Annotated in this window: 58 protein-coding genes and 2 riboswitches; of the genes, 36 read left to right on the top strand and 22 right to left on the bottom strand. The window is 44.2% G+C overall.

The annotated features are described in order from the left end of the window. The first annotated feature begins 913 nt into the window (after positions 1 to 913). The 9 genes from rho (at position 914) to B3014_RS00250 (ending at position 9,413) form a co-directional block, all read left to right on the top strand. The gene (gene rho / locus B3014_RS00290; protein WP_286304264.1) at positions 914 to 2,173 is read left to right on the top strand and encodes a transcription termination factor Rho; all 1,260 of its coding nucleotides are present in this window, start codon (positions 914 to 916) and stop codon (positions 2,171 to 2,173) included. A 9-nt stretch (positions 2,174 to 2,182) separates the two neighbouring features. Next, positions 2,183 to 3,127: a tRNA (adenosine(37)-N6)-dimethylallyltransferase MiaA gene (miaA, locus tag B3014_RS00285; protein ID WP_289245176.1), complete on the top strand. Its 945-nt coding sequence runs from the start codon at positions 2,183 to 2,185 to the stop codon at positions 3,125 to 3,127. A gap of 69 nt (positions 3,128 to 3,196) precedes the next feature. Next, positions 3,197 to 3,421 (top strand): RNA chaperone Hfq, encoded by a 225-nt coding sequence (hfq, locus tag B3014_RS00280; RefSeq protein ID WP_286304266.1) that lies wholly within the window; start codon positions 3,197 to 3,199, stop codon positions 3,419 to 3,421. 10 nt (positions 3,422 to 3,431) lie between these two features. Continuing rightward, positions 3,432 to 4,577 (top strand): ribosome rescue GTPase HflX, encoded by a 1,146-nt coding sequence (gene hflX / locus B3014_RS00275; protein WP_289245175.1) that lies wholly within the window; start codon positions 3,432 to 3,434, stop codon positions 4,575 to 4,577. Positions 4,578 to 4,664: 87 nt separating this feature from the next. Continuing rightward, complete coding sequence (gene hflK / locus B3014_RS00270; protein WP_286304268.1) at positions 4,665 to 5,861, top strand: FtsH protease activity modulator HflK; 1,197 nt, start codon at positions 4,665 to 4,667, stop codon at positions 5,859 to 5,861. Further along, the gene (gene hflC, locus B3014_RS00265; protein ID WP_286304269.1) at positions 5,862 to 6,734 is read left to right on the top strand and encodes a protease modulator HflC; all 873 of its coding nucleotides are present in this window, start codon (positions 5,862 to 5,864) and stop codon (positions 6,732 to 6,734) included. It abuts the gene before it with no gap. After that, positions 6,731 to 6,928 carry a DUF2065 domain-containing protein gene (locus tag B3014_RS00260; protein ID WP_289245174.1) on the top strand — a complete coding sequence of 66 codons (198 nt, stop codon included), beginning with the start codon at positions 6,731 to 6,733 and terminating at the stop codon, positions 6,926 to 6,928. Before hflC ends, B3014_RS00260 begins: the two co-directional genes overlap by 4 nt. A gap of 6 nt (positions 6,929 to 6,934) precedes the next feature. Next, complete coding sequence (locus B3014_RS00255) at positions 6,935 to 8,125, top strand: ATP phosphoribosyltransferase regulatory subunit (protein ID WP_289245173.1); 1,191 nt, start codon at positions 6,935 to 6,937, stop codon at positions 8,123 to 8,125. Beyond that, positions 8,118 to 9,413: an adenylosuccinate synthase gene (locus B3014_RS00250; protein WP_286304272.1), complete on the top strand. Its 1,296-nt coding sequence runs from the start codon at positions 8,118 to 8,120 to the stop codon at positions 9,411 to 9,413. The genes B3014_RS00255 and B3014_RS00250 overlap by 8 nt, the downstream gene beginning before the upstream one ends. Before the next feature lie 32 nt (positions 9,414 to 9,445). On the opposite strand, the gene B3014_RS00245 is transcribed toward B3014_RS00250, so the two are convergent. Continuing rightward, complete coding sequence (locus tag B3014_RS00245; protein WP_289245172.1) at positions 9,446 to 10,309, bottom strand: NAD(P)-dependent oxidoreductase; 864 nt, start codon at positions 10,307 to 10,309, stop codon at positions 9,446 to 9,448. Between the two features lie 109 nt (positions 10,310 to 10,418). Here B3014_RS00245 and glyA point away from each other — a divergent pair, with 109 nt between their 5' ends. The 15 genes from glyA (at position 10,419) to B3014_RS00170 (ending at position 23,844) form a co-directional block, all read left to right on the top strand. Continuing rightward, entirely contained in the window at positions 10,419 to 11,672 is a 1,254-nt protein-coding gene (gene glyA, locus B3014_RS00240; RefSeq protein WP_289245171.1) for a serine hydroxymethyltransferase, read from the top strand. Positions 11,673 to 11,691: 19 nt separating this feature from the next. Continuing rightward, on the top strand, positions 11,692 to 12,165 hold the full coding sequence (gene nrdR, locus B3014_RS00235) for a transcriptional regulator NrdR (protein ID WP_286304274.1): 474 nt from the start codon (positions 11,692 to 11,694) through the stop codon (positions 12,163 to 12,165). Between the two features lie 105 nt (positions 12,166 to 12,270). Further along, positions 12,271 to 13,377: a bifunctional diaminohydroxyphosphoribosylaminopyrimidine deaminase/5-amino-6-(5-phosphoribosylamino)uracil reductase RibD gene (gene ribD, locus B3014_RS00230; RefSeq protein WP_289245170.1), complete on the top strand. Its 1,107-nt coding sequence runs from the start codon at positions 12,271 to 12,273 to the stop codon at positions 13,375 to 13,377. 3 nt (positions 13,378 to 13,380) lie between these two features. Next, the gene (locus B3014_RS00225) at positions 13,381 to 14,019 is read left to right on the top strand and encodes a riboflavin synthase (protein WP_289245169.1); all 639 of its coding nucleotides are present in this window, start codon (positions 13,381 to 13,383) and stop codon (positions 14,017 to 14,019) included. A gap of 1 nt (position 14,020) precedes the next feature. Next, positions 14,021 to 15,142, top strand: a complete 1,122-nt coding sequence (gene ribBA / locus B3014_RS00220; protein WP_289245168.1) for a bifunctional 3,4-dihydroxy-2-butanone-4-phosphate synthase/GTP cyclohydrolase II — start codon at positions 14,021 to 14,023, stop codon at positions 15,140 to 15,142. A gap of 2 nt (positions 15,143 to 15,144) precedes the next feature. After that, positions 15,145 to 16,287, top strand: a complete 1,143-nt coding sequence (gene lpxB / locus B3014_RS00215) for a lipid-A-disaccharide synthase (RefSeq protein WP_289245167.1) — start codon at positions 15,145 to 15,147, stop codon at positions 16,285 to 16,287. Then, complete coding sequence (rnhB, locus tag B3014_RS00210) at positions 16,284 to 16,859, top strand: ribonuclease HII (RefSeq protein WP_286304278.1); 576 nt, start codon at positions 16,284 to 16,286, stop codon at positions 16,857 to 16,859. The genes lpxB and rnhB overlap by 4 nt, the downstream gene beginning before the upstream one ends. A gap of 53 nt (positions 16,860 to 16,912) precedes the next feature. Beyond that, positions 16,913 to 18,277: a polynucleotide adenylyltransferase PcnB gene (pcnB, locus tag B3014_RS00205; protein WP_286304279.1), complete on the top strand. Its 1,365-nt coding sequence runs from the start codon at positions 16,913 to 16,915 to the stop codon at positions 18,275 to 18,277. Further along, complete coding sequence (gene folK, locus B3014_RS00200) at positions 18,277 to 18,762, top strand: 2-amino-4-hydroxy-6-hydroxymethyldihydropteridine diphosphokinase (protein WP_289245166.1); 486 nt, start codon at positions 18,277 to 18,279, stop codon at positions 18,760 to 18,762. The genes pcnB and folK overlap by 1 nt, the downstream gene beginning before the upstream one ends. After that, positions 18,762 to 19,421 carry a deoxynucleoside kinase gene (locus tag B3014_RS00195; RefSeq protein ID WP_286304281.1) on the top strand — a complete coding sequence of 220 codons (660 nt, stop codon included), beginning with the start codon at positions 18,762 to 18,764 and terminating at the stop codon, positions 19,419 to 19,421. Before folK ends, B3014_RS00195 begins: the two co-directional genes overlap by 1 nt. A 2-nt stretch (positions 19,422 to 19,423) precedes the next feature. After that, positions 19,424 to 20,218 (top strand): 3-methyl-2-oxobutanoate hydroxymethyltransferase, encoded by a 795-nt coding sequence (panB, locus tag B3014_RS00190; protein ID WP_289245165.1) that lies wholly within the window; start codon positions 19,424 to 19,426, stop codon positions 20,216 to 20,218. After that, positions 20,218 to 21,072: a pantoate--beta-alanine ligase gene (panC, locus tag B3014_RS00185; RefSeq protein WP_286304283.1), complete on the top strand. Its 855-nt coding sequence runs from the start codon at positions 20,218 to 20,220 to the stop codon at positions 21,070 to 21,072. The genes panB and panC overlap by 1 nt, the downstream gene beginning before the upstream one ends. Before the next feature lie 51 nt (positions 21,073 to 21,123). Beyond that, positions 21,124 to 21,504 carry an aspartate 1-decarboxylase gene (gene panD / locus B3014_RS00180; protein ID WP_091714420.1) on the top strand — a complete coding sequence of 127 codons (381 nt, stop codon included), beginning with the start codon at positions 21,124 to 21,126 and terminating at the stop codon, positions 21,502 to 21,504. A 21-nt stretch (positions 21,505 to 21,525) separates the two neighbouring features. Next, positions 21,526 to 22,038, top strand: a complete 513-nt coding sequence (locus B3014_RS00175; RefSeq protein WP_289245164.1) for a YqhA family protein — start codon at positions 21,526 to 21,528, stop codon at positions 22,036 to 22,038. An 87-nt stretch (positions 22,039 to 22,125) separates the two neighbouring features. Continuing rightward, positions 22,126 to 23,844, top strand: a complete 1,719-nt coding sequence (locus B3014_RS00170; protein WP_289245163.1) for a lysophospholipid acyltransferase family protein — start codon at positions 22,126 to 22,128, stop codon at positions 23,842 to 23,844. Here the strand turns inward: B3014_RS00170 and B3014_RS00165 are convergent. Next, positions 23,841 to 24,299 (bottom strand): YchJ family protein, encoded by a 459-nt coding sequence (locus B3014_RS00165; RefSeq protein WP_289245162.1) that lies wholly within the window; start codon positions 24,297 to 24,299, stop codon positions 23,841 to 23,843. The two genes, B3014_RS00170 and B3014_RS00165, sit on opposite strands and share 4 nt — an antisense overlap. After that, positions 24,292 to 25,062 (bottom strand): NAD(P)H-binding protein, encoded by a 771-nt coding sequence (locus B3014_RS00160; protein WP_289245177.1) that lies wholly within the window; start codon positions 25,060 to 25,062, stop codon positions 24,292 to 24,294. Before B3014_RS00160 ends, B3014_RS00165 begins: the two co-directional genes overlap by 8 nt. Before the next feature lie 121 nt (positions 25,063 to 25,183). Between B3014_RS00160 and B3014_RS00155 the strand changes: the two genes are divergently transcribed. Beyond that, complete coding sequence (locus B3014_RS00155) at positions 25,184 to 25,708, top strand: retropepsin-like aspartic protease family protein (RefSeq protein ID WP_289245161.1); 525 nt, start codon at positions 25,184 to 25,186, stop codon at positions 25,706 to 25,708. On the opposite strand, the gene B3014_RS00150 is transcribed toward B3014_RS00155, so the two are convergent. The 7 genes from B3014_RS00150 to B3014_RS00120 form a co-directional block, all read right to left on the bottom strand. Continuing rightward, the gene (locus tag B3014_RS00150; protein WP_289245160.1) at positions 25,700 to 25,978 is read right to left on the bottom strand and encodes a hypothetical protein; all 279 of its coding nucleotides are present in this window, start codon (positions 25,976 to 25,978) and stop codon (positions 25,700 to 25,702) included. The two genes, B3014_RS00155 and B3014_RS00150, sit on opposite strands and share 9 nt — an antisense overlap. Next, positions 25,968 to 26,642 (bottom strand): lytic transglycosylase domain-containing protein, encoded by a 675-nt coding sequence (locus B3014_RS00145; protein WP_289286875.1) that lies wholly within the window; start codon positions 26,640 to 26,642, stop codon positions 25,968 to 25,970. Before B3014_RS00145 ends, B3014_RS00150 begins: the two co-directional genes overlap by 11 nt. A gap of 2 nt (positions 26,643 to 26,644) precedes the next feature. Further along, positions 26,645 to 27,109: a CopD family protein gene (locus B3014_RS00140; RefSeq protein WP_289245158.1), complete on the bottom strand. Its 465-nt coding sequence runs from the start codon at positions 27,107 to 27,109 to the stop codon at positions 26,645 to 26,647. Between the two features lie 25 nt (positions 27,110 to 27,134). Continuing rightward, positions 27,135 to 28,658 carry a fumarate hydratase gene (locus tag B3014_RS00135; RefSeq protein WP_289245157.1) on the bottom strand — a complete coding sequence of 508 codons (1,524 nt, stop codon included), beginning with the start codon at positions 28,656 to 28,658 and terminating at the stop codon, positions 27,135 to 27,137. A gap of 10 nt (positions 28,659 to 28,668) precedes the next feature. Beyond that, positions 28,669 to 30,378: a proline--tRNA ligase gene (locus B3014_RS00130; protein WP_289245156.1), complete on the bottom strand. Its 1,710-nt coding sequence runs from the start codon at positions 30,376 to 30,378 to the stop codon at positions 28,669 to 28,671. Between the two features lie 62 nt (positions 30,379 to 30,440). Continuing rightward, on the bottom strand, positions 30,441 to 30,776 hold the full coding sequence (locus B3014_RS00125; RefSeq protein ID WP_289245155.1) for a phenylpyruvate tautomerase MIF-related protein: 336 nt from the start codon (positions 30,774 to 30,776) through the stop codon (positions 30,441 to 30,443). A gap of 11 nt (positions 30,777 to 30,787) precedes the next feature. Next, positions 30,788 to 31,240: a DUF4124 domain-containing protein gene (locus B3014_RS00120; RefSeq protein WP_289245154.1), complete on the bottom strand. Its 453-nt coding sequence runs from the start codon at positions 31,238 to 31,240 to the stop codon at positions 30,788 to 30,790. A gap of 57 nt (positions 31,241 to 31,297) precedes the next feature. Between B3014_RS00120 and B3014_RS00115 the strand changes: the two genes are divergently transcribed. Next, the gene (locus tag B3014_RS00115; protein ID WP_289245153.1) at positions 31,298 to 32,137 is read left to right on the top strand and encodes an RluA family pseudouridine synthase; all 840 of its coding nucleotides are present in this window, start codon (positions 31,298 to 31,300) and stop codon (positions 32,135 to 32,137) included. Here B3014_RS00115 and B3014_RS00110 read toward each other — a convergent pair. Further along, positions 32,134 to 33,492 (bottom strand): MATE family efflux transporter, encoded by a 1,359-nt coding sequence (locus B3014_RS00110; RefSeq protein ID WP_289245152.1) that lies wholly within the window; start codon positions 33,490 to 33,492, stop codon positions 32,134 to 32,136. The two genes, B3014_RS00115 and B3014_RS00110, sit on opposite strands and share 4 nt — an antisense overlap. 36 nt (positions 33,493 to 33,528) lie before the next feature. Then, on the bottom strand, positions 33,529 to 35,538 hold the full coding sequence (locus B3014_RS00105) for a sodium-translocating pyrophosphatase (protein ID WP_289245151.1): 2,010 nt from the start codon (positions 35,536 to 35,538) through the stop codon (positions 33,529 to 33,531). Positions 35,539 to 35,660: 122 nt separating this feature from the next. Between B3014_RS00105 and B3014_RS00100 the strand changes: the two genes are divergently transcribed. From B3014_RS00100 to clpA, 6 genes are all read left to right on the top strand, one after another. Next, on the top strand, positions 35,661 to 36,455 hold the full coding sequence (locus tag B3014_RS00100) for a sulfite exporter TauE/SafE family protein (RefSeq protein WP_289245150.1): 795 nt from the start codon (positions 35,661 to 35,663) through the stop codon (positions 36,453 to 36,455). 165 nt (positions 36,456 to 36,620) lie between these two features. After that, complete coding sequence (ppa, locus tag B3014_RS00095; RefSeq protein WP_286304299.1) at positions 36,621 to 37,160, top strand: inorganic diphosphatase; 540 nt, start codon at positions 36,621 to 36,623, stop codon at positions 37,158 to 37,160. A gap of 73 nt (positions 37,161 to 37,233) precedes the next feature. Beyond that, positions 37,234 to 38,079 (top strand): phosphoserine phosphatase SerB, encoded by an 846-nt coding sequence (gene serB, locus B3014_RS00090; RefSeq protein WP_289245149.1) that lies wholly within the window; start codon positions 37,234 to 37,236, stop codon positions 38,077 to 38,079. 75 nt (positions 38,080 to 38,154) lie between these two features. Next, positions 38,155 to 38,466, top strand: coding sequence for a Grx4 family monothiol glutaredoxin (gene grxD, locus B3014_RS00085; protein WP_286304301.1), 312 nt, complete (start codon positions 38,155 to 38,157; stop codon positions 38,464 to 38,466). 8 nt (positions 38,467 to 38,474) lie between these two features. Beyond that, entirely contained in the window at positions 38,475 to 38,801 is a 327-nt protein-coding gene (clpS, locus tag B3014_RS00080) for an ATP-dependent Clp protease adapter ClpS (protein WP_289245148.1), read from the top strand. A gap of 37 nt (positions 38,802 to 38,838) precedes the next feature. Next, complete coding sequence (clpA, locus tag B3014_RS00075; RefSeq protein ID WP_289245147.1) at positions 38,839 to 41,103, top strand: ATP-dependent Clp protease ATP-binding subunit ClpA; 2,265 nt, start codon at positions 38,839 to 38,841, stop codon at positions 41,101 to 41,103. A 344-nt stretch (positions 41,104 to 41,447) separates the two neighbouring features. Here the strand turns inward: clpA and cobO are convergent, their stop codons facing one another. From cobO to B3014_RS00025, 10 genes are all read right to left on the bottom strand, one after another. Further along, positions 41,448 to 42,056 carry a cob(I)yrinic acid a,c-diamide adenosyltransferase gene (gene cobO / locus B3014_RS00070; RefSeq protein WP_286304303.1) on the bottom strand — a complete coding sequence of 203 codons (609 nt, stop codon included), beginning with the start codon at positions 42,054 to 42,056 and terminating at the stop codon, positions 41,448 to 41,450. A 9-nt stretch (positions 42,057 to 42,065) separates the two neighbouring features. Further along, on the bottom strand, positions 42,066 to 42,788 hold the full coding sequence (locus B3014_RS00065; RefSeq protein WP_289245146.1) for an adenosylcobinamide-GDP ribazoletransferase: 723 nt from the start codon (positions 42,786 to 42,788) through the stop codon (positions 42,066 to 42,068). Further along, positions 42,788 to 43,849 (bottom strand): nicotinate-nucleotide--dimethylbenzimidazole phosphoribosyltransferase, encoded by a 1,062-nt coding sequence (gene cobT / locus B3014_RS00060; protein ID WP_289245145.1) that lies wholly within the window; start codon positions 43,847 to 43,849, stop codon positions 42,788 to 42,790. Before cobT ends, B3014_RS00065 begins: the two co-directional genes overlap by 1 nt. Beyond that, positions 43,833 to 44,363, bottom strand: coding sequence for a bifunctional adenosylcobinamide kinase/adenosylcobinamide-phosphate guanylyltransferase (gene cobU / locus B3014_RS00055; protein WP_289245144.1), 531 nt, complete (start codon positions 44,361 to 44,363; stop codon positions 43,833 to 43,835). Before cobU ends, cobT begins: the two co-directional genes overlap by 17 nt. Further along, a complete protein-coding gene (locus tag B3014_RS00050; RefSeq protein ID WP_289245143.1) occupies positions 44,360 to 45,823 on the bottom strand; it encodes a cobyric acid synthase in 1,464 nt (487 codons plus the stop codon). Before B3014_RS00050 ends, cobU begins: the two co-directional genes overlap by 4 nt. Continuing rightward, complete coding sequence (gene cobD / locus B3014_RS00045) at positions 45,820 to 46,809, bottom strand: threonine-phosphate decarboxylase CobD (RefSeq protein WP_289245142.1); 990 nt, start codon at positions 46,807 to 46,809, stop codon at positions 45,820 to 45,822. The genes B3014_RS00050 and cobD overlap by 4 nt, the downstream gene beginning before the upstream one ends. After that, positions 46,802 to 47,710, bottom strand: a complete 909-nt coding sequence (gene cbiB / locus B3014_RS00040) for an adenosylcobinamide-phosphate synthase CbiB (protein ID WP_289245141.1) — start codon at positions 47,708 to 47,710, stop codon at positions 46,802 to 46,804. The genes cobD and cbiB overlap by 8 nt, the downstream gene beginning before the upstream one ends. Then, a complete protein-coding gene (gene bluB, locus B3014_RS00035) occupies positions 47,707 to 48,369 on the bottom strand; it encodes a 5,6-dimethylbenzimidazole synthase (protein ID WP_289245140.1) in 663 nt (220 codons plus the stop codon). The genes cbiB and bluB overlap by 4 nt, the downstream gene beginning before the upstream one ends. Continuing rightward, the gene (locus B3014_RS00030; RefSeq protein ID WP_289245139.1) at positions 48,366 to 49,655 is read right to left on the bottom strand and encodes a cobyrinate a,c-diamide synthase; all 1,290 of its coding nucleotides are present in this window, start codon (positions 49,653 to 49,655) and stop codon (positions 48,366 to 48,368) included. Before B3014_RS00030 ends, bluB begins: the two co-directional genes overlap by 4 nt. 7 nt (positions 49,656 to 49,662) lie before the next feature. Continuing rightward, a complete protein-coding gene (locus B3014_RS00025; protein WP_289245138.1) occupies positions 49,663 to 50,331 on the bottom strand; it encodes a hypothetical protein in 669 nt (222 codons plus the stop codon). Then, positions 50,296 to 50,489: riboswitch (cobalamin riboswitch) on the bottom strand. Its footprint overlaps the gene before it by 36 nt. A gap of 100 nt (positions 50,490 to 50,589) precedes the next feature. Beyond that, positions 50,590 to 50,781: riboswitch (cobalamin riboswitch) on the top strand. A 62-nt stretch (positions 50,782 to 50,843) separates the two neighbouring features. Between B3014_RS00025 and B3014_RS00020 the strand changes: the two genes are divergently transcribed. The 4 genes from B3014_RS00020 to B3014_RS00005 all read left to right on the top strand — a co-directional run. After that, on the top strand, positions 50,844 to 52,670 hold the full coding sequence (locus B3014_RS00020) for a TonB-dependent receptor domain-containing protein (RefSeq protein WP_289245137.1): 1,827 nt from the start codon (positions 50,844 to 50,846) through the stop codon (positions 52,668 to 52,670). Between the two features lie 127 nt (positions 52,671 to 52,797). Next, positions 52,798 to 53,988 carry an O-succinylhomoserine sulfhydrylase gene (locus B3014_RS00015; RefSeq protein ID WP_289245136.1) on the top strand — a complete coding sequence of 397 codons (1,191 nt, stop codon included), beginning with the start codon at positions 52,798 to 52,800 and terminating at the stop codon, positions 53,986 to 53,988. A 108-nt stretch (positions 53,989 to 54,096) separates the two neighbouring features. Beyond that, on the top strand, positions 54,097 to 55,896 hold the full coding sequence (locus tag B3014_RS00010) for a vWA domain-containing protein (RefSeq protein WP_289245135.1): 1,800 nt from the start codon (positions 54,097 to 54,099) through the stop codon (positions 55,894 to 55,896). After that, on the top strand, positions 55,893 to 57,090 hold a 1,198-nt coding region (locus B3014_RS00005; protein ID WP_289286874.1), incomplete at its 3' end, for a hypothetical protein. The genes B3014_RS00010 and B3014_RS00005, both read left to right, overlap by 4 nt.

Below are 57,090 nucleotides of genomic sequence, written 5' to 3'. Positions count from 1 at the left end.
TCACTGCCAGGCTTTAATATAAAACAAGCCCATCCAATCGGATGGGCTTTTTTTATATCTGATAGTTTTGCATTGACCTCACCTGAACATGGCAACACCCCATGTGACATTTTTGTCAGGAACAAAAATGGACAGCGATAGCTGCCCGAAGGGTGAAGTGCAGGGAGGCACTTCATCAAAGTAGGTCACCGATAACGGCTCCTGCGTTATCGGCATACATCACATCCGTGTAAATAACGGCCAGGCTTTAATACAAAAAAGCCCAGTCGACATCTGTCGTCTGGTTTTTATTTATCTAATGTTTAGACCGTGACCAACTTGAACGAAGTGACCGCCAATCGCTCCTGCATTGGCGGCATACCGTCCATAACAAAAACGTCAGGAACGTTTTTGCACGACCGCAGGGAACCCGAAGAGTCAGCCACACGGAGGTGGCTGATAAAGTAGGTCACCGATAACTGCTCCTGCGTTATTGGCATACATGACATCCTTGTAAATAACCGCCAGGCTTTTTATTATCTGCCGTTCAGACGTGTATACGTGAACGAAGTAACAGCCAATGGATTATGCATTTAAACTGAATGGGGTAGGAGCAAATTGAGACTGCCCTAAATTTCATAGCCTCCCTAAAAAGTCGATATGAATGGTGTAATTCTCGACTTGTACTAACTCACAGTATTTCAGCCAAGCTATTTTGATTAGTCAGTTTACTGACAGCAATAGAAAAACTGTTGGTATAATTAGCTTTTATTTCTAACATCGCGATATTTTGTACATAAAACTAGACGCCAGTCTTTATTACTGTTATTCTTACTTGCAGTTTTTAAAACCCCCTCCAAAATTAAGTTAATTCAACTCATCAATCGATGTGTTCAAGGCATTTCTATATCAAAATCCCATTCTTAGGTAATACATGAATCTGACAGAACTGAAAAAGCAGTCAGCTGCTGAATTAATGGAACTGGCTCTCTCCATGAATCTTGAGGGCTTAGCAAGAAACCGAAAACAAGAACTTATCTTTGCCATAGTCAAAGCGCACTCTAAACAAGGCGAAGATGTTATCACGACAGGTGTATTAGAACTCTTACCAGATGGTTTTGGTTTTTTAAGATCACCCGAAGATTCCTACGTTGCCGGTCCTGATGATGTTTATGTCTCACCTAGCCAGATTCGTCGTTTCCACCTTAGAACTGGCGACACAATAAAAGGTAAAATTCGTCCACCCAAAGATAGTGAGCGTTATTTTGCCTTGGTTAAAGTAGAAGAAATTAACTACGAAAAACCTGATAAGTCTAGAAATAAAGTCCCTTTTGAAAATCTCACGCCGCTCTTCCCCAATGAACGTTTTACATTAGAGCGGGGTAATGGAAGTACCGAAGACCTGACAGCACGTGTTATCGATCTTGCTTCACCACTAGGCAAAGGACAACGTGGTTTGATTGTTGCTCCGCCTAAATCAGGTAAGACAATGATCATGCAGTCAATCGCACAGTCAATTGCCTCTAACTATCCCGATAGTGATCTGATTGTGTTGCTGATTGATGAGCGTCCTGAAGAAGTCACGGAAATGCAACGATCTGTCAGAGGTGAAGTCGTTTCCAGTACGTTCGATGAGCCTGCCTCACGACACGTACAGGTTGCTGAAATGGTGATCGAGAAAGCGAAGCGCCTTGTTGAGCATAAACATGATGTGGTTATCTTACTTGACTCTATTACTAGACTTGCCCGTGCTTATAATACTGTTTCACCATCATCGGGTAAGGTTTTGACTGGTGGTGTTGATGCCAATGCCTTACAACGTCCGAAGCGTTTCTTTGGTGCTGCTAGAAATATTGAAGAAGGTGGCAGCTTGACAATCATTGCCACAGCCCTGATTGAAACTGGCTCTCGAATGGATGAAGTCATCTTCGAAGAGTTCAAGGGTACTGGTAATATGGAAGTATTGCTCGAACGCAAACTTGCTGATCGTAGAATGTATCCTGCCATCAATGTGACACGTTCAGGCACGCGTCGTGAAGAACTGCTGACAACAGAAGAAGATCTCCAAAAACTTTGGATCTTGAGAAAAATTATTGCTCAGATGGAACCTGTTGAAGCCATGGAATTCTTAATGGATAGGTTAAAATCGACGAAAACAAATGTTGAGTTTTTTGATTCAATGAAACAGGGGTAATCAAACTCTGTGCTTCCACCCGCCATATTTATTATGGGGCCTACAGCAGCAGGAAAAACAGATATTGCTATCGCCCTTGCAAAGAAGTATCCAGTAGAGATCATCAGTGTCGATTCCGCGCTTGTCTATAAAGGCATGGATATCGGCACTGCAAAACCAAACCGTTCCGTTCTAAGCCACTATCCTCATCATTTAGTTGATATTGTCGAACCTCACGAGCCTTATTCTGCTGGTCAATTCAAAGAAGACGCCCTCAATCTGATGGCTGATATTACAGCCAGAGGTAAAGTTCCTTTATTGGTTGGCGGAACAATGCTCTATTTCAGAAGTCTTCAATATGGACTTGCTGACTTGCCTCCTGCAAATATGCTCATTAGAGAAAAGCTAAATCTGGAAATGCAGCAATTGGGCATTGAAGCCTTACACAACCGGTTAAAAGAAATCGACCCAGTCTCAGCAGCACGAATACATCTTAACGACCCACAGCGTTTACAACGTGCTCTGGAAGTATTTGAAGTATCGGGTAAAAGTCTGACTGAGTTGACTCAAGCAAACCATGAGAGTTTTGACTATAAAGTCACTAAGATCATTGTTTCACCATTTGATAGAGCCATTCTTCACAACAGAATAGCTGAGCGATACCAGACAATGATGAATGCAGGCTTTATTGAAGAAGTGAAAACATTATTTAATCGAAATGACTGTCATGCGAACTTACCATCAATACGTGCAGTCGGTTACCGGCAGGCATGGTCATATCTTGAAGGTAAGTACGATTATGATGAATTTGTTTATCGTGCAATTGTTGCCACACGTCAGATGGCGAAACGCCAGCTAACCTGGTTACGATCCCAGAATGATGGAATCTGGTTTGATAGTGGTTTAGCCTTGCCTATCAATGATGTAGAACGATACTTAACAGAGCAAGTACCCGAGTTGACGAATAATGCTTGACGATTCTGTTAAGGCTTTTAGAATGAGATATTAAACAGTCAAAAATAATAACAATATATGGAGTGAAAGATGGCAAAAGCACAGACTCTTCAGGACCCTTTCTTGAATGCTTTAAGAAAAGAAAATATTCCAGTTTCTATTTATTTAGTAAACGGTATCAAACTTCAAGGTCAGATTGATTCCTTCGATCAGTTTGTCATCTTACTTAAAAACTCTGTCAATCAAATGGTATACAAGCATGCTATATCAACTATCGTGCCTGCACGTAATGTTAATGTTAACCAAGAAGAATAGGAGTATTTGATTGTTCGACAGACCGGATATTCAAACAGCTTTCGATGATGCGTCAGAGAAAGAAGCTGTTGTCTTGGTTCATCTGAATTTTAATGATCCAGATTACGATGATTCTCAACAAGAGTTTATTGAATTAGTTGGCTCAACAGGTGCAGCGATTGCAGCGATTATTCAAGGAAAACGTCATCGCCCCGATCCTAAATTTTTTGCTGGTAGTGGTAAAGTTGATGAAATTGCAGAGCATGTACATGCCTCGCATGCAGCCTTAGTCATTTTTAACCATGAGTTGTCACCTAGTCAGGAAAGAAATCTTGAGCAGAAACTCAAATGCAGGGTGCTGGGCAGAACAGGTCTGATATTGGATATTTTTGCCAGAAGAGCACGTTCTCATGAAGGTAAACTCCAAGTTGAACTAGCCCAACTTCAGCATTTATCAACGCGACTAGTTCGAGGCTGGACTCACCTTGAGCGGCAAAAAGGTGGTATCGGACTACGTGGACCTGGTGAAACTCAGCTGGAGACAGACCGACGCTTACTAGGCCAACGTATCAAGTCACTTAAGAAGCGTTTGGGTAAAGTTCAGTCACAACGGGAGCAAGGCCGACGTTCACGACAGCGAGGCGGTGTACCTGTTGTGTCTCTGGTTGGTTACACAAACGTAGGCAAGTCCACATTATTTAACAAAATGACGTCAGCTAAAGTTTATGCTGATGACCGATTATTTGCGACATTAGACCCTACTTTAAGAAGAGTTAAGCTACAAGCAACTGAACTTCTCATCATGGCAGACACGGTCGGTTTTATACGTGACTTACCTCATGATCTCGTCGAGTCATTTAGTTCGACACTTGAAGAGACACGTGATGCTGAACTGTTGCTACACGTCGTTGATTGTGGCGCGAATGATCGTGATGATCTTATTCATCATGTGAATGAGGTTTTAAAACAAATCGAAGCTGATGAAGTCCGCCAGGTAATTATTTATAACAAAATAGATAAGGTCGATGATATTTCACCGCGTATCGACAGAGATGATGAGGGTAATATTAACCGTATTTGGTTGTCGGCAAGAACAGGTGCAGGGCTGGAATTGTTACGAGAAGCCCTACATGAATATTTTCCAGAAGAATCACTTTCTGAATATGTTGATGCCTAGATACGGTTTTGGTTGCTTATAGTGACCATGTCCGTAAAATAGGCGTGTTTGAAATAAATTCTCTGTTTTTTCAATTTGGAGAGCTACATGGCTTGGAATGAACCCGGAAACGGTGGTAAAGACCCGTGGGGTAATCGTGGCAATGATGGGCCACCTGATTTAGACGAAGTTATCCAGAATATGCAACGTAAGCTTGGTGGCATTTTTGGTGGTAAAGGTAATAATAACAATAACAACTCATCAGGTCGGGGCGGTTTCTTTGGTTTTGGTTTGATTGCCATAATTGCTTTTCTGGTGTGGATCGCCTCAGGGATATACATAGTCGACCCAGCTGAGCGTGGCGTTGTTCTTCGTTTTGGTCAATATGCCACTACAACTATGCCTGGACCACATTGGCATCTGCCGAGCCCAATTGAAAAAGTAGAAGTGGTCAACGTTGAAGAAATTCGTACAGCTGAGATTGGTTACAGAAGCGGTGGTAGTCGAGGTGGTGGCACCATTCACTCTGAGTCACTGATGTTAACTAAAGACGAAAATATTATTGATCTCAAGATTGCCGTACAGTACAGAGTACAAGATGCACCGGCGTATCTTTTCAACGTCAGAAATCCTGATGTTATTTTGCGTCAAATGATGGAAAGTGCAGTACGTGAAACAGTAGGACGTTCAAATATGGACTTCGTCTTAACTGAAGGTAGAAGCGCGATCGCTAACAGTACTGAGCAACTCTTACAGACAATGCTTGATTCGCATGAAATGGGCTTGTTAGTCACAAGTGTGAATATGCAAGATGTTCAGCCACCCGAGCAAGTTCAAGCAGCATTTGCTGACGTAGTAAAAGCGCGCGAAGATGAAGTTCGTCAAAAGAATCAGGCAGAAGCCTATTCAAATGATATATTGCCGAAAGCCAGAGGTAGAGCGTTTAGAATTGTTCAAGAAGCTGAAGCATATAAGAGTCAAGTTATTGCAAAAGCAGAGGGTGATGCGAGCCGTTTCACGCAAGTCATGACGGAGTTTAATAAAGCACCCGACATTACAGCTGAGAGACTATACCTTGATACAATGGAATCCGTGTTTTCCAAGAGCCAAAAAGTGATGGTTGATATGGAAAATGGCGGTAGTAATGTACTTTATCTACCATTAGACCGCATGAATCGTCGTAACAGCAGTCCAACACAACTGGATTTAGATAGCTTTAATTATCCGTCATCTACGTCGGCTAATACTTCATCTTCAAACAAAAGCTCATCAAGCGATGATGCTCGTAGCAGAGGAGGTCGCTAAATGAGTTCCCGTTTGACACTGATTTTAATTTTACTGGCACTAGCTGTCATCACTTTATCATCATCTATTTTTGTTGTTGATGAGCGTCAAAAAGTACTTCTGCTCAGATTAGGTCAGATTGAAAAGGCTGACTTTAAGCCTGGTATTCATTTCAAAACACCTTTTGTCACAGATGTTCGTAAGTTTGATGCTCGTGAAATGGCACTCGATGCACAACCTGCTAGATACCTGACAGGTGAGAAAAAGAATGTCATAGTCGACTCTTTCATCATTTGGCGTATCAGCGATGTGGCGACCTATTTCAGATCCATGAGTGGTGACGAAGACCGTGCGGCATCGCGATTATCGCAAATCATCAAGGATGGTTTACGTGCAGAGTTTGGACGTAAGACAATTCAAGAAGTCGTGTCTGGTGACCGTGTGGCAATGGTTCAGGATATTCTGACAGAAGCTAACCGTGTAGCGGAAGGCTTTGGTATTTCTATCTCAAATGTGCGTATAAAACGTATTGATTTGCCTTCTGAAGTCAGTACATCTGTTTATACACGTATGGAAGCTGAGCGTGAACGTGTTGCAAAAGAGCTGCGTTCACAAGGTGCTGAAGAAGCGGAAAAAATTCGTTCAGATGCTGATCGTCAGCGTGCCGTTATTATTGCCGAAGCAAGACGTCAAGCAGAAGAGTTACGTGGTGAAGGTGACGCCAAAGCCACGGATATCTATGCTAGAGCGTTCGGTGAAAATGAAGAGTTCTATTCCTTATATCGTCGACTATCAGCATATAAAAATGTGTTTAATGGTGACGACATGCTGGTCATTGAACCCAAAGGTGACTTCTTCAAACGTTTTAACGATGCTGAACTTCCTGTGAAGTGAGCGGAGAATTAGGCCATAGTCTTCTCGTAGCAACGGCATTAGTACTGATTATCGAAGGTATAATGCCGTTTCTCAATCCGACTATGTTTAAACGCGCTTTACTACAAACGGCAAGCATGAGCGATACTCAAACTAGACTAACTGGTTTGATATGCATGCTTGTCGGCTTGATTTTTTTGTACTGGATAAATTAACTCATAATGACTATAAAAGAGAGCTGGCTGCTACCTGAAGGTATTGATGAGCTTATGCCTCAAGAAGCAACTCAACTTGAGAATATGCATCGAATACTGGTCGACTTCATGCAAGGTTGGGGGTATCAGCTTGTTGTTCCACCCTTAGTTGAGTATCTGGACTCACTGCTGACTGGTACGGCCAAAAGTTTAGATATACAAACATTTAAGCTGACGGACCAAATGTCCGGCAGAATGCTGGGTATACGGGCAGACATGACACCACAAGTGGCCAGAATTGCTGCCCACAAGCTACGTCATCAATCAGATATTCTTCGATTGTGCTACATAGGTAGTGTTCTTCATACTTTACCTACCGGATTGGATGGGGTCAGAAATCCCATTCAGCTAGGTGCTGAAATCTATGGTCATGCGGGACCTGAGAGTGATATTGAAAGCATTGAGCTGATGGTTGAGCTTCTAAAAAAATCTGGCGCAGTATCAAAGATAGCGTTGGATATCGGTCATGTTGGTGTTTATAGAGGATTAGCCGAGTTTGCTGGTCTGACAGAAAGCCAAGAGCAAGAATTATTTTCTGCTTTACAACGAAAGGCTGCTACCGATATATCCGCCCTGTTAGACAGTTATCAGATTAGTAATGATGCTAGGCAAATGTTGCAAGAATTGTCTGAATTAAATGGTGATAAATCTGTCTTGCCACGAGCTGAATCTGTATTAAAGAATGCACCAAAATCAGTGCAGCTTGCATTAAGTACGCTTGAACAAATTGCTGACGCGCTTACGCAGCGAATCCCAGATATTGCAATTAACTTCGATCTTGCTGAACTGCGCGGATATCATTACCACACGGGCGTGGTGTTTGCAGCTTACAAACCGGAATCATCTTATGCTATTGCAGCAGGTGGTCGCTATGATGATATAGGTGAAGCCTTTGGTCTGGCTCAGCCAGCAACGGGATTTAGTCTTGACTTGAAGAAGCTGGCGACACAGCTCCCTGCTGGATCATTCAATCAGGAAACAATAGGTGTTGAGTGGGCTGAAGACAGCCATCTTCACGCCACTGTCAAATCATTACGTGAATCAGGAAAGGTGGTCATTTATCAATTTCCTGGCTCTCAGACATCCACCACACATACATTGGTAAAACAAAATGGTCACTGGCAAGTGACTGAAATAGGAACACAAACTCGTGGCTAAAAATATAGTTGTAATTGGCTCCCAGTGGGGCGATGAAGGTAAAGGTAAATTAGTCGATTTACTAACGGATAATGTCTCTGCTGTAGTACGTTTCCAAGGTGGTCATAATGCTGGTCACACACTGGTTATTGATGGCAAAAAAACGGTGTTGCATTTGATTCCATCTGGCATTCTCCGTGAAAACGTTCAATGCTTGATTGGTAATGGTGTTGTGGTTTGCCCTGAAGCACTATTGAAAGAGATGGCAGAGCTTGAGTCCAACGGGATTCCTGTACGTGAACGCTTAAAAATCAGTGCGGCCTGCCCATTGATTTTGCCTTATCATATCGCTTTGGATAAGGCGCGTGAGTCACGCTTAGGTAAAGCCGCTATCGGCACAACAGGTAGAGGTATTGGTCCCGCATATGAAGACAAAGTTGGCCGTCGAGGTCTACGTGTCGGTGACTTAATGAATGAAAAAGCCTTTGCTGAAAAACTAAAAGAAGTCATTGAGTTTCATAACTTTTCATTAGTTAATTATTATCAAGTAGCACCTGTTGATTATGAAACGGTATTAAAAGATACACTCGCAATGCGTGATGTCTTAATCCCACTTATTGCTGATATCCCAGCGATGCTTCAGGGGTATCATAAAGCGGGTGACAATGTCATGTTTGAAGGTGCACAAGGTGCTTTGTTAGATATTGACCACGGCACATACCCTTATGTTACTTCGTCCAATACAACAGCGGGAGGCAGTGCAACTGGCTCTGGTGTAGGTCCTTGTCATATTGATTATGTTCTTGGTATTACAAAAGCTTATGCCACGCGTGTCGGTGGTGGACCATTTCCATCTGAGTTGTTTGATGAAACTGGAAAATATCTGGCTGATAAAGGCATGGAAAAAGGTGCCACAACCGGACGTGACCGCCGCTGTGGTTGGTTAGATATGGTGGCACTGAATCGTGCTAGTTGGATAAATAGTATCACGGGACTATGTCTGACCAAGCTAGACGTGCTTGATGGTATCGAAACTATTCGTCTATGTGTTGCCTATGAAAAAGACGGTCAACCTGTCGATATCTTACCGTTAAGTGCAGATGAGTTCGAAGGTTGTGAGCCTGTATACATTGATATGCCGGGTTGGAAAGAGTCTACTTTGGGCATCACTGAATATAGTGAACTGCCTGAAAATGCCCGTGCCTATATAGAAAAAGTTGAAAGCCTCGCCGGTGTGCCAATTGATATTATCTCAACCGGCCCCGACCGACGCGAAACGATTGTTAGACGAGATTTATTCGAAGTCTAGACTTATAAAAAGCCCTCAAATGAGGGCTTTTTTTATGACTCTTTGGGGGAAACAGCCGCCATCAATGCTGAATAATCAGTGTTATCAAGTCCCATATCCAGCGTTTTCTGTAGCAGTAGCTCAATGCCTTTGAGTGCACTTGTGTCCAGGCCTAGTTCGTTGGCAACGGTTAAGAAGAGGCGAGTGTCTTTTGCGAGATGTTTGGTTGGGAAGTTGGGTGCCGAGAAATCCCTATCCACCATTCGAGTCAGTTTTTTATCAAAAGTGGGTGCATATAGGGCACTATCACGCACAATTTTCATAAACTGTTCAGTGGCAATGCCTTCTTTTTCAACTAAGGCCAAACTCAATGCAAAGCTGGCTGTCAGGCCTGCGATTAACTGATTCATAGCGAGTTTGACAGTCGCTCCTTGTCCAATCTCACCTATGTATTGTGGTTCATGGCCAATCAACTCAAGTAATGGCAATGCCGTATTAAAGTCAGATTTTTCACCTGCAGCCATTAAAATTAATTTGCCACTGCCTGCCTCAGGTAAACTGCCAAGTACAGGACACTCAAGATATCGACCGCCTGCCGTTTTTACACGACTGGCAAGTGCACGTGACTCTTCAGGTGCGATTGTGCCCATCTGTATAATCAGACAGTTTTTAAACGTCTCAGTGTTGATATCGTCCAGTACAGAGCTGATGGCTTTTGCATCACTTAAAAAAAGTAAACAAATATCACACTGCTCAACTAGAGCTTGCGCAGATGTCGCTACAGCAGCGCCTCGAGCCTTTAACTCATCACACTTTTCAAGGCTGCGATTAAACACGACCAGAGGTTGATTCTCAGCTAATAAATGATGTGATAAGGCTTGCCCCATCAGGCCTGTTCCAATTAATCCTATTTTCATAAGCTATGATTTAATCCTTATGCGAATAAAACTGTCACTATGCCATAGATGCCAGCGACGTTGTGAGATAGAATAATGTCCCATTTTACAGTAGATACAGGGGAATACTGTGTACAAGAAAAACATGACCATCGCTGGCTTTGACGATGACGTGTTCAATGCAATCGCTGCGGAAGATAAACGTCAAGAAGATCACATCGAACTGATCGCTTCAGAAAACTACACGAGCCCTCGTGTAATGGAAGCTCAGGGCTCATCTTTAACCAATAAATATGCTGAAGGGTATCCCGGCAAACGTTATTATGGTGGTTGTGAACATGTTGACACAGTAGAAGCTATTGCCATTGAACGTGCGAAAGCCTTGTTTGGTGCTGATTATGCTAACGTTCAGCCACACTCTGGTTCACAAGCTAATGCTGCAGTTTATCTCGCTTTATTACAAGCTGGTGATACCATTTTAGGCATGAGTCTGGCACATGGTGGCCATCTGACACATGGTGCTAAAGTCAGTGCTTCAGGAAAAATCTACAATTCAGTTTCATATGGCTTGAATGCTGAAACCGGCGAAATTGATTATGATGAAGTCGAGCGTTTAGCAAAAGAACATCAACCAAAAATGATCGTAGCTGGTTTTTCTGCCTACTCTCGTGTAGTGGATTGGCAACGTTTTCGTGATATCGCTGATGCAGTCGGCGCTTATTTACTAGTTGATATGGCCCACGTAGCAGGGCTGGTTGCCGCAGGTTTATATCCTAACCCGGTGCAAATTGCTGATGTCACAACGACAACAACGCATAAAACATTACGTGGTCCACGTGGTGGTTTGATTCTGGCAAAAGCCAACCCTGAGATCGAGAAAAAACTTAACTCGGCTGTTTTCCCTGGTTTCCAAGGTGGTCCTTTAATGCATGTGATTGCAGCTAAAGCAATTGCCTTCAAAGAAGCCATGCTGCCTGAGTTCAAAACCTATCAGGATCAGGTCATCAAAAATGCACGTGTGATGGCTGATGTGTTTATGACACGTGGTTATGACGTTGTCTCAAATGGTACTGATGACCATTTATTCCTAGTCAGTTTTATAGAAGCTGGCCTGACAGGTAAAGATGTCGATGCCTGGTTAGGCGCTGCTCATATCACGGTCAATAAAAATGCGGTTCCAAATGACCCACAATCACCTTTTGTGACATCAGGTATCCGTGTTGGTACACCGGCTGTGACGACTCGCGGTTTTAAAGAAGAAGAGTGTCGCGATCTGGCAAACTGGATGTGTGATGTCATTGACGCAGCGGGAAGTGAACAGGTGATTAACGATGTGAAGAGTAAAGTAAAAGCGGTTTGTGATCGTTTGCCTGTTTACTCATAAATAACCTCACGGAAACACTATGCGCTGTCCATTTTGTGGTGCAGATGACTCAAAAGTTGTGGACTCACGACTGTCGGCGGAAGGTGATGCCATCCGCCGACGTCGTATGTGCGTCGAGTGTAATGAACGCTTTACCACGTACGAAACGGCTGAATTAAGTCTGCCAAGATTGATTAAACGTGATCGCTCACGTGAGTTATTTGATGAAAATAAATTACGTGCCGGATTTATGCGAGCACTGGAAAAAAGGCCCGTCAGTATTGATGCCGTCGATACAGCCGTCAAAACTATTACTCGGCGACTGTGGGCAACGGGTGAGCGTGAAGTCGATAGTCGCTTGGTTGGCGACTGGGTGATGGATGCACTTCGTGAATTAGATGAAGTCGCGTACGTGCGCTTCGCCTCTGTCTACCGAAGTTTTCAGGATGTGAATGCCTTTCGTGAAGAAATTGAACGAATGGAAAATAAATCAGAACCGGACGATAAAAAATAAAGATGTTTATCTGCACTGATATCATGCTCTTACTGATAGTCAGTGTTTTATATCTTGTTGTATTCGATGTGAATACATTGTTATTTCATTTTAAGAGAAATGATCATGGCTTCTGCTGAATTTTATATGGCAAGAGCCATTGAGCTTGCCAAAAATGGACTATACACGACTGACCCTAACCCTCGGGTTGGCTGTGTCATTGTGAGAGATAATCAGATTGTTGGTGAAGGCTGGCATCAGCGGGCAGGAGAGAGTCACGCTGAAGTAAACGCTCTACACCAAGCGGGTGAGCAGGCTAGAGGGGCGGACTGTTACGTCACGCTTGAACCCTGTAGCCATTATGGACGTACACCACCTTGCGCTGATGCTCTGGTTAATGCTGGTGTGAAACGCGTCTTTATAGCGATGACTGATCCAAATCCCGTTGTTTCAGGTTCAGGCATACATCGCCTGAGAGAGGCGGGGATAGAGGTCCACACCAAACTGTTGAGCTCTGAATCAGAGAAGTTGAATCCTGGTTTTGCCTATCGTATGCGTCATGGTCGACCTTATATCAGAAGTAAAGTCGCCATGAGCCTTGATGGTCGAACAGCTATGGCATCGGGTGAGAGTAAGTGGATAACCGGTCCTGAAGCCAGACAGGATGTACAAAAGCTGCGCGCGCGCAGCTCAGCCATTATGACTGGAATTGGTACGATACTCGCGGACGATCCGCAGTTAAATGTCCGTTTTTCTGCAGATCATGATAATTGGTACCCTTCTGGTCAGAAGATCAGACAACCGCTCAAAATCATTGTGGATAGTGATGGACGATTGCCTGCGAGTGCTCAAATTCTCAAAGAGGGTAAAGTACTGGTGATTACGGCCAATGATATTACTATCGCGGAACCAGCCGAATGTTTAGTTTTGCCCTCTGTAGACCAGAATATCGATCTGAATGCGTTGATGGCGGTACTGGCACAACGTGAAATCAATGAGTTGATGATTGAAGCAGGTGGCGTCTTGAATGGGGCGTTGTTAAAAGCAGGTTTAATCGATGAATTAGTCATATACATGGCACCCAAAATTATGGGCGATATGGCACGTGGTGTGTTTCATTTACCTGAGATGATGACAATGTCTCAGAATATTTCCCTAACAATTGATGATATCCGAGCAGTAGGTAAGGATTGGCGTATCACTGCAAGACCAATATATAACGAGGAATCTTAATTCATGTTTACAGGCATTATTGCAGCCATGGGACAGGTAACGTCTATCACCCCAAGTGGTGGCGATATGAGATTGAAAGTGGCGACCCAAAAATTAGACTTATCTGATGTCAGTCTTGGCGATAGCATTGCTATTAATGGTGTCTGTCTGACTGTGGTTGAACTTGATCAGTCTCATGTGAGTTTTGATGTATCAAAAGAGAGTCTCGAGCGAACTGCACTTTCACAGATTACTGAAGGCTCACCCGTTAATCTTGAAAAAGCGCTTGCTGTAGGTGATCGTCTCGGTGGACATATGGTGAGTGGCCATGTTGATGGTCTTGGTAAAGTGTTAGAGATGACACCGTCTGCGCGCTCAGTACAGTTTCGAATGGAAGTACCCGCCAATTTGGAACGCTATATCGCTAAAAAAGGTTCTGTGACGATTGATGGTGTGAGTCTTACGGTGAATGAGGTTGGAGCAGGCTGGTTTGAAATCAATATCATTCCCCACACTATGCAGGAAACTATCATTAAAGAATATAAAGTGGGTACGGTTGTGAATTTGGAAGTCGACTTGATTGCTCGATATCTTGAGCGTTTGTTACCTGGACTCGACCCTGCAGACGCCAGAGAAACATTGTCAGGAAACAGTGATACTTAATATGCAACTCAACAGCACAGAAGAGATTATTGACGATCTCAGACAGGGAAAAATGGTCATCATTATGGATGATGAAGATCGTGAAAATGAGGGTGACCTCATTATGGCTGCAGAAAAAGTCACACCAGATGCCATTAATTTTATGGCACGGTTTGGGCGTGGTTTGATTTGTCTGACGCTAACGGAAAATCGTTGTCGTGAATTACGATTACCACTGATGGTCAGTGACAATCAGACGCCTTATTCCACTAACTTCACTGTCTCCATTGAAGCGGCAGAAGGAGTGACGACTGGTATTTCAGCGGCCGACCGTGCTTTAACCGTGCAAGTCGCAGTTGATCCTGATTCACGACCTGAGGATTTGGTTCAACCAGGCCATATTTTCCCCTTAAAAGCACAGCCGGGTGGGGTGTTAACACGAGCTGGTCACACGGAAGCTGGCTGTGATCTCGCTCAGCTTGCCGGCTTATCTCCAGCAGCTGTCATTGTTGAAATTTTAAATGATGATGGCAGTATGGCCAGGCGCCCAGACTTGGAAACCTTTGCACAAAAACATGATCTGAAAATTGGTACGATTGCTGACCTGATAAGTTATCGACTTGAAAATGAAATGACAGTCGAAAAATTATCTCAATGTCAGTTTCCTACTGAGTATGGTGATTTTCAGCTATACAGCTTTCAGGATTCAGTCAATTCTCAGGTCCATCTAGCCCTCACCTATGGTGATATTACTCCTGATGAAGAAACGTTAGTTCGCGTGCATATGGCGGACCCACTCAGTGATATTTTAGGCTCGGTCAGGGAGCCGACACATTGGCCAGTTCCTCAAGTGCTGAAACAAATTCAACAAGCGGGTAAAGGTATTCTGGTTGTTTTGAGGTTACCGGCTCAGAATAAACAGTTAGCGGCCAAAATTGCACGTTATGAACGAGAAGACCGTGATGAGAGCCCTTTACCTGTTAAGGGGGGCTGGGATCTTCGTACATTTGGTGTTGGTGCACAAATTTTGTCAGCATTAGGCGTGAAAAAAATGCGCGTGATGGGGACACCCACGAAGTTGACTGGTGTTTCAGGGTTTGGACTGGAGTTAGTGGGTTATCTGGAAGCTGACGAGACTGAGTAAGCATGCCTAAATTATTTGTCGTGGCGGGTGAGGCTTCTGGTGATGCCCATGCCGGCAGAATGCTAAAAGCCTTAAAACAACACCGGCCGGATATTTCTGTTTCCGGTATCGGTGGTGAGACCATGCGTGAAGCGGGTGTGGATATTATCACCGATTTTGCTGAGCTTGCTGTCATGGGCCTGGTTGAGGTCATTAAACGCTACTCTCATATCAAAGCTGTTTTTGATAAAACCGTTGAACATTTAGCTTCAAGTAAACCTGACGCATTAATATTAGTCGATTACCCTGGGTTTAATCTAAAGCTAGCTAAAAAAGCGCATGAATTGGGTATTCCGGTTATTTACTATATCAGCCCTAAAATATGGGCCTGGCGGGCTGGGCGAATCAAAGCCATAAAGCGTTATGTTGATCTGATGCTGGTGTTGTTTCCATTTGAACAGTCGCTTTATGAAAAAGCCGATGTGGCTGTGAAATGTGTGGGTCATCCCTTAGTTGATGCAGTACATTCAGACTGGACTTCTGAACAGGCCAAGTCGCATTTTTCCCTTGATACGAAAGCGCCTGTCTTAGGCTTGTTTCCTGGCAGTCGTCGGAGTGAGGTGGAAGCATTATTGCCAGTGATGTTAGCGACCGCCGAGCATATTCAACAACGTGATAATTCTGTGCAGGTTATTTTACCCTTAGCACCTGGGCTAGATCGGACGTTAATTGAGCCATATTTATCAGAAACGGCGGTGAAAGTGGAGGTCATTTCTGGTGAGTTTTATGATGTCGTTCGTAGCTGTGATGCCATTGTGGCGGCATCGGGCACTGTCACTCTGGAAATTGCTTTGTTAGGTGTACCGCATTTAATTACTTACCGGGTTGCGCCACTGACTTACCAGATTCTCAAACGACTGGTAAAAATTCCTTACGTGGGTTTATGTAATATTGTGACCGGAAAAAATGTCGTCACTGAGTTATTACAGAGCCAGGTGTCGGTAGCTGAGTTAGCGCCACGGTTATTATATTTTCTGACCGCGGCAGAAGCCCAACAACAGGCCCATACTGTTCAAGAACAAGTGCTTAAAGCGCTCGGGCCCAGCGGTGGCGCTGACAACGCAGCCAGAGCCGTTATTTCTTTTATTGATACTCATCATTCATGACAAATACGCTTATTATCGCCGGCGTTGATGAAGTTGGACGTGGCCCATTAGCCGGGCCCGTAGTGACTGCTGCTGTCATACTGAATCCTGATAACCCAATTGCAGGCTTGGCTGATTCAAAAAAACTCACTGAAAAACGAAGAGAGAGTCTGGTACCTCTAATCAAAGAGCATGCTTTAGCCTGGGCAATGGGGCGAGCTGAGCCAGATGAAATAGACGAGCTAAATATTCTTCAGGCCAGTTTACTTGCGATGAAAAGAGCCGTTGAAGCCTTATCTATAGTCCCAGAACACGTGCTCGTTGATGGTATACATGCCCCTAAGCTTAATTGTCCCGTCACCACCATTATTAAAGGTGATCAATCTGAGCCCGCTATTGCGGCCGCTTCAATCTTAGCTAAAGTCGCACGTGACCAAGAAATGATTGCACTGGAGGAACAGTATCCAGGCTATGGTTTTGCCAAGCATAAAGGCTATCCAACCAAGCAACATCAGCAAGCACTTCTAACGCTAGGGGTAACGGATATTCATAGACGTTCATTCGGCCCTGTTCATAAGGCATTATCACTGTAATGCCATTATATAAATCATAGAAAAACTGATGAGCGTGGTATTATTCAAGACTTATGCTGTCGTTAAATAAAATTTTCAACAAATTGGTTAGAGGCAAAAACGGTCAACATCCGCAACAAGGACGTGAACCGTTAATTATCCCTCGCAGTGAACACACCATATCGCGTAAACAGATTAGTCAACATGCACTCAAAGTGCTGTATACCTTGAAAGAGGGCGGCTATGATGCTTATCTCGTCGGTGGGTGTGTACGCGATCTTTTGCTAGGTTATGAACCAAAAGACTTTGATGTAGCCACCAATGCCTCGCCAGAACAAGTGCATGCGCTATTCAAGCGCAGCCAGTTGATCGGACGACGATTTAAGCTGGTTCATGTTCGGTTTGGACGTGACGTTATAGAAGTCGCTACTTTCCGTGCGCCACCTGAGGCTAAACAACATGTTGATACTCAGGGCCGCATTATGCAGGACAATGTGTTTGGCACTTTAGAACAAGATGCCTGGCGACGTGATTTTACGATCAATGCGCTCTATTACAATATCAAAGATTTTTCTATCATCGATTACACCGGTGGAATGGCCGATCTCAATGCGGGCCTTATCCGTTTAATTGGTGATGTTGAAACACGTTATCGTGAAGATCCTGTTCGCATGTTAAGAGCCTGTCGCTTTTTAGCTAAGCTTGGCTTAAAGCTGGATAAAGAGACAGAGCAAGGCATTTTTGATTGGGCACATTTGATTCGAGATATCCCGCCGGCAAGGCTGTTTGATGAAACACTAAAACTGTATCTGAGTGGCCAGGCTGCCATGACACATGAATTACTCTGTCATTACGGTCTGTTTGAGCATCTCTACCCACAAACCGCTGCGTTGTTGCATGAAGAACAAGACGGTTATCCAAGAACGATGTTGATGAAGGCATTAGAAAATACGGATATTCGTATCGCAGCCGGTAAGCCAGTGACACCAGCGTTTTTGTTTGCAGCAATATTATGGGAGCCAGTGCGGCAGCGTACGGTTTTATTGATGACTAATGGCATGCCAGAAATTCCAGCGATGCAGCGTGCATCATCTGAAATTATTGGAGAACAGATCCAACGTGTTGCTGTTCCCAAGCGTTATAGTCTGGTCACCCGAGATATTTGGACTTTGCAGCCCCGCCTATTGAAGCGTCAGGGAAAAAGAGCATTCAAAACATTATTGCATCCCAAGTTTCGTGCTGGATATGACTTTTTAGCATTAAGAGCTCAAGCTGGTGAACCGTTGAGTGAAACGGTAGATTGGTGGACAAAATTTCAGACAGAAACAGTGAAACAACAACAGTCCATGGTCGATGCTCTGGGCAAAGAGGGCAGCGTCAAAAAGCCTCGCCGTAGACGCCGTAGACGACCCGCAGCGAAAAAGTCGGAACAAAATTGATGCAGGTTTTTATTGGATTGGGAAGTAATTTAGACGACCCGCAGACACAAATTTTGACAGCAATAGAAGATATAAAAAATCTCGAAGATACACGTCTTTTACATCAATCATCGCTTTATCATAGCCCGCCAATGGGGCCTCAGGATCAGCCGGATTATGTGAATGCGGTTGTCGAGGTGGATACAGCATTGCCGCCACATGTATTGCTTGATAACCTGCAACAACTTGAACAGAAACATGGCCGGGTGAAGAAACGCCATTGGGGCGAACGCACGTTGGATCTCGATATCTTGGTGTATTCCGATTATGTTATTGATGATGACAGACTCAAGGTGCCTCATCCAGGCTTAAGCGAACGGGCTTTTGTTGTCTATCCATTAGCCGAAATTGTTGCTGACTTAACTATTCCTGGACAAGGTAAGCTATCAGTAATCAAGCAAAACTGTCCTTTAGATGGCTTGAGAAAAGTGGAAACGCATACATAATGAATCACTCACTATCACATCGTTATATTGTGGTTGAAGGACCTATCGGCGTAGGTAAAACGCATCTGGTAAAACGTCTGGCTGAGAGTTTTTCCGGCTCTGTTCTACTCGAACAGCCAGAACAAAATCCTTTTCTGGAAAAATTTTACCTTTATCCCAAACAATCCGCTCTTCCAACACAGCTCAGTTTTTTAATGCAGCGCGTTAAGTTGGGTAAAACACTCAATCAAGATGACTTATTCAACGACTTGCATATCGCTGATTTCATGGTAGAAAAAGATAAGTTATTTGCTCAAATTTCCTTAGATGACGATGAGTTAGCGCTCTATAATATGGTTTATGATAATTTAACGTTACACCATAGAACCCCTGATTTAGTCATCTATCTGCAAGCATCATTGCCAGTGTTGAAATCGCGTATTGCTCAACGTGGTATTAGCTATGAGCAACACGTGGAAGAGGGCTACCTGAAACGGTTAGCTGATACGTACGCGGACTTTTTCCACTATTACGATGCCTCGCCGTTGTTGATTGTGAATGCTGAACAAATTGATCTAGTGAATGGTGATCAAGATTATCTGCAATTACTTGAACAAATCTGCAGTATTCAAAGTGGTCGTCATTATTACAATCCATTGCCCGTCTCAGAGAAGAAATAATCATGAGCCGTATTAGTCTTAAACATCTGCGTCAAATGAAAACGGCGCAAGAAAAAATTGCTGTACTCACTGCGTATGATGCGAGCTTTAGTTACGCACTTGAGCAAGCCGGTGTGGATGTTCTACTAGTAGGTGATTCTTTGGGAATGGTTATCCAGGGACAAGAGAGTACAGTTCCTGTAAGTGTTGACGATATGATTTATCACACGGCTAATGTGATCCGCGGTAGTGATAAGTTATTTGTCATCGCTGATATGCCGTTTATGAGTTATGCCAACACTGAACAAGCTATCAAAAACGCTGCTCGCCTGATGGCTGAAGGCGGCGCTCAAATGGTCAAACTGGAAGGTGGCGCCGTCATCACCGATACAGTTAAACAGCTAACTGCACGTGGCATACCCGTATGTGGACATTTAGGGTTATTACCTCAGTCAGTTCATCGGTTAGGTGGTTACATCGTGCAGGGTCGTGAAACACAGGCCGCAGAAGAATTGATTGCCGATGCCATCAGTCTGCAAGAAGCTGGTGCAGATATGCTGGTATTGGAATGCGTACCGGCAACCTTAGGAGCCGTCGTATCCAAACAGTTGGATATTCCTGTGATAGGTATTGGTGCTGGTAGCGACTGTGATGGGCAGGTGTTGGTGGTGTATGACATGTTGGGCTTAACGCCTGGCCGAAGACCACGCTTCAGTCACGACTTTTTAGCGGATACCGGCTCAATACAAGCCGCTCTGACAAACTATGTACAATCGGTGAAATCAGGTGCATTTCCTAATGCGGAGCAGCAGTTCTAATGGCGATAGCAGAAAACTTGGGAGCATTACGAACCCGCATCAAAAGTTGGCGTCAACAGAATGAAGTGATTGCATTTGTACCGACAATGGGCAACCTGCATGAAGGTCATCTCTCTTTAGTACAAAAAGCGCGTGAGCTGGCGGATCGCGTTGTCGTCAGCATTTTTGTGAATCCGCTGCAGTTCAATGATAAACAGGATCTTTCTGATTATCCCCGAACATTGAATGAAGATATCCAGTTATTGAGTGAACTCGATTGTGAGCTGATTTTTACGCCGACTGAGGAAATGATTTATCCGAATGGTATGGCATCGTTAACCAAAGTCATTGTTCCTGGTGTCGATGATAAGCTCTGCGGCAAAGGTCGCCCTGGCCACTTTGATGGCGTCGCTACCGTTGTAACAAAACTATTCAATATGGTGCAGCCTGATATTGCCATTTTTGGTGAGAAAGATTATCAGCAATTAATGTTAATCAAGAAACTGGTGGCAGACTTAAATTTGTCGGTAGATGTGATTGGCGTGCCAACAAAGAGGCATGAGAGTGGGCTGGCCATGAGTTCCAGAAACAGCTTATTGAACCAAAAACAATTAGTTCAAGCGCCGTTGATCTATAAAACACTGCTGTCAATGAAGCAAGCTATTGAAGAAGATGGCCTTACTGACTTCCATCAACTTTGTGCGACGGCGAAAGAAGAGTTACAAAAAGCGGGACTGGAACCTGAGTATGTCGATATTCGTCGCGCAAATGATCTGGAACTGGCTAATGCCAATGACAAACACATTCGTATTTTTGTGGCTGCAAGGCTGGGAAGCGTAAGATTAATAGATAATATTGCCTGTGACCTTGCCTGATATTTGTTAAAAAGCGATAATATTGGGCTATTTCATAAGAACATTCTGGCTATGCAACTGACCTTTTTAAAAGCAAAATTACATCGTGCTTGTGTGACTCATTCCGAGTTGGAGTATGAAGGCTCGTGTGCAATTGACGGTAAGTTACTGGAAGCCGCTGGTATTCATGAATATGAGCAAATCCAGATTTACAATGTCGCCAACGGCGAACGTTTTACTACCTACGCTATTCGCGCAGAAGATGGTTCAAATATCATTTCGGTCAATGGTGCAGCTGCCCATAAAGCTTCCCCAGGCGATCGTTTAATTATTTGTGCATTCGCAACACTTGATGCCAAAGAAGTCGAAAACTTTAAGCCAACACTGGTGTATCTCGACGAAAAAAACGATATCACACACATGCGTCACGCTATTCCTGTTCAAGCTGCATAAAAAGAAACGAGTACTAAATCAATGGAAAGATTGTTTGAAAAAGCGCTCTGGAATAGTCGTTTTGTTGTACTCATAGCCGTTATCGCCAGCCTGGTTACCGCATTAGCCATGTTTTATATGGCAACGGTTGATGTCTATTATTTACTTTCTCATCTTGGCGAATACATGTCACCTGATTTGATTGGTGATGCCAGAAAGGATTTTCGTGCTGAAACCGTGGCACACGTCGTTGAGGTGATTGATGGCTATTTGCTGGCGACCGTACTGTTTATCTTCTCTCTTGGCTTGTATGAGCTGTTTATCAGTAAAATCGAAGAAGCAGAAGAGAGTGAGAACTCGAAAGTATTAGCTATTCACAGTTTGGATGATCTAAAAGCACGTTTAGGCCGTGTTGTTTTGATGATTCTGATTGTTAACTTTTTCGAACATGCCATTAGCATGGACTTTCACGGTCCGCTTGATTTGCTGGCGCTTGCTGGTGGTATTGGCCTTATCGCACTGGCTTTATACTTCTCCCACGCTGACGACCACTAATCGTCACAAAAACGTCATTAAAACGTTATAAGGCTGTCATATCTTCTCTCTATGCTTGCAAGCTGTCTGCAAGCATAGAGAGAAAACATGCTCAATATCGAACAAGCCGTTCAACAAAAATTTCCTAAATTCGAACGCTCCCGTCCTTGGATAAAAAAATCGACGATTAGCTTTCTGCGTAAAATTACACACGAGCAGGAAGTGAATCGATTCCTTGAGTTGCATCAGGATTTAAAAGGCTTCGATTTTATTGAGCAGGTGCTGGATTATTTCAATTTCAGTTACAGCATTAGCCACCGTGATCGCAATAATATTCCGGCAACAGGACGGGTGGTCATTGTTGCTAATCATCCACTGGGTGCGCTGGATGGTTTGTCATTATTAAAATTGGTTGGTGAAGTCCGCCGTGATGTCAAAATCGTCGCAAACGATATGTTAATGAATTTTAACGCGGTCGACTCTTTGTTCTTACCTGTCGATAATTTATCGAAATCCACACGCAAAAGTAGTATTTCTCGCATTATTGATTCTCTGAATAATGAAGAAGCAGTGATTGTTTTCCCGGCGGGTGAAGTATCGCGCATTCGTCCTAGTGGTGTACGCGATGGTAAATGGAATACCGGTTTTCTGAATTTTGCCAAGAAAACCAACTCACCTATTCTGCCTATCTATGTCGGTGCCAGAAACTCTTCCTTGTTCTACAGTGCATCCATGGTCTATAAACCACTTTCTGGCATGATGTTGGCGCATGAGATGTTTAATAAAAACTCAAAGAACATCACCATGCGTGTTGGCGAACCTATTCCTTATAAACAAGTTGACCAACTGCCATTGGTGAAAGCAGAAAAGGCTAAACTATTACGCCGCCACCTCTATCGGATGGCAAAAGGTAAAAAACCGTTATTTGTTACAGAGCAAACTATAGCTCACCCACAGGACCGTCGTAATATTAAACGTGAGTTGCAATTGGCGGAGTTATTAGGCCAGACAGCAGATAATAAAAAGATCTATTTATTTGACTATCAACCTGATTCAGCTGTGATGCATGAAGTCGGCCGTTTACGTGAGTTTACGTTTAGGCAGGTCGGAGAGGGGACAGGGAAAAGGCGCGATATCGATCGTTATGATCGTGATTATCGTCATCTGATCTTATGGGATGAAAACGAATTAGAAATTGCTGGCGCTTATCGGATCGGTGAAGTGAATAACATACTGTCACAACCTGGCAGTCGTGGAATTTATAGTCAGGAGTTATTTTCTTACGATCCGGATGCGATGCAACCCTATTTTGAAAAGGGTATTGAGCTAGGCAGAAGCTTTGTCAGCCCGAAATATTGGGGCCGACGCAGTCTGGATTATTTATGGTATGGCATAGGCGCTTATCTGAAACGATACCCTGATATCCGCTATCTATTTGGGCCTGTTAGTTTATCAAACAGTTATCCTGATTTCGCTAAGGCGTTAATCGTTGGTTATTATCAACACTATTTTCCAGATGATAAACACTTAGCAATAGCGAAAAATCCATATATTGCTGAGCGAAGTCTGCAACAACAAGTGTTGCAAACCTATTGTGGCACCGATGCCGAGGCTGATTTTACTGCCATGCGTGAGCAGTTAACGCATATGAATGTGACTGTGCCTACCTTATATAAACAATATGCCGATGTCTGTGAAGAGGGTGGTGTTCGGTTCATCGACTTCAATATCGACGCTGATTTTGGTCATTGTATTGACGGTCTGGTGATGGTCGATTTGGATAAATTAAAACCGGCTAAGAGAAAACGTTATCTGGGTGATGATTAACCGTGACAACGTTTTAGTTTTTTGCCACTGCCGCAGAAACAGGGATCATTTCTGCCCAGTTTGACGGCTGGCAGAATAATGCCATCATGATAGAACCATTCACCACTTTCGCAGGTAAAACGTGAGCGTTCGTGGAGTTGACCTATCGGGTTGTTCTCATAAAACGCAACAAACTCCACTTCGGCCAGTTCATTTTTTTGTTGGTGATCCAAAATACGTAATCCCAACCATTTTGTTGTGTTAACCGTATTTTGCAATAACTTTCGTTCATCTAATCGACGTTTCGATGGATGCAGTGTCGCGATTAAATAGTCTATCTCACCCAAATAAAATGCACTGTAACGCGAGCGCATCAGTTGCCCAGCATTTTCTGCACGTTGTTGTTTTTTATGAAGCGGCTCGCAACATTCGACGTAAGTAAGCTGGCTGAGACAGGGACATAAGTGATTATTCATAAGCACTAGCGGGAATAGACATTAAATCTGGATACTGAAACTGATAGGACAGTAATGTTTTCACTTTATCGTTGCTGACGATTTTATAGGAAGCTGCATTATCCTGATTAAAGTCTGGTACAGGCTGATTCATTAGCTCAGCTGCATGGCGGTAAAATTGTTTTTTGCTTGGATGTGTGTCTGCACAGCCATTAAGTACCTCTCCCCAGACGTGTTGCTCCAATAGCTGTTCAATGATGCCGATGCAATCATCAAGGTGAATTAAATTTACCGGGGCATCCGCCTGTTTTACTTGCTTGCCATTTCTGAAAAAACGGCCTGGATGACGTTGTGGGCCTATCAAGCCACTGAAGCGAATAATGCTAGTGGAAAACTCCGAAGACTGCCTAAACAGGGATTCTATTTGCCACAGAATACTCTCTTCGTTTTCATATTGACGTTCTTCTCTAACCCAGTCATTGGTATTTTGGTAAACAGAACTGGAGCTGATAAATAACACCTGTTTAATCGGGCTTTGTTCAATCTGTTTGATCAGCTGCTCATATGCCATTTTATTTTTATTGGTGATATTGATAATTAATGTGTCAGCGTCCAGAAACTGACTAAAGTCAGCTGGTGTTTCAATATCGATTTGGTAGGCATCAAAGCCTTGTTTAACCAATAAAGACTGTTTTTCTGAGTCACGTGTCGAGAGTTTAATCTCGGTATTAGCTCTCTGTAACTGTCTTGCTAAGCGTAAGCCTAACCAACCACTACCAAGAATACTGATGGTATTAATGACACACCTCTAATTGAATTATTCAGATGGCGACACCATATCAAGCATTAGTCTTATTGTCATGGTTGTTTATACTATGGCGACAAATATAAGGGGAAGAGCAGGTATGAGTGCACCTGATATATCAAAATTATTTTCCGGCAATATTGTCACCATATTGTTCTGGCTGTTCTTAATGGGGTCACTTACCTTATTCTTTAATGGCTATATTCAGCAGCGTGACAATCCGAATCAGGCTTTGATGTCCGCAAATTCAGGCACCGGAGAAGTCACATTAAAACGTAACCGTGATGGCCATTATCTGGCCCCTGGCTATATCAACGGTCACCCTGTTAATTTCTTACTGGATACAGGTGCTACTAATGTCAGTATTCCTGCTGCTATCGCAGAAGCGGCGGGATTAAAAAAAGGCGCTACATCGATGGTCTCGACAGCTAATGGTGTGGTGCCAGTATTTCAGACCGATGTCGACACGGTTCGTCTTGGTGGCATTACCTTAGAGCATGTCGATGCGAGTATTAATCCGCATATGAGTGATGGTGTGGTTTTATTAGGTATGAGTTTTATGAAGCATCTCGATATTACTCAGCGTAATGGTGTGATGACGCTACGTGTACCAGTGTCAGGATAAGGCAATCTTAACTACTTTCATATATTCGAAAGTCATGCGGGCAATCACTTCTTTATCTGGGTAATAGACGATATCTACCCGCGCGCCATTCAATGATTTATATCGGCGTCGGCGTTTGTATTTAAAGGGGATATCCTGACCTTCTAATGTAATGGTATTCAATACCCACTCCCCTTCTTCACGCTGAACATGTGAAGCCACTTTTTGCATGGTGGCGTGGATTAAATGGTCATTTTCAGCCAGCCATTTTTTTGTTTTTCTAACTTTCATGTTGATAACGTTGATGCAAAATGCTCACACGTTCTACATAAACTTTAGTCTCGGAGTATGGTGGAACATCGTTATATTTTTTCACGGCATTGGGTCCTGCGTTATAAGCAGCTGTGGCGAGGCGAGTATTGCCTTTGAATAAAGATAGCAGCTCCGCCAGATATTTAACACCGCCTTCTATGTTTTGGTCGACATTAAAAGGCTTATCCACACCTAAGTCTTTGGCTGTACCTGGCATTAATTGCATCAGGCCCTGAGCGCCAGTTCTGGAAATAGCTTTCTTATTGAACGCTGACTCCGCATGAATAACGGCTCTGACCAAGGCGGCATCCACGTTATATTTCTTGGCATAGCGTTTTACTTCGTCAGCATAGGATGAAAAATCCAGTTTAATGGTATGCCAGTTTATTTTTGATGAGGGATTACAGGCATAACAGCTGTATTTTAAAATTTCGAAATGACCATGTGCAGGTTTTTGATCTGAAAAAACAAACCCTTCACCTGTTTGTGATTTGTATATGACAGTCTGTGATGTGGCTTGCCTAACATTACTGAACTCAACGGAACCATCCGGGTTTTGAATACGCTGAATGGTATCTGCCACAGTCAGCTGACTTGAAAACACCATCAGACTGAGCAGGGACCATTTCATCAGCTTATTCATGTCTAAAACCAATAACGTCCAGAACTGGCTATCAGAATAGTGATAATACCTAAGATCAGGTTGAGCAGAACCAGTTTGCGTATTTGCGTTAAGGCTGTAGCGCCTGCAATCCAGTCATGCTCTACTACTGCCCATTTCAGCTTTTTGAATGGATTAAAAAATACATGCATAAAAATGAGCATCATAAAGATGCCAATCAATAACATGATGTGAACATGAATGCCGACTCCATCAACGCCGCCCATGCCACCTAGTAGAGAAATCATCCACACGCCAGTAAGCAATAGGGTTGCTATAGCCAACCAGACCCAATTGAAAAATGTTTTTAAGACACCTGCCCACAGAGGCAGACGCTGTTCCTGAGTGAGTAATTCAACTGCTGCAGGACGAAGGGCGGTGTAGGCAAAAAACATACCCCCCACCCAAATCACGGCAGCTAACAGGTGTAAAGGTAAGGCAATTATCATAAGTGGGCTCTCTTTATATGTTTTGTTAATTCGTGTTTATAGGTATATCGGCAATGTTAATTTTCCACTCACTTGGACCTGTTTTATGTACCGAATGACCTTCACTATCGACAGCCACAGTGACGGGCATATTTTCTACATAAAATTCGCGGATAGCTTCCATACCCAGTTCTTCGAATGCCACCATACGTGATGATTTAATAGCTTTTGACACTAAATACGCTGCGCCACCAATGGCAATCAGGTAAACCGAATGATGTTGTTTTATTGATGCGACTGTTTCATCACCACGTTCCGCTTTACCAATCATGCCTAACAAACCGGTCTGTTCCAGCATCATATCTGTGAATTTGTCCATTCGAGTTGCTGTTGTTGGACCTGCAGGACCGACAATCTCACCTTTAACCGGATCGACAGGACCTACGTAATAGATAAAGCGATTATTGAAATCAAGCCCGTCAGGTAACGACTGACCATTATTCAGTAAATCGGCAATTTTTTTGTGCGCCGCATCACGTCCTGTTAACAAATGGCCTGACAACAAGAGCGTTTCACCAGGCTGCCATTCAGCGATGTCATCTGCTGATATATTGTCCAAATCAACATGACGAGTATTTTCTGCGGCTTCCCAGGTAATATCTGGCCAGTCATCCATGGAGGGTGGTTCAAACTCAGCGGGACCAGACCCATCTAGAGTGAAGTGGATATGACGGCTGGCGGCACAATTTGGAATCATGGCGACAGGTAATGAGGCAGCATGCGTTGGATAATCACTGATTTTGACATCCAGTACCGTGGTTAACCCACCCAGTCCTTGCGCACCAATCCCCAGTTGATTAACCTTTTCATACAATTCGATACGTAGCTTTTCAGCCGCCGTTTCTGCACCGCGATCCATTAATTCTTGGATATCGATGGGATGCATTAACGACTCTTTTGCCATCAGCATCGCTTTTTCTGCTGTACCACCAATACCAATACCTAACATACCTGGAGGGCACCAGCCTGCGCCCATGGTGGGTACGGTTTTTAATACCCAATCAACCAGGTTGTCGCTAGGATTCAGAATGGTAAATTTGGCTTTGTTTTCTGAGCCACCACCTTTGGCTGCAATGAGAACGTCGACTTGATTACCCACAACCAGTTCAGTGTGAATAACGGCCGGGGTATTGTCGCCAGTATTTTTTCGTTGACCGATGGGATCAGCCACAATCGACGCCCGTAACACATTATCAGGATGAAGATAGGCGCGACGCACACCTTCATTCACCATATCATCAAGACTTTTAGTGGTTTCCCACTTCACATCCATGCCGACTTTGACAAAGACATTAACAATGCCTGTGTCCTGACAAATAGGGCGATTGTTTTCGGCACACATTCTGGAGTTCACCAGAATCTGTGCGATAGCATCTTTTGCCGCAACGGATTGTTCGCGCTCGTAAGCGGCCGTCATTGCCTGAATAAAATCTTTTGGATGATAACAGGCAATAAATTGCAGTGCGTCTGCAATACTGTCGATAAAGTCAGTCTCTTTAATGACTGTCATGTATTCAACCTCAGCTCAATTTTTGTTTGATGATGCTGACCACATCCTCAATCGCAAACTCTTCGCCATCACCGCTACGACGGTTTTTGTATTCGATCATGCCATTATCCAATCCGCGTTCGCCTAAAATTAATCGATGTGGAATACCAATCAATTCCATATCAGTAAAGGCAACGCCTGGACGCAGACCACGATCATCAAGTAATACGTCGACACCAGCATCAAGCAACTGTTGATAGACTTCTTCAGCTTTTTCTTTAACCCGTACTGATTTATGTGCGTTAACAGGCACTAAAACCACTTGGAAAGGCGCAATCGATTCTGGCCAGATAATGCCGCGATCATCATGATTTTGTTCAATTGCAGCAGCGACAACACGAGACACACCAATGCCATAACAACCCATGGTAATCACTTGTGATTTGCCGGATTCTGTCAACACAACCGCATTTAATTTGCTGCTGTAATTTTCACCAAGCTGGAATATATGACCCACTTCAATACCGCGTGCGATTTCTAATGTGCCTTCGCCATCTGGGCTTGGGTCACCCGCCACCACTTTACGCAAGTCTGCTGTTTCAGGTTCAGCTAAATCACGCCCCCAGTTCACGCCAGTTAAATGTTTATCATCCAGATTGGCGCCACAGACAAAGTCAGTGACAAACGCGGCTGCATAATCAACGATAACAGGGATGGTTAAACCAACAGGCCCAACCGAACCGATATTGGCATGACTGATTTCAAGTACTTTTTCTGGGGTAACAAAGGTGAGTGGTGCGGCGACCAGAGGGTGTTTTTCAGCTTTAATCTCATTGAGTTCATGATCACCACGAACAATCAGAGCGACAACCGAACCTTCTTCAGCGCCTTCAACTAATAAGGTCTTCAGGCATTGTGAAGCGGGTTTATCAAGGTACTGACTGACATCATCAATAGTGTGCTGAGCAGGTGTTTCAACTACAGTCATGGTTTCAACTGCCGCTGCACGTTCACCTTGTGGTTTTAAAGCTTCAGCTAATTCAACATTAGCGGCATAATCACTTTTATCACTAAAGGCGATAGCATCTTCACCGGAACTGGCTAATACATGAAACTCATGTGAAGCATTACCACCAATACTGCCGGTATCAGCCTGAACAGCACGGAATTCCAAACCAATACGGTTGAAAATGCGTGTGTAAGTTGCGTACATATTGTCATAGGTTTCCTGCAAGGAAGCCTGATCCAAATGGAAGGAATAGGCATCTTTCATCAGAAACTCACGGGCACGCATTAAACCAAAGCGTGGACGAATTTCATCACGAAATTTAGTCTGGATTTGATAAAAATTGACCGGTAATTGTTTGTAACTGCGAATTTCCTGGCGCACCAGATCGGTGATCACTTCTTCATGGGTCGGTCCATAGCAGAACTCACGCTGATGACGATCGGTAATGCGTAATAATTCGGGTCCATATTTTTCCCAGCGTTGGCTTTCTTGCCAGAGTTCTGCAGGTTGAACTGAAGGCATTAACACTTCCTGCGCGCCGGCTTTATCCATTTCTTCGCGGACAATGGCTTCGGTTTTTCTGAGTATTTTCAATCCCATTGGCAACCATGTGTATAAGCCTGATGCCAGACGACGAATTAGTCCGGCACGGAGCATTAATTGATGGCTGACAATTTCTGCGTCTGCTGGTGTTTCTTTTAATGTGGAAATAAGCAGGTTTGAGGCGCGCATGTGTTTTTATTTTTCCTGTAATAATAATGGTTTAGCCCTAGGGCTGTGAGTGTTCTAAAACGTTAGAAGGTGCTGTGATTCCAACCCCAGTTTTGTCGTTCTGAATCAGTCATGCTGATATAGATACGACCACCGTCAACGTTTAGATTATCGCTAATGAATGTGCATAAAGTATCTGAGAAGGCTTGGCGATCCCCGGGTAGCCCAAGTGCTCGATAATCAAGCATAGCTGCAGGTGCATCGCTGCCAGCAAATGACATATCGGCGTTGTCATTCAGCACAATCATCACATAGCTTTCAGGCTTACCCGACGCTTTTGCAACGGTTTCACTAGCTTGTTTAATGAATGATGACTTATCGTTAACTTGTTTATTAGTGTTGATATTAAGGTATGGCATAACGCTTCTCCTTATTGACAATGTTGTTTTATATTGTTGCTCAGTTCTTGTATTTTCTGCTGGCGCTCTTCTTCTTTAATACGCTGTAAATTGCCATTTTCATCATAAAAGCGCCCACCCGGATGGTTTTGATAGGCGGTAAGGGCGTCTTTGGCATCCTGACATTGTTGTTCAAGCTTAGCTTCTTGTGCCGCTTGTTGCTCTGCCTGTTGTTGTACTTCTTGCCTTTCTTGTTCAGCGGCTTCTTGCTGAGCAATCAAGGCATCGATTTCTCTTTGGGCTTTAGCGGGATCAACAGGTGGTGGCGGTGTTTTGATTAATTCTGCGGGAGCTGACTCGGGCGCTTGTTGGCTGTAATGCACTTGTCCCTGGTCATCGACCCATTTGTAGATATCGGCGCTGGCGGTGCCGGTAAACGTCACAGACAGTATAATCAGACTGAATTTGAGATTATCTCTTAACATTACATACACCAAAGCACTAAACTACGTTAATTCTACGCCAAAGCCAGCCATCATAAAATGTCTTATCACACAGACCGTTTTGAAATTCATTTACCTATTGAAAAATCAGGTGCTAATGCCGTTGATTTGCTTGCCGATGCCTGTGAGCTTTCTAAGCAACATCTAAAACGCATCATGCTCAAAGGTGCAGTTTGGGTGAGTGTCGGAAAAAAAACACAGCGACTGCGCCGAGCCAAGCGCTTATTAAAAGCTGGTGAAACCTTGCACCTTTATTATGACAAAACAGTGTTAGAGCGCGAAACGTCCGAGCCAGAACTGATTGCCGATTACGTTCACTATAGTGTGTGGAACAAACCATACGGCGTATTATCTCAGGGCTCAAAATGGGGCGATCATTGCACGGTAACCCGTTGGGCAGAACAACAGCTTAAACCTCAAAGAAATGCTTTTGTTGTGCATAGACTTGATCGTGCAGCTAATGGCTTGATTGTGATTGCCCACGAAAAACAGGCAGCAGCAAAATTATCAGCCTTGTTTCAACAACGCGATATCGATAAACGCTATCGAATCTGGGTTGAGGGTGAATTTTCAGACAAGGCAACCCAAGACGCCCCGATCAGCGTTGATGAACCGATTGATGGTCGACATGCTCGCAGTCATTTTGTATTTCTGGAATATGACTCAATACAGCAGCAGACGCTGTTAGACGTATCGATTGAAACAGGGCGGAAACATCAGATCCGCCGGCATGCTGCCAGTCTCGGATTTCCTGTGATAGGTGACAGACTTTATGGTCAGCGTAAAACCAATGAAAACTTGCAGTTAAGTGCCTACTATTTAGCTTTCACCTGTCCGTTTACACAACAGCATAGAGAATTTAATTTGTTAGCTAGTTAGCCTCTTTTTTTCTGTGTGGCCATGTTTTTAAATATGCTTGGTAGATAAGCTGCTTGAGATACCGCTCTTGCAATGAACAGTGCCATTAACGCCGCCCATAAGCCATGATTTTCATAGCCTCGCAATAGATACCAGGCTGGCAGGTAACAAATAAACACGGAGAACATCATGGCGTTTCTCATTTCTTTACCAAGCGTTGCTCCTACAAACAAACCATCAAACAAATACGACCAAACAGCGAGTAATGGTGCAATAACTATCCAGATACTATACTGCTCAGCAAAAGTGGCCACAGCCGGTATATCCGTCAACATACTTATGATGTTTTGGTGGAATACGCTATAAACAAGACTGAATAAAGCAGCGACGGCTAAAGCCCATTGTCCATTCATAATAAGGCTGGCTTTCAGCATGGCTTTATCTTTGCGCCCGATAGCTTTACCCGTCATCACTTCCGTGGCATTGGCAAATCCATCTAAAACATAAGCCATAAAAGTAATAAAATTCAGTAGCACCATGTTCGCAGCCAGAACCACATCACCATGCTGAGCACCCTGATTAGTGAAAAAAGCAAAACTGAAGATCAGGCATAAGGTTCTCAGCATAAAATTGCCGTGAATGGCTAATTGATGCCGTTGTTTTACAAACTGTTGAATGGCCTGTGGGAGATGCACTGTCCGCCATTGAAAGTCTCGTTTACTCAATAGATAAATGGCAAATATCAAGCCGGTTAACTCAGCAATCACAGAGGCTAAAGCCACACCGCTGGCTTTCATTTCGAAGCCATTAACAAATAACAGGTCAAATGCAATATTGGTGAGATTAATCACAATGGCCATAGCTAACGCTGAACGCGCCGCACTATTGCCAATTAACCACCCCATAATCGCGTAGTTGAGTAATGTGGCCGGCGCGCTCCAGATTCGAACATAAAAATACTGTTCTGCCTGCGATAACACATCAGCACTGCCATCTATTAAGCTGAAAGCCATCTTCGCAATGGGCCATTGCAGCAAAAGCAATACCACAGCAATGCCTGATGCCAAAAGTGCCGATTGGATTAACACTGACTCAGTTTGCTGTTGATTTCCATGCTCACTGACTTGTGATGTCAGGCCGGTTGTCACCATCCGCAGAAAACCAAAACCCCAGAACAGGAACGTGAATATCATGCTACCCAGCGCTACAGCACCCAGGTAGATGGGCGAATTCAGGTGCCCCATGACGGCGGTATCGACCAATCCCAGAATTGGTGTTGATAAATTTGCCAGAATCATGGGGCCGGCAATGGCCCAAATTTGTTGATGTGAGAGTGTCTTTTTCAATCGTGTATCCAGAAAATAAAAAGGCCACATCAAGGTGGCCTTTGTAGCGTTTTTTTGTATCTGAGCTCAGAGAAGCGGAGCAATAACCAAACTCACTATTGCCATCACATTGATTAAAATGTTCATGGCTGGACCCGAGGTATCTTTCAGTGGATCTCCTACCGTATCACCGACTACAGCGGCTTTATGTATATCAGAACCTTTGCCGCCATGGTGACCTTTCTCTATATACTTTTTAGCATTATCCCATGCACCTCCGGCGTTAGCCATCATCAAAGCCATCATAACGCAACAGATCAGTGCGCCGGCTAACATGCCTCCCAATGCTTGAGGGCCTAAACCAAAACCAACCACAACAGGAGCTAACACCGCTAATAAACCAGGCAATACCATTTTATTCAAAGCCGCTTTAGTGGCAATATCCACACAACGTGCCGTGTCTGGTTTAGCCGTTCCCTCTAATAAGCCAGGAATTTCCTTAAACTGACGACGAATTTCGTGAATCATATCAAATGCCGCATCACCGACCGCTGTCATAGTGAGGGCGCTGACAAGAAAGGGAAATATGCCCCCCAGGAACATGCCCATCAGCACCAGCGGATTGTTGAGTAGTAATACAAAGCTGGTATCACCATGACTGATGGTTTCGATATAGGCACTGATAATGGCTAATGCCGCCAGAGCTGCGGCCCCAATGGCAAAGCCCTTACCAATAGCGGCGGTGGTATTACCTAATTCATCAAGTGAGTCAGTGATATCGCGGGTTTGTTTACCCATTTCTGCCATTTCAGCGATGCCTCCGGCATTATCGGCAACAGGACCATAGGCATCAATAGCCATGGTAATACCGACTGTTGCCAGCATGCCTACTGCTGCGATAGCGACACCATAAAGTCCTGCAACATAACTGGCAGAAAAGATAATGGCCGCGATGGTGACAACCGGTATGGCAACAGATTGCATGCCTAAAGCGAGTCCTGAAATCATTATTGTGGCAGGCCCTGTTTCACCGCTTGCTGCCAGTTTTTTTATGGGTGAACCGCCGGTGTAGTATTCGGTAACCAGGCCAATAATAATACCGCCTAAGGCACCTGATAATACCGCAACCCACAATTCACCGGCGCCACCCATCAGGCTAATCATCAACCAGGCAGTGAATATAAAAAGCACTGATGCACCAATGGTGCCGATTCTTAATGCCACACTCGGAGCTTGTTGTGAAAACAGTTTGACACTGAGAATGCCTAAGATGGAGCAAATAAGGCCTGTAGAGGCGAGGGCCAGGGGCAGAAACATCAATGTTGACTGACTGTCAGCGAGTGACTTGATAGTAACTAGTCCCATTGTTGAGGCAATGGTGATACTGGCAATGATGGCGCCGCAGTAAGATTCAAAAATATCAGACCCCATACCCGCAACATCACCGACATTGTCTCCCACGTTGTCGGCGATAACACCTGGGTTACGTGGATCATCTTCAGGTATACCGGCTTCGACCTTTCCCACTAAATCCGCCCCAACATCAGCTGATTTGGTGTAGATTCCACCACCCACTCTTGAAAATAAGGCGACCGACGAAGCACCCATGCCGAAGCCGTGAATAATATGTGTGGTTTGAGGATCATGGCCGTAGAGTAGGTAAAGAAAGCCTAACCCTAATAACCCCATGGCGGCGACGGTAAGTCCCATAATCGAACCACCGGAAAAGGCGACGGACAACGCTTGTGCTGTTCCTTGATTCTGTGCGGCGACGGCTGTTCTGACATTGGCTTTGGTTGAGGCATACATGCCAATGAAGCCTGCACAAGCAGAGCAGATAGCACCAATAAAGAAAGATAGGGCACTTGGCCAACCTAAATTCGAAAATCCCAGCGCCAAGATGCACAACAAGCAGAAAATGGCTAAGCGCGAATACTCAGCTTTCATAAACACCATCGCACCGAGATGAATTTGATCGCCTATATCAACGACCTTGCCTGTGCCTGCTGGTTTTTTGAGGATCGATATATAAAGGAGAAACGCGCAAAATAAACCGAAAACACCAAGAATGATTGGAACATAACTGAGCGATGCCATAGAATTCCCTCTCTTTTTATGAATTGTAGGTGGAACGTTTCTTATGGTTTCTTCCACTTATACTCGCCTGATATATCCAAGTAAAGTCAGAGACTTACCATTGAATCGAAATACAGAGTGACATGATGTTGGAATGGACTGCTTATCTGATTGCAGGATTGGTATCTGGCTTATTGGCCGGGTTATTTGGCATTGGTGGTGGGCTGATTATTGTGCCTATTCTGATGCTGGTGTTTGGTTGGCAAGGTATGTCATCCAATATAGCGATTCATGTGGCTATTGCCACTTCATTAATGACGATTAGTGTTACCTCTCTTTCGTCCATGCTGGCACATCATAAATTCGAAACCACTCAATGGCATTTGGTAAAGAAGCTAGCACCAAGTCTGGTTTTGGGGAGTTTTGCTGGGGCCTATATCGCTAGCTCCATGTCTAGCGATACTTTAAAGGTTTGGTTTGGTGTGTTCGCACTGTTGGTGGCTATAAAAATGTGGTTGCCACCACCTAAATCTGTCTCCTCTCAGTTTTTAGCCGCACCGAGTATTTTTTCTGCGGGTTTAGTTACGGGGATTGTCTCAGCCATGGTAGGAATTGGCGGCGGTTCGCTGGTTGTTCCTTATTTGGTCATGAGTGGACTTTCCATGCAACGAGCCGTTGGTACGGCTGCTGCCTGTGGTTTACCCATTGCGCTAAGTGGTGCAGTGGCTTATATGCTCATTGGTACACAACTGGAACAAGTGGACGGGCAATGGCAAAGTGGATTCGTTCATTGGCAAGCTTTTTTGGGCATCATTGCTACCAGCATCTGGGTTGCTCCTATTGGCGCAAAATTAGCCAAGACACTACCCAGTCAGCTTCTAAGTCGTTTATTCTCAGTGTTTCTGCTTGGGTTAGGTATGGTCTTTCTCTTTCGCTAGGCCAAGGATTTAGTCGTTTATTGCATCTTGATTTCGCGCATAAGGCCGCGCCAAGCTGGTGACGTCATCAAAGGAGACTACCTATTTATCGGTGGGAGTTTAACCTGAAGACCTTTTCTTCTATAATCAGCGACTTTGTTTATCTGCTATCTGGAGCATAACCCTATGAATCTCGACCGTGTTGGTTCAGGCAAAAATTTGCCGACAGACATCAATGTCATTATTGAAATCCCTTCACATTCTGACCCTGTCAAATATGAAGTGGATAAAGAAACTGGAGCGCTTTTTGTTGATCGTTTCATGAACACAGCGATGTTCTACCCATGCAATTATGGTTATGTTCCACACACTTTATCTGACGACGGTGACCCGGTTGATGTGCTGGTGGTCAGTCCATATGCTCTAATCAGTGGTTCAGTCGTGAGCTGTCGTCCAGTGGGCATGTTAAAAATGACAGATGAGTCTGGCGAAGATGCCAAAATCATCGCCGTACCACACGATAAAATGTACGATGATGTTAACGATATTAACGATTTACCAGAGCGTTTGTTGAACCAACTTTCGCACTTCTTTGAACATTACAAAGATCTCGAAAAAAACAAATGGGTCAAAGTTGAAGGTTGGGTAGGTAAAGCTGAAGCGGAAACTGAAATTGTAGCCAGCGTTGAGCGTTTCAAATCAGCTCCTGTTAAACCACAATTTTAAATCTGACTGATTTACAATGATTCGGCGAGCTGATTAATCAGCTCGCCGTTTTTTTATCTAGTGCGGAAACATCATGACAACACTGGTACTTCAAGGCATCACTCTCACTCGCGAACTGGCTGAACAGATCGCTCATCAATATTCAGGTCAGCTTAATTGGTACAAGCATTATGTGACGATCATTCAGGCAACAGATATTAACTCTGAAACCGTTACGCATCTTCGTCAGCAATACGACTTCGATATTAATGCATTGCCAGAGGCATTTGATCCTACAACGGCTAAATTGCTCGTTACAGATATGGACTCCACGCTGATTACCATTGAGTGCATTGATGAAATTGCTGATTTTATGAACTTAAAACCACAAGTCGCAGCGATTACCGAATCAGCCATGCGGGGCGAAATAGACTTTGAAACTTCACTTCGTCAGCGAGTGTCGTTATTAAAAGGCCTTGATGTAGCTGTACTCGAACGTGTCTATGAAGAACGTTTGCAGCTCAGTCCCGGTGCTGAGCTAATGGTCTCTACACTAAAAAAACAAGGCTATAGTTTAGCGTTAGTATCAGGTGGTTTTACTTTCTTTACTGATCGATTGCAGCAGCGTTTAGGCCTTGATTTTACTCAGGCCAATAAACTGGCTGAGAAGGATGGCAAACTGACTGGAGAGGTAGATGGTGATATCTGTGGCGCACAAACAAAAGCAGATTTCCTACTTTCATGTTGTGAAAAAATGACTATTTCCGCACAGCAAACAATAGCGGTAGGGGATGGCGCTAACGATTTATTGATGATGGCTCCGGCCGGTTTGAGTGTGGCTTATCATGCCAAGCCCAAAGTGCAGCAACAAGCGGCGACGGCGATAAATCATAATGGGTTGGATGCTATTCTCGGCTTATTGCAGCTTGAATATAACTAGCCTAAGCTTGAAATTATAAAAAGCATCCCCATCTCAACAGACATAATAAAACTCCAAAACTACGAGGATTAAATAATGGACGTAATGGACAAAATTAAACAGGCGATTGAATCAAACTCTGTGATCTTATTTATGAAAGGCACGCCTGAGTTTCCACAATGTGGTTTTTCAAGCCGCGCCTCTCAAGCTGTCTCTGCCTGTGGTGCAGAATTTGCTTACGTCAATGTATTAGCTGAGCCAGATGTACGTGAAAACTTGCATCGTTATGCAGATTGGCCAACCTTCCCACAGTTGTATATCAACGGTGAATTAGTCGGTGGCTGTGACATCATCATGGAAATGTATGAGAACGGCGACTTGAAAAAAATGATTGATGAAGTGAGCTAAAAAAGGGCATGAGTCAGGAAAATGATCACGAATGGAACAACGACAACGATTATGCCGTTGCGCCAGCCAAGCCAGACTTGAAGCAGCCGCCCAAGTATAGGGTGATTATGCTTAATGATGACTACACGCCGATGGATTTTGTGATTGAAGTCCTGGAAAACCTTTTTGGCATGGGGCGTGAGCGTGCTACACGCACCATGCTTCAAGTGCATACCGAAGGTAGTGCCTTATGTGGTATTTTTACCTATGAGATAGCTGAAGCGAAAGTCGAACAGGTCAACAGCTATTCTCAAAGCCACGGTCATCCATTGCAGTGTACGATGGAAGAGGAATGACCTAGTTCGATATCCAACCAACAAGGTGGAACGTAACATGTTAAGTAAAGAGCTCGAACAAACCCTCAGTCAGGCGTTTAATTATGCCCGCCAACGTGCTCATGAATTTCTTACCGTTGAGCATCTTCTGTTAGCGTTGCTGGAAAATGGCCAGGCATTAGCTGTGTTGAAAGCATGCGAAGTGGATATCACTGCTCTACGACAGGAATTAAGTGATTTTCTCGCTGATAATTTGCCGACACTTGCCGAAGACAGTGAACGTGAAACTCAACCGACATTGGCTTTTCAGCGTATTTTACAACGTGCCGTCATGCATGTTCAGTCTTCGGGTGGCACAGAGGTGACGGGGGCCAATGTTCTGGTATCCATCTTTTCTGAACAGCAGTCACAGGCTGTTTATCTGCTTCAGAAACAGGATGTTACTCGTCTGGATGTCGTTAATGCTATCAGTCATGGCGAAGTTGAAGATTCTGCCATGCACTCTGAGTCTGAAACCAAAGTAGATAGCGACGAGGTGTCTGATGAAGATAAAAGTCCTTTAACGCTATATGCAGAAAATCTGAATGCTGCCGCCATCAAAGGTAAGATTGATCCCCTTGTTGGACGTGCACATGAGTTAGAACGGACGCTACAAATCCTCTGTCGCCGCCGTAAAAACAATCCTCTATTCGTGGGTGAAGCTGGTGTCGGTAAAACAGCCCTTGCTGAAGGTCTGGCAAGACGGATTGTACATGGTGATGTGCCTGAAGTATTAGCTGAAACCACCATCTATTCATTAGACATGGGGGCGCTGGTCGCTGGTACAAAATATCGTGGTGATTTTGAGAAACGCTTGAAAGCCTTGCTGCGTGAATTGAAAAAACAACCACATGCGATTTTGTTTATCGATGAAATCCATACCATGATTGGTGCAGGCAGTGCGGGTAATAGCACGATGGATGCAGCGAACTTATTAAAACCACTATTAGCCAGTGGTGAACTGAAGTGTATTGGTTCGACAACCTATCAGGAATATCGCGGTATTTTTGAGCATGATCGTGCTTTGGCTCGTCGTTTCCAGAAGATTGACTTGCCTGAGCCAAGTGTCTCCGAAACCATTGAAATTCTTAAAGGGCTTAAACCTGGTCTGGAAGAACATCATAATGTTCGTTACTCCAATGCGGCTATTGAACAAGCCGCTGAGTTGGCTCATCGTCATATCAATGATCGCTTCCTGCCAGACAAAGCCATTGATGTTTTAGATGAAGTGGGCGCTGCGCAACGTATTGCGCCAAAATCAAAACGTAAAAAATTGATTGGTGTGAATGATGTGCAGGCTATTGTGGCTAAAATTGCCCGTATTCCTGCCAAAACGGTGTCCAATGCTGATAAAGATAATCTACGTAAGCTGGACGAAAACCTTAAACGCGTTATCTTCGGACAGGATGAAGCGATTTCTGCTCTGGGTTCTGCGATTAAAATGGCCCGCTCAGGATTGGGGCATCCAGAAAAACCGACAGGTGCTTTCTTGTTTGCTGGTCCAACGGGTGTGGGTAAAACCGAAGTCACTCGTCAGTTAGCTCATAATCTGGGTGTGGATCTGATTCGTTTTGATATGTCGGAATATATGGAAAGTCATACTGTTTCCAGACTGATTGGTGCACCGCCTGGTTATGTCGGTTTTGATCAGGGGGGGCTGTTAACGGATGCCATCATCAAACAACCTCACGCAGTGCTGTTGTTGGATGAAATTGAGAAAGCGCATCCAGATGTGTTTAATCTGTTACTTCAAGTGATGGATCACGGCACGCTGACTGATAACAATGGTCGTAAAGCGGATTTCCGTCACGTCGTATTAGTGATGACCAGTAATGCCGGTGCCGCTGAGATGAGTAAACCTTCCATTGGTTTCACCAAACAGGACAATTTAACTTCTGACGGTAATGAAGCCCTGAAACGAACCTTCACGCCTGAGTTCCGTAACCGTCTTGATGGCATTATTCAATTCAAACCACTGGATAAAGATGCCATTCTTCGAGTAGCTGATAAAGCGGTATTAGAGCTTGAAATGTTACTTGAAGATAAAAACGTCACTATCGAGGTGGATGATGCGGCTCGCCAATGGCTGGCTGACCATGGTTACGATGTTCAAATGGGGGCTCGTCCTATGGCCAGACTGGTTCAGGAGAAAATCAAACGACCACTGGCTGATGAATTGCTATTTGGACAACTAAGTCAGGGTGGGGGACATGTTCGTGTCACCCTAAAAGATGAAGATATTCATCTGGAAATGGACAGTGCAGCGGAGGCTGTCAAATCCTGATTGATCCGTTCAAAATAGTGAAATAAAAAAAGCCCGGTAGTGTTCACTACCGGGCTTTTTGTTTTGTACTGGTCATTACTCTATGTCAACACTTTTCTACAGAGTTATACACTTGTCTTTTTTCTGTCATGCTTTTATTAAAAAGTTCCCCTAAGCGACTGATTTTTAATGCAGGCTTTATAACTTACTGATTTTAAAAGATAAAATTATATGGTTATTTTTTAACCATTTCGAGAAGAGCCCTTGTACGAGAGGCACTTAGAGAGTAACTCCAAACTTAATCACAGAGTTATCCACAGAAAATGTGAGTAACTTTACAGTTATATGACAGCACAAAAAGGTGCTTATAACTCGATACCTTTCTGTGCTTTTATACCGGCCCGAAATGCATGTTTAACATCCTCAATACGACTCACGGTATCGGCGGCTTCTATGACACTGTCAGGAGCACCTCTGCCCGTAATAATGACATGTTGCATGTCAGGTCGTTGTGCAATGTCATTCAACACTGTTTCTGCATTGAGATATTTCATTTTTAAGACGATGTTCAATTCATCTAATAACACCACATCAATGTCTGGATCGTTGAGCATGGCTTTGCAGACTTCCCAGCCTTTTTCTGCAGATGCAATGTCTTGCTCAAGGTTTTGGGTTTCCCAGGTAAACCCATCACCGACCACATGGTAGGACACTTCTTCAGGAAAACGACGAAAAAAGGATTCTTCGCCTGTGCTGAATGCACCTTTGATAAACTGAACTACGCCGACTTTCATATTATGACCGAGCGCTCTTGCCACCATACCAAAGCCTGATGAGCTCTTACCTTTACCGTTACCCGTAATAACTAATAACAGGCCTTTGTCTTTTTCTGCTTTTTGAATTTTTTCATCGACCACACTTTTATGGCGTTGCATACGTTTTTTATGACGTTCACTTTTTTCAGTATCAGACATTGGACGTTCCTAAAACACAATTAAAAAGAATAGAAAGCTGATTTCCAGCAATTCGACCATCGCGCCGGCAGTATCACCAGTAAAGCCATCCAAACGATGCTCCATCGCGTATCGAAGTAATAAGAATACGATCAAACCCAGTAACAGCGGCGTGAAACCAAGACAGAAAAAAGCAATGAGGGTAGTGATTCCCAGCATCCACTTCACTTGATTTACAGGTAGATAGTGTTTTAATACTGCACCGATGCCGTTGGGTCTGACGTAGTCAGTCGTGAGAAATAATAAAGGCATCGCTGTTCTAGCGAGGATAATGCTCCAGATTAATGCATGAATTTGGCCTGAAGAAATAACGATTTCCAACAAGGCCAGTTTGAGTAATAAGGTTAATCCCAGGACCACCACGGCAATCGGACCGGCTGCAGGATCTTTCATAATCGCCAGCGTACGCTGTTTGCTGCCGATACCACCCAGCCAGGCATCAGCTGAGTCAGCAAGACCATCTATATGTAAACCGCCCGTCAACAATACCCAGACGGTCAGTAATAAAGCGGCGCTGAGTAAACTATAGGAAACGGGTAAAACAGATACGACAGCAGATAAAATGAATCCGATAATCAAGCCAACTAGCGGATAAAAAACTAAAGAGCGACCAAGCTGTTGTTTAGTTGCGTTCGTATAACTGACAGGAATAATGGTGAGAAATTGTAGGGCTATTTGAAACGATAACCACATTATTTGTCTCCTTTACTGATGTTGGCTTGTTCGAATGTGGCCATACCATTGTGTAACAGACAGGCTTGGCGAAGAAGGGGAACCACCACCGCTGCACCACTGCCTTCACCTAGACGCATACCTAGTTTGAGTAATGGTTCAGCGTTTAAGGCCCCTAAAACAACTTGATGGCCAGGCTCAGCGCTTTGATGACTGTATATAAACCAATCTTTGCAGCCAGCTTGTATTTTCTCTGCTATTAATGCTGCCACTGTACTGATAAAACCATCTATCAGTACCGGGATACCTTGTTTAGCACACGTCAGATAGGCACCCACCATTGCGGCGATTTCGAAACCTCCCAAGGTTTGCAATACGATTAACGCATCCTTGTCGAGCTGCGCGGTATGTTGCTCAAGTGCTCGCCGAATAACGTTTAATTTGTGTTGAACACCTTGTTGATCCAGTCCTGTGCCGGGACCGACTAAGTCTGCAGGGTCACATGCTAGTAAAACAGAGGCTAAAGCTGTGGCAGCAGTGGTATTACCAATACCCATTTCACCGGCAATGTAGATTTGCGTATTTTCAATATCACTGAATACATTATCACGGCCAATTAATAGTGCCTGCTGGCATTGCTGCTCAGTCATAGCCGAGCTCTGGCAAAAATTAGCGGTACCCGCATCGATACGTTTATCTAGTACACCTAGAATTTCTTCTAATGCTTCCACAGTACCAACATTGATCACATCGAGCTTTGCCATCAATTCCTGAGCTAATACACTGATAGCGGCACCGCCATTGGCAAAGTTTCTGATCATCGCGGCAGTGACAGACTGAGGGAAGGCTGAAACACCTTCAGCCATGACGCCATGGTCTGCAGCATAAACAGTGATATGCACATGCGTCAGGTCAGGGATTTCACTGGCTTGTAAACTCGCTATTTTGACGGCTAAGTTTTCCAGCTGACCGAGGGAACCTGGCGGTTTAGTCAACTGCTGCTGACGTGCTAATGCTTTTTGTTCATGCGTCTTATCTACCGCCTTAACAGGTTGTTTGAGCCATTCAGCGAAGTTGTTCATGCAGTTGTCCTTTTAAAATATGAGGTAAACCTGCCACGGTTAAGATAACGTTATCGCTGATTTTGGCGATACGTTGATGTAAAACACCGGCCTCATCACAATAACGACGCGTTAAGTCCCCCAGAGGCATCACGCCCATATTGGTTTCATTACTGACCATAATGATGTGTTTATCAGAGGTTTGCAGCGTATCCAAAAAAGCGGATATCTGTTCTGTTAGAAGATCGTCTTCAGCTAATAAAAGATTGGTCAGCCAAAGCGTTAAACAATCTACAAGCATGACGTCAGTTGTGGCTTTTTTTATGGCATCCGCAAGATACAGCGGCTGCTCAATGGTTGGCCAGTTGTCTGGTCTTTGCTGCTGGTGCTGTTTGATCCGCTTTGCCATTTCATCATCCTGCGCCTGCGCTGTAGCAATATAGGTGACGGATTCACTTGTGGTAGCTGCCCATTGTTCCGCTAAGCGGCTTTTACCTGATTTTGTGCCACCAAGGATTAACGTCGTTGTCATCATGCGCCCTCAAGTATCTGCATCAACTTATCCGTATCAATATGTGTAGCTACCATTTCTGCCAGTTTATTGATGTCATTTTCACGAAGTTGCCAATAATCAACAGATTCAACATTATCAAGACCTGCCCAACTCAATAACGCTTTTGCTGCTTCATCTTGTTCAAATAAACCATGCAGATAGGTGCCGATAATCTGTTTGTCATCACTGATGGCACCATCTGGACCATGTGACAGATGTACAAGAGGCGATTTCAATGCGTTTCCTGTGCTGATACCCGCATGTATCTCATAACCTGAAATAGTGACAGGCGCATTATTGATAAGTAATTGCCCCTGATTTTGTCGTAATGTTTTATGGCCAGCCAATGTTGTTTCCATATTCAATAGACCAAGACCATCACTGCTACCAGGCTGACTTTCAATGCCATTCGGGTCATGAATTAGTCTGCCCAACATTTGAAAACCACCACAGATACCCAACACTTTGCCACCATAACGACAGTGTTTCTGAATCGCTTCAGACCAGCCCTGAGTTATCAGCCAGTCCAAATCTGCTCTGACATGTTTGCTGCCAGGCAAAATAATTAGATCGGCTGCCGGAATAGGCTCGTCTGGTCCAATAAACTGTAAATTGACTTGTGGATGTAATCTAAGTGGGTCGAAATCAGTGTGATTGCTGATGCGTGGTAACACGGGAACAATAATATTGAGCTGTTTTTTCGAAGACGTGATTTGCTGCGTATTGACGGCATCTTCAGCTTCTAAATGCAGACCATGCAAATAGGGCAACACGCCTAGCACCAGTTTACCCGTTTTTTGTTCCAGCCAGTCCAGACCTGGTTGCAATAAGCTAATATCTCCGCGAAAGCGATTAATAATAAAGCCTTTAATACGTGCCTGTTCTGACTCAGATAAACACGATAATGTGCCGACCAAGTGAGCAAACACACCGCCACGATCAATATCAGCAATCAAAATGACCGGACAATCAACCGCTTCAGCAAAGCCCATATTGGCGATGTCTCGATCACGTAAATTGATCTCTGCCGGCGAACCTGCACCTTCAACCACCACCAGATCATAATTGGATTCAAGTCGGTGATGTGAGTCCAGAACGGCTTGCATCGCTATTGGCTTATAGTCATGGTAAAAGCGCGCTTCCATATTAGCGACAGCTTTACCATGGATAATGACTTGAGCACCGGAATCACTATTAGGTTTGAGTAATACCGGGTTCATATCAATATGCGGCGCCAGATGACAGGCTTGTGCTTGTACTGCCTGAGCCCGGCCAATCTCTCCTCCTTCAGCAGTCACCGCGCTATTGAGTGCCATATTTTGTGGTTTGAACGGTGCAACACGATAATTCTGCTGCACAAACCAACGACATAAGGCGGTGACCAACGTGCTTTTGCCTGCATCGGATGTGGTGCCCTGAATCATCAATGTTTTCTGTTTCATAACACTTCTCTCAGGGATTGCAGGGCTTTTTCCAGTTGCTGCCATTGCTGTTCATTGGCCGGTAAACCAAAACGCAAACTGGCAGGGGAGGTAAATAAGCGGGTCAGTACGGCTTGTTTTGCCAGATGTTCATGAATGTCGCTGGCGGCAGGATGCATCACCCATTGAAATAAATCAGTGCTGCCTGTGGGACTGAGCTTATAAGTGCTAAGCAACTGAGCTAAACGTTGAGACTGGTTTTGCAGTTGTTGAATGGTACGCTGCTGCCAGTCAGTATCCTTGAGTGCCTTTGTGGTGATAAAACGTGATGCAGTAGCAATGGGCCAGGGGCCAAGATGCTCTTCGACTTTATCCAGAATTGATTGTTCGGCGATTAAAAAGCCAACGCGACAACCTGCCAGACCAAAGAATTTGCCTATCGATCTCAGAATAAGTAGTCCGGGCATGGCCGGTAGGTTACAAAGACTTTTCTCGGGTGTTGTATCAATAAAAGCTTCATCAATGACTAGCCAGCCATCACCTTGTTGTAATTGCTGATGCCAGTTTAATAGCTGTTCTTTACTATATCGTCTGCCACTTGGATTGGTTGGGTTGATAATAATCAACACATCCGTATGGGCAATCACAGAATCAATCTCTTCATGAGCAATTGCTTGAACATCGTGCCCGGCTTTTTGCCAACTATAGGCATGCTCTGCATAGCAAGGGTCTATCACTTTTACTCTGCATGGCCCACGTAACTGTGGTAAAAACTGTATAGCCGCCTGACTGCCGGGAAGGGCGATTAAAGATGGATTACCGTAATACTCTGCTGCCGAGTTGAGTAAATCATCATCTTGATCTGGTAAACGGGTCCAGACAGATTCGGGTAATGCCGGAATGGGCCAGCCATTGGGATTGATCCCGGTGGATAAATCCAGCCAATGCTGGTGGGCGATACCATATTTTTTAATGTAGTGATTGAGTTTGCCACCATGCTCAAGCATAGCTGATACCTGTAATGATAGTGATGACGGCTATCCACAACAACAGACTATCCGTGACTAGATGTAAGGCCCGAGGAATATCATCTGCATTGGCTTCGCGATTTAAGCCAAGCGTTGGACGATCGTGCCAAACACCGTGATAACGTGCCTGGCCACCCAGCTCTATTTCCAGCGCTCCGGCACCTGCCGCCATCACCGGGCCAGCATTGGGACTATCCCATCGTTTAGCTTGCTGTCTCCAGCAATGTAGTCCAGAGCGGACATTGCCTACCAGTGCATAACTGAGCGCCGTTAATCGTGCCGGAATATAATTCATTAGGTCGTCAATACGCGCGGCAGCACGACCGAAATAGAGATAACGGTCAGTTTTATATCCCCACATAGCATCCAATGTATTACTCAGTCGGTAAATAACGACACCGGGAAGGCCCGCCACAATAAACCAGAACAAAGCTGAAAAAATGGCATCGGCGCCATTTTCTAATACCGATTCGATACTGGCTTTAGGAATATGTAATGTTTCTCTGTCACGGCTGACGATGTAACTGGTCAAGGTTTTTGCTTGTTCAATATCGCCTTGTTTTAATGAAGTGATAATCGGTGTCACATGATCGTATAAGCTACGATGACCAATACAGAGGTAGAGTACGATAACGCTGAATATCAGGTTAAGTGATGGAATGTCACTGATACAATAGGCGATAAAAGCAAAAGGGGCGACCAGCACTAACCAGCCTAGCAGTCCTTTAATAAACTGCTTTTTAATGCCGTCATTAGCGTTGTACAGTCTGTTTTCAATGTGTTTGGTGAGTTGACCAAAACCCACAAGCGGGTGACGACGTGTTGGTTCACCGAGTAACCAATCAAGCAATAAAGCAAGAATAATAAACAGTAAGGTCATAAACTGGCCGGTTTATCCCAGTGGTTTTCATATAAAACAGAGTCAAGTTCAATGCCCTGGCGCCAGTTTTCCATTTGTAGCATCGGCTCTGGATAAAACTCATTAACATGACCCAGGCACAGAATGGCGACAGGGGAGGCACCTGAAGGCAGCTTGAGTAAGTCTGCCAATGCTTCTGGTTCAAAAATAGATACCCAGCCCATACCCAGACCTTCGACTCTGGCGGCCAGCCACATGTTCTGAATGGCACAGGAAACAGAGGCCAAATCCATATTCGGCATGGTTCTCCTGCCAAAGATATGTTCTTCACGTTTATCGCATAGGGCGACAACCAGGATTTCAGCACAATTATCCATGCCCTCGACTTTTAAACGCATAAACTCATCTTCACGTTCGTTCATCGCTTTGGCCGTTTCTATGCGTTCTTTTTCGACCAGGGCTTTTATCTTTTCACGAATAATGGAATCAGTAATTCGAATAATTCGCCAGGGTTGCATCAGACCAACGCTTGGGGCTTGGTGTGCGGCCATTAATAAACGTTTTAGCTGTTCCGGTGCAACAGGATCAGGTCGAAAGTGACGCATATCCCGGCGCTCGGCTATTGCCCTGTAAACCGCTTCTTGTTCTGCTCTTGAAAATTGATGAGGGGAATCACTCATGGTGATAACCACGCTGCAATAAGATGAGGGTTAGAGTAAAAGTAAAAATGGATATAGCTGGCGGTCAGACGCTCTTGTTGATACACAGCTTCATTGACTGATTTGCCATTAGGACACTGTCCGCTTATTTCAGATACTAATTCTGTGCTGAGTGAAGAATGATGATAAGTGTGACCTCTAATCGCTTGATTCTCAACGGTCACTTCCTGCAAACCAAGCGCGGTTAATCTGGCCTGGAGTTTCGCCTTAGCCGGCAAAATACCACACATTGTGGCGGTAACATCTCTCTTGTCTGTCAGCGTCTCGCAAAGGTATAACATGCCACCACATTCCGCGAGGATAGGTTTATTTGCCTCGTAATGTTGCTGAATAGCTTGTTGCATCGGTGTATTGGCACTTAATGCGGCCAAATGTAACTCCGGATATCCACCGGGTAAATAGAGACTATCGGTATCAGGTAGCTCGGTATCATTGAGTGGAGAGAAAAAAACAAGCTCAGCACCTAAAGCCTTCAGACAATCCAGGTTCGCCTGATAGAGAAAAGAGAAAGCGGCATCTTTGGCTATGCCAATCTTCAAACCCTGTAGTAACGGTGGAAGTCGCGGAGTATCAATAAGCGGAAAATCGATATTTGGCAAAGACACTGAATCATCAAAATCAAAAGCCTCAAGAGTATGGCTTAAACGTTGTTCTAAATCTGTAATTTCACCGGCTTGTTGTAAGCCTAAATATCGACTGGGTAAGGCATGTTCAGTTTGTCGGTACAAGGTAGCAAGGCAGGGAAGTGTTGGAGGCAGGGCATTTTTGAGCATATCGGCATGACGTTCACTGCCGGCTTTATTCGCTATAACCGCTGCCACCTGTGTATCTTGCCGATAGTGATCCAAACCTACTGCAATCGCCGCGAAGGTTTGTGCCATGGCACTGGCATCGATAACGGCGAGAATGGGTATACCAAAAGCTGCTGCCAGATCAGCTGTAGAAGGTTCGCCATCAAACAGTCCCATCACACCTTCAATCAGGATAATGTCAGCCTGTGCAGCGGCTTCAGCGAGTAGTTGCTGACTATGTTGTTTGCCAACCATCCAAAGATCAAGTTGATAAACAGGGTGACCTGACGCCTGCTCTAAAACCATGGGGTCCAGAAAATCTGGACCCACTTTGAAGACTCGAACGTGTTTGTTTTGCTGCCTGTAATGTCTTGCTAGTACAGCCGTAACCGTCGTTTTACCCTGACCAGATGCGGGTGCAGCAATGACTACAGCAGCGCATGACTGCGACTGCATTTATTAACTACTTTTGATCAGCTTGATGTGTGGTTTTGGTGAAGTACATAGACACATGGCAAATCATGGCCACCACCAGATAAAAACTCATCACCGCCAGGTTTTTAGGGAAGTATTGAATAAAGCGTTGTGTGTATTCAGTGAATGTTGGATCAGGATAACGACCAGAGAAGAAGTAAAAACCACCACCACTAAATAATGTGGCTGCAGTGGCGGCTACTAATACACTGCCAACAAGAGGCAATAAGGTGGCAGCATTAAATTGGTATTTCGATGCATACCAGCGTCCAGCCATCCATAAGCTGCCATAAGCAGGAATGAGAAAACCGTAAGCAGGAGACATACAGAAACTAGTGCTCAATTGACCACCACCCAACAACACACTGGCGATATCGAGACCAGCCGCCATCGCTAAAAACACGGGAAACCAGGCTGCTGAACTGAGGTAAAGACCTGCTAAGAAAAAGATAGCCCATGATGCACTGGGTAATGCATCGACAGAAGCAAAATGATGACCTCGGGTCATAAACATTAAAAGCGCTAAGAGACCAGCAATAATTAGTTGCTGAGAACGAGATAAGGTCATGATGTGATTCTCCAGTGTGCCCACCCGCACACAATAGGTTTGAATTTGCCAACAGGCACGTTTTATTTTCAGGCCGGTCTCCGGACTCATGAGTGTAGCCTGATAAACACCTTCCCATACAGCACTGTACAGTGGCATTAGGTTTATCTGATCTCACTTACCGTTGCGGGGGCAGTGTCGGCATTATCTATTGATGCACCGACTTCCCGTTTACTCGCGATTGCAACACCTGAAACTCGCGATAGAATAAGGATTAATACGATATATTGTCAATTTGGCGTGAAGAATAAACTCTCAACTTTAATATAAGAGGATGGCGTAGGTTTGACGTATGGATGCGCAGCCATTACTATGCGCGGCTCTTCAGGTGCTCTGTTTAGGCAGAGTTAAACGGGAAGTTGGTGACAAATCCAACACTGCCCCCGCAACGGTAAGCGTTGAAAAGCACATCATTAAGCCACTGCGAATCTCGTGGGAAGGCGATGTGTCAGGCATAGCCACAACGTAAGTCCGGAGACCGGCCTGAGGTTTCATAACAACACCATAGTGTTGTGACCCTTTTAACCTTGGATCGCGGGTGAGCGTATCCTCAGGAGACAATTATGACCTTGTTTTCAAAGGCGTTGCCTTTGCGTGCTTGCACGCGCCTTTCAGCATTTACGCTGATTTCTTCTTTACTTTCTTTACCTGCCATCGCCAGTGATGAGCTCAATTCCATTACCGTCACAGCGAATCGTATGCCTACGGAAAATGCGTTGGCGCCGACCACGGTGATCACAGAAGCTGATATTGAAAAACTTCAGATTCAAGATTTGGCTACACTTCTGTCACGTTTTCCCGGTATTGACATGACTCAGAATGGTGGTTTGGGTAAAGCAAGTGGTATTTCAATCCGCGGAACAAACTCTGATCACGTGCTTGTTTTAGTTGATGGCGTTAAATGGTATTCAGCCACATCTGGTTCGTCAGCATTACAAGATTTTCCTGTTAGCCAAATTGAACGTATTGAAATTGTCCGCGGGCCTCGAGCCGGGCTTTATGGTTCTGAAGCCATAGGTGGTGTGATCCAAATCTTCACTAAAAGCGGTTCAATTAGTAAACCTACGCCAAATTTTATGCTTTCTGCAGGTACCAAAAATACTCTCAGAAGCCAAGCTGGCGTAAGTGGTGGAAACGAAACGACCAAATATAATCTTAGCTATAGTTACGATACAACCAATGGTATCAATGCTAGAGAAGATCGTAACCCTGATCATGACGGCTACCGTAATCAAAGCGTATCGTTAAAAGTCAATCAACAGTGGATAGAAAACTGGTCAACGGATGTTAACCTGCTTCGTTCAAATGCACGTAATCACTATGATGGATTTAGTGTAAATAAAAATTACGTCACAGATACTGTTCAACAAATTCTTGGACTCAATAACAATATCTCAGTAAACGATACGTGGTCTATGAGTTTTGACCTTTCTGAGTCGCGTGATCGTTCTCAAAATTATGTCGATGATGAGATAACCACAAATTACAATACTCGCCATCGTTATGCCGGGTGGATAAATCATCTTAGATTAAATGCTCAGCATCAATTCAATATTGGTTTAGAGTATGAGAATGACAAGATTGATAGTTCTGATACTTATGTCTCCGATTCTCGTGACAATAAAGCTGTCTTTGCTAGCTGGGAAGCTGAGATTGAGAAAAACAGCTGGCTACTAAGTGCTCGTCATGACGATAATGAATCATTCGGCCATGAAACAACAGGAACAGCTGATTATGGTTACCAGTTGAGTGAGCAGTTAAAGTTAACCGCCAATGCCGGAACCGGCTTCAAGACTCCGACATTTAACGACCTATACTATCCATTGGATAGTTTTGGTTATGAAGGTAATCCTGATCTGAAGCCAGAAAAGTCGACCTCATATGGTATAGGAGTGGAAGGCACGCCAACTTGGGGCCACTGGGCAGTCAATACCTATAAAAATAAGATTAGAAACCTGATCGTTTGGGATACATCACCTTCTAATGTCGATGTGGCTGAGATCAAAGGTGTTGAGTTTGAAGTCACAACAAGCTTTGCAGATTGGCAAGTGTCGGCAGATGCTTCATTTTTACAACCAGAGGATGACAAAACAGGGAATGTTTTGCCCAGAAGAGCAAAACGTTTAGCTAATCTTCACCTGGATCGTAATTGGGGTGACTGGTCTACAGGCGCAAGCTGGAAGTTAAGAGGGCATAGCTATGATGATGCCGATAATGATGAACGCCTTGGTGGTTACGGACTGTTAGATTTACGTGTTGCTTATAAAGTCGATCCGGACTGGACTGTCAGGTTAACGGGCCAAAATATGTTAAACAAGGACTATCAAACAGTCGAAGACTATTACAGCCTTGGGCGTACCGTGATGGTCTCGGTCAGTTACCAACCATAAAACATTATCGTTCCACAAAAATACCCGAACTTGTTTCGGGTATTTTTTTGTCTGAAACTCTGGATTCATCTGGTCAGTAGCCTGCTAAAAATATAGAATTGTCACATCTTTTTTATGTTGAACTCCCATGACAGATAAATATGACAATAAAGGTTTTGCCACCAAAGCCGTTCGAGTTGGTCACAAAAGAACAGCCGAATCTGAACAGTCTGAACCTATATTCCCAACGTCCAGCTTTGTCTTCGAAAGTGCAGAGCAAGCTGCAGCACGATTTGGTGGTGATGAGCCGGGTAATATCTATTCTCGTTTTACTAATCCCACCGTTCGCACATTTGAACAGCGTTTAGCTGCTTTGGAAGGTGGTGAGTCCTGTGTTGCTACTTCATCTGGCATGTCGGCGATTTTATCGACAATGATGGCCTTATTATCAGCCGGTGATCATATCGTTTCGTCGATGAGTATTTTCGGCACTACACGCGTGTTGTTTGATAAATATTTATCCAAGTTTGGTATCAGCACCAGCTATGTGAAGCTGATTGATTTAGATGACTGGAAAGCCGCTATTACGCCAGAAACAAAAATGCTGTTTTTAGAAACGCCTTCTAATCCAATGAATGAAATTGCAGATTTGGAAGCGCTTTCTGAGCTTGCCAAGGCCAATGATTGTTTATTGGTTGTCGATAACTGTTTCTGCACGCCGGCATTACAGCGACCGTTGGAGTTTGGCGCTGATATCGTTGTGCATTCAGCCACAAAATACATCGATGGCCAGGGCCGTTGTATTGGTGGTGCGGTGGTTGGCGATGCTAAACGTGTTGGTGAAGACGTATATGGTTTCTTGCGTACAGCAGGACCGACGATGAGTCCATTCAATGCCTGGACCTTCCTCAAAGGTCTGGAAACATTGGATCTCAGAATGAAAGCCCATTCTGCGTCAGCACTTGAGGTAGCAAGCTGGCTGGAGTCGCAACCTTTAGTAAGCCATGTTTTTTATTCAGGCTTACCATCGCATCGACAGCACGAATTAGCTAAGAGACAGCAGTCAGCATTTGGTGGCATTATTGCTTTTGAAATCAAAGGCGGTAAGAAGGATGCATGGTCTCTCATTAACGCTTTGGAGTGGCTGTCTATCACCGCGAACTTAGGTGATAGCAAAACGACCATCACGCATCCTGCAACAACAACACATGGACGACTAACTGAAGAAGCGCGTACTGTAGCCGGTATCACCGATGGAATGTTACGACTCTCTATCGGCCTTGAAAGTGTGGATGATATTAAAGCGGATTTAGCCCGCGGCTTTGCTGCTATTAAATAACGGCACAAAACCTGCATGGCTCTGCCTAGATTGGAGTGGCTGTCAAAAAAATGTCTTTAAAAAGCCTAAAGACAGAAGCTGACAGCATAATGAACAAGGTAGATTGCTATGTTAGATTTCTTAAAGATCGCATTGCCATTAGCTTTGTTGGTGAGCATGCCAACAAAGCTTGCACAAGCGGCTGAAACACCCAGTAGTGATGTTCGTGTTGTGATAGATGTCTCGGGCAGCATGAAAAAGAATGACCCCAAAAACCTGCGAGCACCTGCGCTGAGAATGTTAGTCGGGCTTATGCCAGATGACGCAAACTCTGGGGTTTGGACCTTTGCTAAGATGGTCAATATGCTGGTGCCATGGCAAAAAGTTGATGATGACTGGCGACAGAAAGCGATTGAAAAATCCTCAAAAATTCACTCCCTTGGTCTCTATACTAATATCGAGCTAGCCTTAGAAAAAGCCACAAAAACAGGCATAAAAAACGATCCTAAACAACGTCAAAGCTTGATTTTATTGTCTGATGGTTTTGTTGATTTACAACCAGGACAAAAAGCTAGCGAAGCCTCTCGCCAGCGCATCCTCAATGCGATTGTGCCTAGACTAAAAGCGGCGAATCTCGCCGTTCACACAATTGCCCTGTCAGATAATGCCGATCATGAACTGCTGAAAGCTATCTCAATGGAAACAGATGGCTGGTATCAACAAGCCAATACGGCTGATGATTTGCAACGTATTTTCCTTCATATGTTCGAAAAAGCCACCCAGCCAGACACTGTTCCTCTCGCTGATAATCAGTTCAAAATCGATAGCAGTGTCAATGAAATGACAGTGCTGGCTTTTCGAAAAGCAGGATCAGCAGAAACACAACTTAAAACACCTGACGGTAGAACCCTCACCGAGTTGGATCAATCAGATAAATTGCGTTGGTTACATGAAGATAGTTTTGATCTGATTACCATTGAAAACCCGGCGACGGGCGAGTGGCGAATTGATGCTCAGCTTGATCCGGATAACAGGGTAATGGTTGTCACGGATATGAAACTGGAAACCAGTGATTTACCTAATAATGTGCTGAAAGGGGAAAAGTTCGATTTTCACGCGACATTAACTGATCACGGAAAACACATTACACGAAACGATTTTCTGGAGTTGGTTGACGGCTCACTCAAACAACATTCTGAGCTGGAAGAAAAGCAGTTGTCGATGACATTGGACCCACAAAAAAGTCAGTTTAATGCCAAATTGGGTGAAGAGTTCACCGCTGGACGTCAAGATGTGATTGTCACCTTGAAAAGTGCGACGTTTGAACGTCAGAGACGCCAAAGTATCAATGTGATAGCAGCGCCTTACTATGTTGATTCGGAACGTCTACCTGGTGATAGTCGAAGTCATCGTATACAGGTTCAGGTTGAACCAACCCTAATAAAACCAGATTCTTTGTCGATAAAAGCATTATTAAGAGAAGAAAATGGTAGCGAGTGGCCATACGAGATGCAGAAAACGGATACGAACAATTGGCAGCTGACATTAACTGAACTCACGAAAGATGCCGATTACGAATTATCGCTTCAGTTACGCGGTGAAACGCCTGAAGGACGTCCGGTTTTTTTACAGGCTGAGCCTATCACGTTGAAAGATGAATTAGCGCTTGAACCAGCTGCTGAATTATTTGATGAAGAACTTGCTCCCATTCTGGAACCGATTACAGGTGAAGATGCAGCTGACGTCGATATTATGCCCTTGGATGATGACTTGATGCTAAGCGAGGATAATGAAGAATCAGGTATCTCAATATCTGATAACACAAAACTTCTGATAGGTAATGCCATTATCTTAGCTCTACTGATAGCTGGCGTTATCTGGTGGCGAAGACAGAATGCAGCAACCGCAGCGGTGGGAGATATGCTTTGATAAATCTAACCGACCCAATGCTCGAGTTCCTGGCGTATGAACTGGCTCTGATTTTTGCTGTTATTGCTGGCATTTTATTAATAAGTAATCGAAAAAAAAGGCGGAAAGTTCATAATGCCGGCACCAACGCCGTAAAAAAAATTAAGCGGGACCAGATATCGAGAGAGCAAAATCTCAGTCAGGTTTTACATGAAAAATACGCCCTAAGTGATGAAGCGCTCAAAGCGGAAGTAAACGACTTTCTTGAGCGTGAACGTCGCATACAAAAAAGTCTTATCAAAACCTATATAGAACAGGATGATAAAGCGTTTTTAGCTATTCCTGGCCTGGTTGAGCAAGCCGTTGATGCGGCATTGAACATCGAGCCTGTTGGTTCACACGCTAAGTCACAACAATCTGAAGAAACGGCACCATCCGCAGATGATTTACAGCAACAGATTGATCACGCGGCACAAACGATGGAACGTTTACTGAGTCAGTATCAACAACTCACAGGGACTTCAATGGCTGCGGCGGCTCTGCTTCCAACTGAGGAAGAGGATGTTGAGATTGATGAGACTGTGACTGAAGAGGAAATGCCAGCAGAAGTTGACGAGGTACCTGAACCACAGGAAGAGCAAGCCTTTGGTGATGGCGATGAGATAAATCAGGTATTCGATGATCAGGCTGAGGTTCCATCACCCTCACCTGAGACAGGTGTCAGTGAGCCAACCGAGCCAGAAGACGCAGCTGATACTGACACCCCTGATGCTGAAATACCTGCTAACAACGACTCATCTCCAGAAGAAGAGCCCATCTTATCTAATGAAGAACTGGATGCGTTATTAGACGGGGACGATTTTTCACTGGAAGATGAAAACGCAAGTGTTTCTGACCCAGACAATACAAACGAGACTAGAGAGACAGAGATTCGCAACGAGCCAGTTGATGTCGTTGAAATCAATGGTATTGCTGATGAAGCTGATTCAGTCCAACAGGAAGAGCTCACCGATGAAGAGCTTCAACGCTTTACCGAAGTCACAGATGAGATTGAAATTCCGGGGGCTGTGGATGATATTTTGTCATCACTGCAAGACACCGAAGAGAAGCAGCAAACATCAGTTGAGACAGATTCAGATACTGAAATCGACAACGAAGATATTGATGCCCTATTAGCACAACAAGATACTATTGCAGAGCCAGAGCCAGAGCCAG

The sequence above is a fragment of the Methylophaga sp. UBA678 genome (genome assembly GCF_002299105.1).
GTDB classification, from domain to species: Bacteria; Pseudomonadota; Gammaproteobacteria; order Nitrosococcales; family Methylophagaceae; genus Methylophaga; species Methylophaga marina.
This window is presented reverse-complemented; position numbering and strand designations above follow the sequence as displayed.

Coding starts and splice junctions, on each gene's coding strand:
- cobO (WP_286304303.1), bottom strand. CDS start 42,056: ATGTCTGATACTGAAAAAAGTGAACGTCATAAAAAACGTATGCAACGC.
- B3014_RS00150 (WP_289245160.1), bottom strand. CDS start 25,978: ATGAAAGTTAGAAAAACAAAAAAATGGCTGGCTGAAAATGACCATTTA.
- pcnB (WP_286304279.1), top strand. CDS start 16,913: ATGCTGTCGTTAAATAAAATTTTCAACAAATTGGTTAGAGGCAAAAAC.
- B3014_RS00165 (WP_289245162.1), bottom strand. CDS start 24,299: ATGAATAATCACTTATGTCCCTGTCTCAGCCAGCTTACTTACGTCGAA.
- B3014_RS00010 (WP_289245135.1), top strand. CDS start 54,097: ATGTTAGATTTCTTAAAGATCGCATTGCCATTAGCTTTGTTGGTGAGC.
- cobD (WP_289245142.1), bottom strand. CDS start 46,809: ATGCTTGAGCATGGTGGCAAACTCAATCACTACATTAAAAAATATGGT.
- B3014_RS00170 (WP_289245163.1), top strand. CDS start 22,126: ATGCTCAATATCGAACAAGCCGTTCAACAAAAATTTCCTAAATTCGAA.
- B3014_RS00020 (WP_289245137.1), top strand. CDS start 50,844: ATGACCTTGTTTTCAAAGGCGTTGCCTTTGCGTGCTTGCACGCGCCTT.
- cbiB (WP_289245141.1), bottom strand. CDS start 47,710: ATGACCTTACTGTTTATTATTCTTGCTTTATTGCTTGATTGGTTACTC.
- rho (WP_286304264.1), top strand. CDS start 914: ATGAATCTGACAGAACTGAAAAAGCAGTCAGCTGCTGAATTAATGGAA.
- B3014_RS00245 (WP_289245172.1), bottom strand. CDS start 10,309: ATGAAAATAGGATTAATTGGAACAGGCCTGATGGGGCAAGCCTTATCA.
- B3014_RS00195 (WP_286304281.1), top strand. CDS start 18,762: ATGAATCACTCACTATCACATCGTTATATTGTGGTTGAAGGACCTATC.
- hfq (WP_286304266.1), top strand. CDS start 3,197: ATGGCAAAAGCACAGACTCTTCAGGACCCTTTCTTGAATGCTTTAAGA.
- ribD (WP_289245170.1), top strand. CDS start 12,271: ATGGCTTCTGCTGAATTTTATATGGCAAGAGCCATTGAGCTTGCCAAA.
- B3014_RS00175 (WP_289245164.1), top strand. CDS start 21,526: ATGGAAAGATTGTTTGAAAAAGCGCTCTGGAATAGTCGTTTTGTTGTA.
- B3014_RS00125 (WP_289245155.1), bottom strand. CDS start 30,776: ATGCCATACCTTAATATCAACACTAATAAACAAGTTAACGATAAGTCA.
- clpA (WP_289245147.1), top strand. CDS start 38,839: ATGTTAAGTAAAGAGCTCGAACAAACCCTCAGTCAGGCGTTTAATTAT.
- lpxB (WP_289245167.1), top strand. CDS start 15,145: ATGCCTAAATTATTTGTCGTGGCGGGTGAGGCTTCTGGTGATGCCCAT.
- cobU (WP_289245144.1), bottom strand. CDS start 44,363: ATGATGACAACGACGTTAATCCTTGGTGGCACAAAATCAGGTAAAAGC.
- bluB (WP_289245140.1), bottom strand. CDS start 48,369: ATGAGTGATTCCCCTCATCAATTTTCAAGAGCAGAACAAGAAGCGGTT.
- ppa (WP_286304299.1), top strand. CDS start 36,621: ATGAATCTCGACCGTGTTGGTTCAGGCAAAAATTTGCCGACAGACATC.
- rnhB (WP_286304278.1), top strand. CDS start 16,284: ATGACAAATACGCTTATTATCGCCGGCGTTGATGAAGTTGGACGTGGC.
- ribBA (WP_289245168.1), top strand. CDS start 14,021: ATGCAACTCAACAGCACAGAAGAGATTATTGACGATCTCAGACAGGGA.
- panB (WP_289245165.1), top strand. CDS start 19,424: ATGAGCCGTATTAGTCTTAAACATCTGCGTCAAATGAAAACGGCGCAA.
- grxD (WP_286304301.1), top strand. CDS start 38,155: ATGGACGTAATGGACAAAATTAAACAGGCGATTGAATCAAACTCTGTG.
- B3014_RS00105 (WP_289245151.1), bottom strand. CDS start 35,538: ATGGCATCGCTCAGTTATGTTCCAATCATTCTTGGTGTTTTCGGTTTA.
- B3014_RS00100 (WP_289245150.1), top strand. CDS start 35,661: ATGATGTTGGAATGGACTGCTTATCTGATTGCAGGATTGGTATCTGGC.
- B3014_RS00135 (WP_289245157.1), bottom strand. CDS start 28,658: ATGACAGTCATTAAAGAGACTGACTTTATCGACAGTATTGCAGACGCA.
- B3014_RS00030 (WP_289245139.1), bottom strand. CDS start 49,655: ATGCAGTCGCAGTCATGCGCTGCTGTAGTCATTGCTGCACCCGCATCT.
- B3014_RS00110 (WP_289245152.1), bottom strand. CDS start 33,492: ATGTGGCCTTTTTATTTTCTGGATACACGATTGAAAAAGACACTCTCA.
- panC (WP_286304283.1), top strand. CDS start 20,218: ATGGCGATAGCAGAAAACTTGGGAGCATTACGAACCCGCATCAAAAGT.
- B3014_RS00120 (WP_289245154.1), bottom strand. CDS start 31,240: ATGTTAAGAGATAATCTCAAATTCAGTCTGATTATACTGTCTGTGACG.
- B3014_RS00225 (WP_289245169.1), top strand. CDS start 13,381: ATGTTTACAGGCATTATTGCAGCCATGGGACAGGTAACGTCTATCACC.
- B3014_RS00155 (WP_289245161.1), top strand. CDS start 25,184: ATGAGTGCACCTGATATATCAAAATTATTTTCCGGCAATATTGTCACC.
- B3014_RS00145 (WP_289286875.1), bottom strand. CDS start 26,642: ATGAATAAGCTGATGAAATGGTCCCTGCTCAGTCTGATGGTGTTTTCA.
- B3014_RS00255 (WP_289245173.1), top strand. CDS start 6,935: ATGACTATAAAAGAGAGCTGGCTGCTACCTGAAGGTATTGATGAGCTT.
- B3014_RS00140 (WP_289245158.1), bottom strand. CDS start 27,109: ATGATAATTGCCTTACCTTTACACCTGTTAGCTGCCGTGATTTGGGTG.
- B3014_RS00065 (WP_289245146.1), bottom strand. CDS start 42,788: ATGTGGTTATCGTTTCAAATAGCCCTACAATTTCTCACCATTATTCCT.
- serB (WP_289245149.1), top strand. CDS start 37,234: ATGACAACACTGGTACTTCAAGGCATCACTCTCACTCGCGAACTGGCT.
- clpS (WP_289245148.1), top strand. CDS start 38,475: ATGAGTCAGGAAAATGATCACGAATGGAACAACGACAACGATTATGCC.
- B3014_RS00015 (WP_289245136.1), top strand. CDS start 52,798: ATGACAGATAAATATGACAATAAAGGTTTTGCCACCAAAGCCGTTCGA.
- cobT (WP_289245145.1), bottom strand. CDS start 43,849: ATGAACAACTTCGCTGAATGGCTCAAACAACCTGTTAAGGCGGTAGAT.
- folK (WP_289245166.1), top strand. CDS start 18,277: ATGCAGGTTTTTATTGGATTGGGAAGTAATTTAGACGACCCGCAGACA.
- B3014_RS00025 (WP_289245138.1), bottom strand. CDS start 50,331: ATGAGTCCGGAGACCGGCCTGAAAATAAAACGTGCCTGTTGGCAAATT.
- hflK (WP_286304268.1), top strand. CDS start 4,665: ATGGCTTGGAATGAACCCGGAAACGGTGGTAAAGACCCGTGGGGTAAT.
- B3014_RS00050 (WP_289245143.1), bottom strand. CDS start 45,823: ATGAAACAGAAAACATTGATGATTCAGGGCACCACATCCGATGCAGGC.
- nrdR (WP_286304274.1), top strand. CDS start 11,692: ATGCGCTGTCCATTTTGTGGTGCAGATGACTCAAAAGTTGTGGACTCA.
- B3014_RS00115 (WP_289245153.1), top strand. CDS start 31,298: ATGTCTTATCACACAGACCGTTTTGAAATTCATTTACCTATTGAAAAA.
- B3014_RS00130 (WP_289245156.1), bottom strand. CDS start 30,378: ATGCGCGCCTCAAACCTGCTTATTTCCACATTAAAAGAAACACCAGCA.
- panD (WP_091714420.1), top strand. CDS start 21,124: ATGCAACTGACCTTTTTAAAAGCAAAATTACATCGTGCTTGTGTGACT.
- hflC (WP_286304269.1), top strand. CDS start 5,862: ATGAGTTCCCGTTTGACACTGATTTTAATTTTACTGGCACTAGCTGTC.